Origin of the sequence: Georgenia ruanii, from assembly GCF_009193175.1 — a bacterium.
Taxonomy (GTDB): domain Bacteria; phylum Actinomycetota; class Actinomycetes; order Actinomycetales; family Actinomycetaceae; genus Georgenia; species Georgenia ruanii.
The window spans coordinates 114,828-171,638 of sequence record NZ_VUKE01000007.1 but is presented as its reverse complement, the minus strand read 5'-3'; the positions used below and the strand labels follow the sequence as shown (position 1 = coordinate 171,638).

Here is a 56,811-nt window from a genome sequence, read left to right as displayed (position 1 = left end):
GACGGGGCGAGGTGCACCCGATCATGTAGCCCGAGCGGCATTCCTCGCAGACCCCGCAGCCGGCGATGTGGTAGACGACCACCCGGTCGCCGGGCTGCAGCCGCCGGCAGTCGGGACCGGCGGCGACGACCTGGCCGCACGGCTCGTGGCCGGCGATGACGCCCTGGTACGCCTCCGGGCCGGTGCCCAGGTGCTCGCGGTAGATGGCCCGGATGTCGCTGCCGCAGATCGACGAGGCCTTCATCTGCAGCAGGACCTGACCGTGTCCCGGCTCGGGAACCTCGACCGTGACGTGCTCGACGGTGCTGTCGCCCGGGAGGCGGACGGCGTTCATGACCGACATGGCTCTCCTTCGTGCTGTCGGGGCACTCGTCCCATCTCGAACGACGCTCTCACCAGATGGGCGTCATGCGCGTGGCCCGTGGCTCAGGTCCGTCCAGCGGCGGGGCGGCTGGCCTCGAGGCGGCGCGCTCGGCCCACAGGCCGCGTCGCCTGTGCCGCACAGCAGAGCGGGTGCCGCACCCGGCTGAGTGTGAGCCGCGACTCCCGCGGCGTCAACCGCCGGGCGCACTCGCTACCTCGGGCGAACGGGCGAACGCGTTGGTGACCGGCTCATTCGAGTCACAGATGCGCGAAAACGCCCAGCGCTTGACGTGGCGGCTGCCCGGATCGACACTTCACGACACATGTAGAGCAGCGGCGCTCGCCCGAGCGCCGGGCGTCCGGTGCTCGATGCAGTTTCGTCGTCGTGAACGGGCCGGGGGGCCGGAGGCGCTGGCGAGAGCCAGCCGGGCGAGAGGACGCGACTGTGCGCAGACGCACGCGACCTGCACTGGCCATCGCGGCGGTCACCGCTCTGGCGCTGTCGATGAGTGCGTGCGCCGGTTGGGGCGGTGGGCCCGGCGGCGGCGGGGAGAACAGCATCAACGTGCTGATGGTGAACAACCCGCAGATGATCGACCTGGAGCGGCTGACCGCGGCGAACTTCACGAAGGACACCGGCATCACGGTCAACTACACCGTCCTGCCGGAGAACGACCTCCGGGACAAGGCCAGCCAGGAGTTCACCAGCCAGGCCGGGCAGTACGACGTCGCCACCCTGAGCAACTTCGAGATCCCCATCTACGCCACCCGGGGCTGGATCGCCCCGCTCGACAAGTACGCCGCCACCGATCCCACCTTCGACCAGGCGGACATCCTGCCGACCATGGCGACCTCGCTGTCCTCCGGGGGCACGCTCTACGGCGAGCCCTTCTACGGCGAGTCCTCGTTCCTGATGTACCGCAAGGACGTGCTGGACGCCGCGGGCATCCAGATGCCGGCCCACCCCACCTGGCAGCAGGTGGCCGACATCGCGGCCAAGGTCGATGGCACCCGGCCCGGGATGGCCGGCATCTGCCTGCGTGGCCAGCCCGGCTGGGGCCAGATGATCGCGCCGCTGACCACCGTGGTGAACACCTTCGGTGGGACGTGGTTCACCGCGGACTGGCACGCCCAGGTGAACGACGCCGGCTTCCGCAAGGCCACACAGTTCTACGTCGACCTCGTCCGGGCGCACGGGGAGGCCGGTGCGCCGCAGGCCGGGTTTACCGAATGCCTCAACGCCTTGATCCAGGGCGACGCCGCCATGTGGTACGACGCCACCTCGGCGGCCGGGTCGCTGGAAGCCGCCGACTCCCCGGTCAAGGGCAAGATCGGTTACGCGCCCGCGCCGGTCGTCGAGACGACGAGCTCGGGGTGGCTCTACGCCTGGTCATGGAGCATCCAGGAGGCCAGCAAGAAGAAGGACAACGCCTGGAAGTTCATCTCCTGGGCCTCCGGGAAGGAATACGAGCAGCTGGTCGGATCCGAGCTGGGGTGGTCCCGGGTCCCGGCCGGCAAGCGCAAGTCAACCTACGAGATCCCGCAGTATCTGCAGGTTGCCGGGGCGTTCGCTCAGCCCACCCTCGAGGCGATCACCAGCGCCGACCCGAACAACCCGGGCGTCCAGCCTCGCCCCGCGCCGGGGATCCAGTTCGTCGGCATCCCGGAGTTTCCCGACCTGGGCACGCAGGTGTCCCAAGACATCAGCTCGGTGATTGCCGGGAGGGAGACCGTCGCCCACGCGCTCGACCGGGGCCAGCAGCTGGCCGACGACGTCGCTGCCTTCCATCGGTCACGGGAGCAGAAGTGACGAGGCTCGTCGGTGCGCCCGCGACGACGGCGCGCGACCCCCGGTCCGCCACCGATCACTGGAGGGGAGCGGCATGAGCGTCACTCTCGAACGTACCGGCGGGCGCGCGGAGGGCGCGGCACCGCCTCGCGGTGGCGGGGCGCTGCGACGCTCGGCCGACTGGGCCCGGCGGGCGCCCCTGCTACCGGCGCTGGTGTTCACGATCATCCTGACCCAGCTGCCCTTCGTGGCCACGCTGGTCATCTCGTTCATGAACTGGAACGCCTACTATCCCCAGGACCGCGGCTTCGGCGGCCTGACCAACTACCGGCGGGTGCTGACCGACGTCACGACGCGCAACGCCATCTTCGTGACGATCGAGCTCACCGTCGTGGTGGTGCTGGTCAGCCTGGTCCTCGGGCTGCTGATCGCGCTCCTGCTGGACCGGAAGTTCCATGGGCGCGGCGTGGTGCGGACGATGATGATCACGCCGTTCCTCGTCGTCCCGGTGGCCGCGGCCCTCATCTGGAAGCACGCCATCTTCAACCCGGTGTACGGCCTGATCAACGGGGTGCTGACCTGGATCTGGCAGCTGTTCGGCTCGACGAGTCCGCCTCAGCCGGACTGGATCTCGACCTTTCCGCTGGGAGCCATCGAGATCACCCTGATCTGGCAGTGGACACCGTTCATGATGCTGATCCTGCTCGCGGGCCTGCAGAGCCGGCCGCTCGACGTGATCGAGGCGGCCCGCATCGACGGCGCCAGCGGCTGGCAGATCTTCCGCTACATGACCTTCCCGCACCTGCGCCAGTACATGGAGCTGGCCTCGCTGCTCGGCGCGATCTTCATCCTGCAGACCTTCGACGCGGTCTTCGTCATCACGTCCGGCGGCCTGGGCACGGCCAACCTGCCCTACGTCATCTACCAGCTGTTCTACCTGGCCCACGACTACGGCCGGGCGTCGGCCGCCGCCGTCATCACCCTCATCGGCACGATCATCATCGCCACCCTGGCCCTGCGGACCGTGTCGACGTTGTTCCGGCAGGAGGCCGCCCGATGAGTTCCGTCGCCGACGTCGCGCCGATCCCCGCGACCCGTACCACGGCGGGTGGCCCCCGCCGCGCCCGCAAGCCCCGGAGCTCACCGATCCTCGGACTGGTCGCCTGGCTGGTCGGGCTCCTCTTCGTGCTGCCGGTGCTCTGGATGATCCTGACGTCGCTCCACAGCGAGCCGGACGCGGCGACGAACCCGCCATCGGTGCTGGCGCCGCTGACCCTGGACGGCTACCGCGAGTTCTTCACCGGAGGCGCGAGCCCGTGGCCCGCGCTGCTCAACTCGGCGACCGCCGCCGTGCTGTCCACCGTGGTGGTGCTCCTGCTGTCGATCCCGGCGGCCTACGCGTTGTCCATCCGGCCGGTGCGCAAGTGGACCGACGTGATGTTCTTCTTCCTGTCCACCAAGATGCTGCCGGTCGTGGCCGGGCTGCTGCCCCTCTACCTGTTCGCCCAGTTCAGCGGGTTGCTGGACAACATCTGGTACCTCGGCATCCTCTACACCGCGATGAACCTGCCGATCGCCGTGTGGATGATGCGCTCCTTCCTCGACGAGGTCCCGGTCGAGATCCTCGAGGCGGCGTCGGTGGACGGCGCGGGGCTCATCCGGACGCTGCGGCAGATCGTCGCGCCCGTCGTCATGCCCGGGATCGCGGCCACCTCGCTGATCTGCTTCATCTTCTCCTGGAACGAGCTGCTCTTTGCCCGGGTGCTGACCGGGACCCGGGCGGAGACCGCGCCGGTCTTCCTGACCGGCTTCGTGACCAGCCAGGGGCTGTTCCTGGCCCAGGTGTGCGCGGCCTCCTTCGTGGTGTCGCTGCCGGTGCTGATCGCCGGGTTCGCCGCCCAGGACAAGCTGGTCCAGGGCCTGTCCATGGGGGCGGTCAAGTGAGCACCTTGAGCGCCCCGACCAGCGCGCGGCAGGTGTCCACCATGAGGGCCGCCGTGCTGCGCGGGCCGGGCGACGTCGTCGTCGAGGAGCGGCCGGTACCTCGACCGAGCCGGGGGGAGGTCCTTGTCCGCGTCGCGTCGGTGGGGGTGTGCGGCTCCGACACCCACTACTACGAGCACGGGCGCATCGGGCGCTTCGTCGTGGAGGCCCCCCTCGTCCTGGGGCACGAGGCGTCCGGCGAGGTCGCCGCCCTGGGGGAGGGCGTCACCTCGCTGGCCGTGGGACAGCGGGTGTCGGTCGAGCCGGGCGTCCCGGACCTGACCTGCGAGCAGTGCCTGGCCGGCCGGTACAACCTCTGCCCGAACATGCGGTTCTTCGCGACCCCGCCGGTCGACGGCGCCCTCGCCCAGTACGTCGTCGTGCACGCGGCCTTCGCCCACCCGGTGCCGGCGGACATGAGCGACGACGCCGCCGCCCTGCTCGAACCGCTCTCGGTGGGCATCTGGGCGTGCCGCAAGGGTGGCATCACCGCCGGTTCCCGGGTGCTCGTCACCGGCGCGGGGCCCATCGGGCTGGTCAGCGTGCAGGCGGCGCTGGCCTTCGGGGCGACCGAGGTGGTGGTCTCCGACGTCAATCCCGCGCGCCTGGCGCTGGCGAGGGACCTGGGGGCCACGTCCGTCGTCGACGCCCGGACGACGAGCCTGGCCGACCTCCAGCGCCCACCCCAGGTCCTCCTCGAGTGCTCCGGTCATCCGGCGGCCACCGCCCAGGCGCTGCGCGCCCTCGACCGGGCCGGCCGGGCCGTCCTCGTCGGCATGGGCGGCGACGAGATCCCGCTGCCGCTCTCGGTCCTGCAGGAGCGTGAGCTCGAGGTGACCGGGACCTTCCGGTACGCCGGGACCTGGCCGACGGCGATCGCCCTGGTCGCCTCCGGACGGATCGACCTGGACCGCCTGGTCACCGGGGCCTACGGGCTGCGCGAGGCCGAGGAGGCGCTGACCGCCGGCCGCCGTGACCCCCAGACCGTGAAGGTCGTCGTCCACCCCCAGTCCTGACGTCCTGGTTCCCGTTCCGCAGAGGCAAGGAGAGACCCGATGGCCTCCGTCACGTACGCGAAGGCGAGCCGCATCTACCCGGGCTCCGAGCGTCCCGCGGTCGATGCCCTCGACCTGGAGATCGCCGACGGGGAGTTCCTGGTCCTCGTCGGGCCCTCGGGCTGTGGCAAGTCGACCAGCCTGCGGATGCTCGCCGGCCTGGAGGAGGTCGACGAAGGAGACATCCTGATCGGCGACCGCGTCGTCACGAACCTCAAGAGCAAGGACCGCGACATCGCGATGGTCTTCCAGAGCTACGCCCTGTACCCGCACATGACGGTGGCCGAGAACATGGGCTTCGCGCTGAAGATCGCCGGCACGAGCAAGGAGGAGATCCGCACGCGGGTGGCCGAGGCCGCCAAGATCCTCGACCTGACGGAGTTCCTGGACCGCCGGCCCAAGGCGCTGTCCGGCGGGCAGCGCCAGCGTGTCGCCATGGGACGGGCGATCGTGCGCTCCCCGCAGGTGTTCCTCATGGACGAGCCGCTGTCCAACCTCGATGCCAAGCTCCGCGTGCAGACCCGCACCCAGATCGCCGCGCTGCAGCGCCGGCTGGGGACCACCACGGTCTACGTCACCCACGACCAGGTCGAGGCCATGACGATGGGGGACCGGGTCGCCGTCCTCCGGGCCGGGATCCTCGAGCAGTGCGACACGCCGCTGCGGCTGTACAAGGAACCCGCCAACGTCTTCGTCGCCGGCTTCATCGGCTCGCCGGGCATGAACATCGCCGAGTTCCGGGTCGAGGAGGGGTACGCCGTCCGGGGACAGGCACGCCTGCCGCTGTCTCGCGCGTCCGCGAGTGCGCTGGCGGCCGAGGGGTCCGACCGCGTCACCGTCGGGTTCCGCCCCGAGGCCCTCGACGTGGTCGCGGAGGGCGAACCCAATGCGTTCCCGGTCGAGGTCGGCGTCGTGGAGGAGCTCGGCTCGGACGCCTTCCTGCACGGGATCTTGTCCGGGCTGCCCGAGGGCGGCTCGACCGAGAGCGGAATGATCATCGCCCGCGTCGATCCGAGCCGGCCACCGGCCAAGGGGGAGCGGGTGCACATCCAGATCCAGCCCGGGAAGGAGCACCTCTTCTCCGTGGTGACCGGAAACCGGCTGCCCACCTGAGTTCCCGGCGCCCGCGGCCGGCACGGGCCCTCGGGCGGCCCCACAGTCCCCGCCGTGCTAGAGGAGGAGCCATGCCTTCACTGAACGCCACCTCGCTGCCGGACCTGCCCGCCGAGGTGCACGCGCCGACCTACGACCGCTCCGCGGTGCGGACGGGCATCGTGCACATCGGCGTCGGCGGGTTCCACCGATCGCACCAGGCGATGTACGTCGACCGCCTGCTGGAGCAGGGGAAGGCACAGGACTGGGGCATCTGCGGCGTCGGCGTGCTGCCGGCCGACCGCCGCATGGCGGAGGTCATGTCCGCGCAGGACGGCCTGTACACCCTGATGGTCAAGGACCCGGACGGCAACGTCGAGGCGCGGGTCGTGGGGTCGATCGTCGAGTACCTGCTGGCGCCGGACGACCCCGACGCCGTCGTGGAGAAGATGGCGGCCGAGCAGACGCGGATCGTGTCGCTGACGGTGACCGAGGGGGGCTACAACATCAACGCCGTCACCGGCGAGTTCGACGTCTCCAACCCCCAGATCGTGGCCGACGCCGCACCAGGAGCGGTCCCGCAGACCACCTTCGGGCTCGTCACCGAGGCCCTCGCCCGGCGGCGGGAGCGAGGGCTGCCGGCGTTCACCGTCATGTCCTGCGACAACATCCAGGGCAACGGGGACGTGGCACGCAGGAGCTTCGTCACCTTCGCGAAGCTGCGGGACCCCGAGCTCGGCAGCTGGATCGCCGAGCACGTCTCCTTCCCGAACTGCATGGTCGACCGGATCACCCCCGCGACCACCGACGACGACCGTGCGGAGGTCGCCCGCCGGTTCGGGATCGAGGACGGGTGGCCCGTCGTGTGTGAGCCCTTCACGCAATGGGTCCTCGAGGACACGTTCGGCCTGGGCCGGCCGCCGTTCGAGGACGCCGGCGTCCAGGTCGTCGCGGACGTCGAGCCCTACGAGCTGATGAAGCTCCGGCTGCTCAACGCCAGTCACCAGGGGCTGTGCTACTTCGGCTACCTCGCCGGCTACCGGCTGGTCCACGACGTGTGCCAGGACCGCCTGTTCGCCGACTTCCTCCTCGCCTACATGAACCGCGAGGCGACGCCCACGCTGGAGCCCGTCCCCGGCGTGGACCTGGCCGCGTACAAGACGACCCTGATCGAGCGGTTCTCCAACCCCTACATCAGGGACACGGTGGCCCGGCTGTGCGCGGAGAGCTCGGACCGCATCCCGAAGTGGCTGCTGCCGGTCGTCCGGCACAACCTGGCCCACGACGGCGAGGTCACCCGGTCGGCGGCCATCGTCGCCAGCTGGGCACGGTACGCCGAGGGGGTCGACGAGCAGGGCGAGCCGATCCAGGTGGTGGACCGGCTCGCGGAGCAGCTCACCGCGGTCGCCTCCCGGCAGCGCGAGGACCCGCTGGCCTTCCTCCGGGACCGGGAGCTGTTCGGGGACCTCGTCGACGACGAGCGGTTCACCGGGCCGTACCGGGCGGCGCTGGCCCTGCTGCACGAGCGCGGCGCCCGGGCGACTCTCGAGTCGCTCGCCGAGGAGCGTCAGACGGCCGCCTGAGACGGGCGTGTGCGACCGCCTGCGGAACTCGCCTCGACGTCGTGGATCCGGACCCAGGTCGGGGGGACGTCGACGCGGGCCTCCCTGCCGCCCGCTCCGGTGGACGCGGCGCGCGATCGCTGTGACGCTCGTTGTGCGCACCTTCGCCCGAGGACCGGGTTCAGGGCGCTCCCACCGGAGGGAGCGGTTGAGATGGTGTCAGAGCACGGCTCGATCTGGCGGCGCATGCCCGTGGACCAGATCGAGGAGATCGAGAGCGAGACCGGCTCCGGCAAGCTCACCAGGAGCCTGGGGCTGTGGCAGCTCACCGCGATCGGGGTCGGGGGCATCGTCGGCGTCGGCATCTTCTCGCTCGCCGGCGTGGTCGCCCATGGCGACGCCGACAATCCCGCCGCCGGGCCGGCCGTCCTGATCTCCTTCCTCATCGCGGGGCTGGCGTCGGCGGCCGCGGCGTTGTCCTACGCCGAGTTCGCGGGGATGGTGCCCCGCGCCGGGTCGGCGTACACGTACGGGTACGTGGCGCTCGGCGAGATCATCGGGTGGTTCATCGGCTGGGACCTGCTGCTGGAGTACACCGCCATCGTGGCCGTCGTGGCGATCGGCATCTCGGGCTACCTGGACGCCTTCCTCGCCGGGACCGGCCTGACCTTGCCCACGTCGATCACCGCCAACGCCTTCGAGGCCAAGGGCGGGTTCATCAACCTCCCGGCGGTGCTGATCGTCCTGCTCGTGACGTTCATCCTCAGCCGGGGGTCCAAGACCTTCGGACGGTTCGAGCTGATCGCGGTGGCGATCAAGATCGGCCTGATCGTCCTGATCATCGCGCTGGGCGTCTTCTACATCGACACCGGCAACTACGTCCCGTTCATGCCCAACGGCTTCGGCCCGGTGCTGACCGGCGCCGCGACGGTCTTCTTCGCCGTGTTCGGGTACGACGCCATGTCGACCGCCGCGGAGGAGGCGAGCGACGGGCGCCGGCACATGCCCAAGGCGATCATCCTCTCGCTCATCATCGCGATGATCCTGTACGTCGCCGCCACGCTGGTGCTCACGGGACTGCAGCACTACAGCCAGATCAACCCGCTCGCGGGCTTCGCCTCCGCGTTCAACAACGTCGGCCTGCCGGTGGTCGCGAACGTCATCTCGATCTTCGCCGTGCTGTCGATCCTCACCGTCATGCTGACGTTCCTGCTCGGGGTCACGCGCGTGTGGTTCTCCATGAGCCGCGACGGCCTGCTCTCGCCGTGGTTCTCGCGGGTGGACCGCCACGGCACGCCGCAGCGGGTGACCTGGATCGCCGGGGTGGTGGCGACCGTGCTGGCAGGCGTCCTGCCGATCCGCGCCGCGGCCGACCTGACGAACATCGGCATCCTCTCGGCGTTCGTCGTCGTGTGCGTGGCCGTGATCCTGTTCCGGTACACCCGCCCCGACGCGGAGCGTTCCTACCGGTTGCCGTTCATGCCGGTCGTGCCGGCGTTCGGCGTGATCGCGTCGGCGTTCCTCATCCTCCACCTGCACTGGGAGACCTGGGTCCGGTTCGCGGTGTGGCTGGTCATCGGTCTCATCATCTACTTCACCTACGGACGGCGGCACTCGCTGCTCAACCCGGCCAGCCCGCTCCACCGGCACCAGCGGGCGCCGTCGTAGGCGTGGTCCCCCGGCGACGGTCGTGGGCGTGATCACGCGGCGGCACGAGGCGTCGCCCCGCGCCGCCCGGCCGCCCACGCCACGCACCGCCGGGCGACGACGACCCCGACGCCCGCGCACGCCGCGCCGATGGCGAGGCCGGCGAGGACGTCCGGGACGTGGTGGATGTGGGCGGCGACGCGCGCCGCCCCCACCGCGGCCGCCACCACCAGGAGCGCGGCGCCGACGCGGCGGCGCCACGCAAGGACGACGGCGGCGACGGCGGCGCCCAGGGTGGTGTGGTCCGACGGGAAGCCGTTGTCGGCGGCGTGCGGGACCAGTGCCGTCCGGCCATCGACGACGAACGGCCGGGGGTCGGTCCACAGCAGCGCCGCCAGCTCGATCCCGATCCCGGCGAGGACGAGGGTCACCACGGCGGCGACGGCCAGGGCCGCCTTGTCGCGTCGCCCGGCACGCCACCACACCAGCAGCGCGCCCGCGGGGACCACGAAGACGGCCCACTGGGCCACGAGGGAGACGACGGTGAGCACGTCGGGCATCGTGCAGCCACCGCCTGGGAGCTACCTGTGCGCCTGGGATTGTGGACCTGTTCGGGCCGTTCGTGCGGCCTTCCCTTTTCGGGTGAGAGAGCGGAGGATTCGGCGCAGTACGGGTGTCGTGTCACCGAGGAAAGGAAGACAGATGAGAACCGTACGCACGGGTGTGGCGCTCACGAGCGCAACCCTCTGTCTCGGGCTGGTGGTCACCGCCTGCAGCTCGAACACCCCGACGTCCTCCCCGACGACGCAGTCGACGACGTCCACCGCAGTACCTCAGCTCAAGGCGACCGACTTCACCGCCGACTTCGCCGCCATGAAGCAGCTGACCGACCTCGCCAAGCAGGGCAAGGGGATGATCGGCGTCCTCCTTCCCGACACGACGACGTCCACCCGGTACGTCCAGTACGACGCCCCCTACCTCACAAAGGCGTTCGAGGCGGCGGGGCTGTCGGCGTCCGACTTCAAGATCGACAACGCCAACGGCAGCGCCGCCACCATGCAGACCCAGGCCGAGGCGGACATCAACGCCGGCGCCTCGGTGCTCCTCGTCGACCCCCTCGACCCCGGCAGCGGCGCCGCGATCGAGGCCAAGGCCGAGGCGGCCGGCGTGAAGGTCATCGACTACGACCGGCTCGTCACCGGCGGCCCGGCCGACCGGTACTACGTCAGCTTCGACAACGTCGAGGTCGGCAAGCTCATCGGCCAGGGCGCGGTGGACTGCATCGGCGGCTGGAACGTCCCGACCCCGAACGTCCTCGTCATGGACGGCGACCCCTCGGACAACAACGCCAAGCTCTTCGCCCAGGGCTACAACGGCGTGCTCGACCCGAAGTTCAAGGACGGCACGTTCACCAAGGTCGGGGAGCCGGCCGGGACCTGGACCCCGTCCGTCGCCGCCACGACCTTCGAGCAGCAGCTCACCGCCAACCCGGCCACGAATGCCGTCGTGACCCCGAACGACGACAACGCCAACGCCGTGATCGCCGTGCTGAAGAAGAACGGCACCCCGGCGAAGAAGTTCCCGACCACCGGTCAGGACGCCTCGCTGCCGGGCCTGCAGAACATCCTCACCGGCTACCAGTGCGGCACCGTCTACAAGCCGATCTACCTGGAGGCGCAGGCGGCGGCAGCGCTCGCGATCTACCTGCGGGCGGGCCAGGAGCCGCCGTCGTCGCTGGTCGCCGCCACGACCAAGGACACCGTGCTGAACAAGGACATCAAGTCGGTCTACACCACCCCGGTCTGGGTGACCCCCGACAACATGGCCGCCACGGTGGTCAAGGACGGCGCGGTCAAGGTCGCGGACCTGTGCACCGGCGACGTCGCGAGCGCCTGCGCGCAAGCCGGCATCAAGTAGGGCACACCCTGGGACGTGGCGGGCCACGGGCGGCCCGCCACGCCCCTCCCACCTCAGGGGAGGACACCACGGACGCCACGACTACCGCCCCGCCCGGCGCCGCCCCGGCGCCGGGCGGCGACGGAGAGACGCCGCTGCTGCGCCTACGGGGCGTGAGCAAGCACTTCGGGCCGGTCCAGGCCCTGACCGAGGTCGACCTGGACCTTCCCGCCGGTCAGGTGACGGCGCTGGCGGGGGACAACGGGGCCGGGAAGTCCGTCCTCATCAAGTGCATCTCGGGCATCCACCCGCCCGAGGCGGGGGAGATGTGGTGGAACGGCGAGCCGGTCCACGTGCGCACGCCGAGCGAGGCGGCCGCCCGCGGGATCGAGACGGTCTACCAGGACCTCGCGCTGTGCGACAACCTCGACGTCGTCCAGAACATGTTCCTCGGCCGCGAGCGCGTCCGTCACGGCCAGCTGGACCAGGAGGCGATGGAGGGGGCCGCGCGGGAGACGCTGTCGAGCCTGGCCGTGACGACCATCCGGTCGGTCCGGCAGGTCGTGGCCTCCCTCTCCGGCGGGCAGCGCCAGTCCGTCGCCATCGCCAAGGCGGTGCTGTGGAACTCCCAGCTCGTCATCATGGACGAGCCCACGGCCGCGCTCGGCGTGGCGCAGACCGCGATGGTGCTGGACCTGGTGCGCCGGCTCGCCGACCGCGGGCACGCGGTGATGCTGGTCTCGCACAACCTCAACGACGTGTTCGCCGTGGCCGACCGGATCGCCGTGCTGCACCTGGGCCGGATGGTCGCCGCGCGCCCCACCGCGGAGCTCGACCGCCAGATCGTGGTGGACCTCATGACGACCGGCGCGTCCACACGGACGGCGCAGGCACCTGGGACAGGGGGGTAGCGGTCATGTCGAAGCTCCAGGACGCCGAGAAGCCCCCGGCCGACACCCCTCCGGGTGCGGGCGCCGCGGTGGCCGGGCCCGCCGCGCCGCCGTCGGTGGGGGAGTACCTGCACCTGTCCGTGCAACGGATCAGGGGCGGTGAGACGGGCGTGCTGCCGGTGGTCGGCGGGCTCGTGCTGGTCGCGATCCTGTTCCAGTCGCTCAACAGCCACTTCCTCACGGCCGGGAACCTCGTCAACCTCCTCGTCCAGGCGGCGGTCTTCAGCCTCCTGGCGATCGGCGAGGTGTTCGCGCTCCTCCTCGGCGAGATCGACCTGTCCATCGGCTTCGTGGCCGGCGTGGGCGCCGTCGTCATGACCGAGCTGCTCCTGCCCAGCACCGGCTTCCCCTGGTGGGCGGCGATCGCCGCGGCGCTGGTCGTCACCGCCCTCATCGGCCTGCTCCAGGGCACCCTCATCACCCGGCTCGGCCTGCCCTCGTTCGTGGTGACCCTCGCCGGGCTGCTGTTCTGGCAGGGCGTCATGCTGTGGGTGCTCGGCAACGGCGGCTCGATCCTCATCCAGGACGAGGTCGTCAACGCCATCAGCAGCGGCACGCTCACCCGGGCGGCGGGCTGGGTCGTCATGCTCGTCATCGTCGGCCTCTTCGCGCGCCAGACGTGGCGCCAGGACCGGCGGCGGCGCGAGTCCGGCCTCGTCGCCCCGCCGCCCCAGCTGACCGTGGCCAAGATCCTCGCCGCCCTCGCCGGCGGCGTGGCGCTGGTCCTGCTGTGCAACGCCGACCGCGGGGTGCTCGCCCCGGTGTACGGCATGCCGTGGGTCGTGGTCCTCGTCTTCGCGGTCCTGGCCGCGTGGACGTACCTGCTGGGCCGCACGCGCTTCGGGCTGTACGTCTACGCGATCGGCGGCAACGCCGAGGCGGCCCGCCGCGCCGGCATCCGGCTTCCGCGGATCCGGACGCTGGCCTTCGTGCTCTGCTCGTTCACCGCGGGCATCGGCGGCATCGTCTACGCCTCGCGGCTGCGGTCGATCTCGACCGCGCTCGACGGCGGCACCCTCGTGCTGTACGCGGTCGCCGCCGCGGTCATCGGCGGGACGAGCCTGTTCGGCGGGCGCGGCAAGGCGTTGCACGGGGTGCTCGGCGGCGTGGTCATCGCGGCCATCGACAACGGCATGGGACTGCTCGGGTTCAGCGCGGCGGCGAAGTACATCGTCACGGCGATCGTGCTGGTGATCGCGGTGACGATCGACGCCGTCGCCCGGCGCAACCGGCCCGAGGGGAGGTAGGCGACAGCTCTCCTGCAGATCCGCGGTCCGCGCGCGGCGCCGGGGAGGGCCGACGTGGCGCTCGCGAATGTCAGGCCGCGCTTCTCGGCGGACCGTGAGGGGAGCGGTCGAGCAGCTCGCCGACACGCTCGACGGCCTCGCGCACGGTGTCGTCATCGGCCACGGTGAGCTGTTGGAGGACCAGCCCGTCGAGGGCGGCGAACACGGCGCGTGCCAGCGGTCTGGGGTGTGAGTACCCCCGCCTCGTGAGAGCGCGCTCGAGCGCATCGACGTACCCCTCGTACAGGCTGACCGCCTCGTCCCGGAGCTCGGGTCGACGGCGGGACTCGAGGACGAACTCGTACTGGAAGACCTGCAGATGGGGCTCGGCCGCCACGAGGTCCACCAGGGTGCGGGCGAAGTCGGCGTCGATCGTCTCGGTGGCCGAGAGGTCGCTGAGTCGTATGGCTCGAGCGGTCGCCCAGGCGACGGCGGCGTGCAGGAGCGAGTCCTTGGTTCCGAAATGGTGGCTGATCAGCGTGTTGTTGACGCCGGCGCGCTCCGCGACCGCGCGGAAGGTGAGCCCGCGGAGGCCCTTCTCCGCGACGACGGCCACGGTCGCCGCCAGGAGCGCCTCGCGGCCGTCGCCGTACCTGTTGCTTCGGACCGCCGTCATGCCCGGAGTTTATCGGGCACGACCACAGTCCCTTGACGCCGGCCGAACACCCCCTTGACAACCAGAACTAAGCAGTTGCATAGTTCTGATTCATGCGTTGACGCAGCCCCGGCGGCGCCCTTTGCCCGCACCGGGATCCCCCCTTCTTGAAGGGCCGAATCAATGGCTGATTCGCTCATGCACGAAAACTCCGACACTGAGAACCGCCTTCACCGGACGCTGCGTTGGCAAGACGCCTTCGCGCTCGCCATGGCCGTCTCCGGTGGGCTGTTCGTCTCCTTCGGGCCCACCATGGCCGCCATCGGGGCCCTGTCCGCCATGTTCATCTGGGCCCTTGCCGCGGCCGTGGGGTGGGCGCAGAACTACCTCTTCGCCGAGATGGCGTCCATGTTCCCGGACAAGCCCGGTGGCGTACCCGTCTACGCCCACGAGGCGTGGAAGGAGCGGTTCGCCCCTGCCGGCGCCATGGCCACCTTTGGCTACTGGTTTGGCTGGTCGGCCGTGATCTCGATCGTGAGCCTCACCGCCGGCGCCATCATCCAGGCCAGGTGGTTCCCGTCGGCGTCGTGGGTGCTCGACCTCGGGGTCGCTCAGATGGGTGCCGCCCAGGTCATCGCGATCGTCCTGATGCTCGCGCTCATGGTGCCCAACCTCCTGGGAGCCCAGCCGGCCGCCTGGGTCAACAAGATCTTCGGTGCCTTGTTGGTGGTGCCGCTTCTCGTCTTCGTGGTGGCTCCGTTGACCAGCGGGCAGTGGGACGTGAGCAACCTGACCTGGGGGCTCGGCCACCCGGGTGCAGACCACTGGGGCGGTATCCAGGACGCCGCGGTCTGGTTGTACCTCGTGGGCTGGACGGCCTACGGCACCGAGATGTGCGCCGCCTTCACCCCGGAGTACCGCTCCGGCAGGGACGCCCGCCGCGCCCTGTCCAGCTCGGGCGGCTACACCTTCGCCGTCTTCGCGCTGGTGCCGATCGGCATCGGGGGCCTCGTCTCGCAGCCGGACGCCGCGGCCGACCCCACGGCGGTCTTCGTCAACGGCTTCGCCGCCGCCTTGCCGGCCGGCTTCGCCGGCGATGCGGCGCTGGTCATCACCATCGGCGCGCTCCTCATGGGCGTCAACGCCAGCATGGCGGACGGATCACGGGCGATGTACGGCGCAGCGCTCGACGGTCTCGTCCCGCGCCAGTTCGAGAAGCTCAACCGCTACCAGGTGCCGGCCCGTGCCGTCGTGACCGCCGTCGTCATGAACGTGCTGCTCGTCCTGTTCGTCACCAACCCGATCTCGATCCTCGTGGCGGCGAACATCGGCTACCTGCTGGCCATCCTGCTCGCCGTCTCCGGCTTCATCGTGCTGCGCCGCGACCATCCCCAGATGCCTCGAACCTTCAAGCTCGGGCGCGGCGCCGTCCCGCTGGCAGCGGTGACAACCGTCTACGGGGCCGCCGTCCTCCTCATCGGCGCGTCGTCCTCCAAGCTCTCCGGCTACGGCGGCCCGGTGGAGCTGGCCATCGGCCTCGGCATCCTCCTGCTCTCGGTGGTCTTCTTCGTCATCCGCCGCCGGGTCCAGGACGAGCTGCCCCTGCTGCGCGAACGGCGGACCGCCGTCGCCGTTGCGGAGTCACCTCCCGTGTCCTCCACAGACCGACCCGACGACTTCATCCGCACCACCGCGAAGGAGATGCAATGACCCAGGTGTTCCACGCCACGCACGACCCGGCCGCCCTCGAGCCCTTCGAGGTCGGCACCGTCCAGTGGCTCCGCCGCCCCGGCGACAACGGCAACGAGGCCCTCTCCGCGGGCATCTGGACCGTCAGCCCCGACGACGCCCCGGAGCCCTTCGACCTGCCCATCGAGGAGGACGAGACCGTCTACATCGTCTCGGGCCACCTCCGCATCGAGGTGCAGGGCGGCGACGCCTTCGACCTCACCGCCGGCTCCATGGCCTCGTTCTCCCGGGGCGCGATGACACGCTGGACCGTCGTCGAACCCACCGTCGAGTTCTTCGTCTACAGCTAGGAGCACCACGTGAACAGCACCGACGTCATCGTCGTGGGCGCCGGGTTTGCCGGGCTCATCGCCGCCCGCGAGCTCTCCCACCGCGGGCTCAAGGTCACCATCCTCGAGGCGCGAGACCGCGTCGCCGGCCGCACGCACCTTGACGAGCGGATGGGACGCAACCTCGAGCTCGGCGGCACCTGGGTCCACTGGACCCAGCCCTACGTGTGGGCCGAGATGGGCCGCTACGGCATCGAGCCGGTCGCGGGACCGGAGTTCACGAAGGCCTACTGGACGGTCAACGGGCGACGCCGCGAGGGCGGCGCCGACGAGCTGCTGGATCTCCTGGACGCTCCGAACCGGGCCCTGCTCGCGGACGCCCGCCGGTACTTCCCGCTCCCGTGGTCACCGCTGGCCAACCCGGCGGTGGCCGACATCGACCACCTCACCGTCTCGCACGTCATCGACGGGCTGCAGCTCGGTGAGGACGAGCGCGAGCTCCTGCGCTCCTTCTGGGCCCTCAACTTCAACGGCAAGCTGGACGAGGCCGCGTACACCCAGGCCCTGCGCTGGTGTGCCGTGGCGACCGGGCACTGGCAGGTCATGTTCGAGGCCTGCGCGACCTTCAAGATCGCGGGCGGGACCCGCCGCCTCGCCGAGGCCATCCTCGACGACTCCGGTGCAGACCTCCGTCTCGGTCACCCCGTCGTCGCCGTGCGGCAGGACGGGGCGACGGCCGTGGCCGAGACCGTGGATGGCCAGCGGTTCACCGGGAAGCAGCTCGTGCTTGCGCTGCCCCTGAGCGTCCTGAACGGCATCAGCATCGAGCCGGCGCTCTCGCCGACCAAGGTGGCGGCCGCCGCTCGTGGCCAGGCGGGGCGCGGGGCCAAGCTGTGGATCAAGGTGGCAGGTCGCCAGGAGCGCTTCGTCGCCATGGGGCCGGCGACCGCTCCGCTGAACTTCGTCCAGGCCGAGTACATCGACGAGGACACCACCACCCTCGTGTGCTTCGGGCCCGATGCCGCCGCCGTGGACGTCGAGGACGTCGATGCCGCCCAGCGACACCTCGACGCTCTCGTCCCGGGCATGACGGTGCTCGAGATCGCCGGCCACGACTGGGTCGACGATCCCAACTCCCGCTCGACGTGGCCCATGCACTACGCGGGCTACCTCACCCGGTCCCTGGCTGAGCTGCAGCGTCCTGAGGGTCGCATCCACCTCGCCGGCTCCGACTTCGCCGACGGTTGGGGCGGCTTCATCGACGGGGCCATCGAGAGCGGGCTGCGCGCCGCGCGGAACGTGGCGCACGAGCTGGGCCGCGGGGATCGGACGTCGGTCGCGGCCGACGCCGCCGCGGTCCCCGCCTGACCTGCCTGCTTCCCTTTCGCATCGGTGTGGGCCTGGGGGCACGTCCCGCTCCATGGCCGCGCCGCTGCATCTCGCCGACCATCCCAAACCTGAGAGAGAACGATGACCGAGACTCAGACTCAAACGCCTCTGTCGTACGCGGACCTGCTCGCCTCTGTCGTGCCGGCCGAGGGTGGCCGGGAGATCCTGGACCCGGCGACCGGCGAGGTCGTGGGCCGGGCGCCGGAGCACACGGCCGCCGACCTCGACGCCGCGGTCGCGGCCGCCCGCGCCGCCCAGCCGGCGTGGGCGGCGCTCGGCCACGAGCGCCGCGCCGAGTACCTGACCCGGGCCGCCGACGCCGTCGAGGCCTCCGCCGAGGCGCTGGCCGAGCTGCTCTCGCGCGAGCAGGGCAAGCCGCTCAACGGCCCCAACGCCCGTTTCGAGGTCGGCGCCTGCGCGGCCTGGCTGCGTACCACCGCCGCCTTCGAGCTGGCCCCGGAGGTCCTCGTCGACGACGGCGGCGGCCGCGCCGAGCTGCACTACCGGCCGCTCGGCGTCGTCGGGGCGATCGGGCCGTGGAACTGGCCGATGATGATCAGCGTCTGGCAGCTGGCCCCGGCCCTGCGGATGGGCAACACCGTGGTCATGAAGCCCTCGGAGTACACCCCGCTGAGCGTGCTCGCGCTCGCCCGCGTGCTCAACGAGGTGCTGCCCGAGGGTGTCCTGCACGTGGTCTCCGGCGGGCGCGAGGTCGGCGAGGGGCTCGCGGCCCACCCGGGCGTGGACAAGATCATGTTCACCGGCTCCACCGCCACCGGCAAGGCGATCATCCGCTCCTCCGCGGACACGGTGAAGCGGCTGACCCTCGAGCTCGGCGGCAACGACGCCGGCATCGTCCTGCCCGACGCGGACCCGGCGGCTATCGCCCAGGACCTGTTCTGGGGGGCGTTCATCAACACCGGGCAGACCTGCGCGGCCCTGAAGCGTCTGTACGTCCACGAGGACCTCTACGAGGCGGTGTGCCAGGCGCTGACCGCGGTCGCCGCCCAGATGCCGATGGGGGTGGGCCTGGAGGAGACCAACGTGCTCGGCCCGCTGCAGAACAAGGCCCAGTTCGACATCGTCGCGTCCCTGGTGCAGGCCGCGAAGGACGCCGGCGCCCGGGTCCTGGTCGGCGGCGACCCCGACCCCGACCAGCCCGGCTACTTCTACCCCACCACACTGGTGGCGGACATCGCCAACGACAACCCGCTGGTCGCCCGGGAGCAGTTCGGCCCGGCCCTGCCGATCATCAAGTACTCCAGCATCGAGGAGGCGGTGGCCATGGCCAACGCCCTCGACGTCGGCCTCGGCGCCTCCGTCTGGGGCACCGACCTGGAGGCGGCCCGGGCCGTCGCCGCGCGCATCCAGGCCGGCACCGTGTGGATCAACAAGCACGGCGCCGTCGACCCGCGCGTGCCCTTCGGCGGCGCCAAGCAGTCCGGCTACGGCCTCGAGTTCGGCGTCGAGGGCCTCAAGCACCTCGGCGCCCCCCAGGTCATCAGCTACTGAAGCCGGCGCTGGTGGCGACCGTCCCGCGAGGTCGCCACGCGTCTGCCGACGGGGCTCGGCGTCGGTCCGCTGGACCGGCGCCGAGACTCCCCGGGGGCGCCGAGCCCCCCGGGGGACTTCGTGCCAGACGGCAACCGCTGGCCGCGTGTCGCGGGCGGTGGTTGCGCGCCGAATAGCGAGGGCTTTGCGCTCCGAGGTCAGCGCCGCACGAGGGTGCGTTGGACGATCTCCTGGATGTAGGGGGCGACGACGCCCTGGGAGATGCGCAGGTCGGCGAGGAACGTGCCCGGGGCGCCCGCGCCGAGCCAGTCCTCCACGGCCTGGAGGTCCTCGAGCCGGGCGATGGTGGCCGCGGCGGCGCCCAGGCCGCGCGCGACGGTGGCGAAGTCGACCTCGTCGATGACCATCGGCGTGCGGTCCAGGCCCTGGGAGCCGTACTGGTGGACCTCCGCGCCGTAGGCGGCGTCGTTGAACACGAGGACGAGGGCGCTGCGGGCACAGCGGATGAGGGTGTCGAGGTCGGGCAGCCCCATGAGGCCGCCGCCGTCGCCGGTGGCGACGACGGTCAGCGCGTCCGGGCGGGCCACGGCGGCGCCGGGCGCGGAGGGGAAGCCGAGGCCGATGGCCTGGGTCGCGGTGCCGACGAGGGTGATGGAGTCGGCGGCGGGGAGGTCGAGGTAGGTGTTGGCCCAGCCGAGGAAGTGCCCGCCGTCGGAGACCACGAGCCGGTTGGCGGGCAGCAGCGCGTCGAGGCGGCGCATCACCGTGCGCGGGTCGAGCCGGCCGTCCGGGGCGGCGTCGTCGCCGGCGGGCCGGGCGAACTGGAGCCGGCCGTCCGTGGCCGCGGCGGCCACCCCGCCCCATGGCTCGGCGGGGGCGGGCCGGCCGTCGAGCCCCTCGAGAAGCCCGAGGACGGCGAGGGCGGCGTCGCCGCGGACGTAGTGACCGACCACCGGGTGCGTGGGGGCCTCGGCCACGTCGACCTGGATCACGCGCGCGCCGGGGGCGAAGGCGGAGCCGAAGGAGGTGGTGAACTGGTTGAGCCCGGCGCCGACGACGAGGACGACGTCGGCCTGGCGGACGAGGTCCGCCGTCGGCTCGGAGGCGAAGCCGCCGCACACGCCGAGGTCGTAGGGCCGGCCGGCGAACAGCCCGCGGGCCGGGGCGCTCGTGGCGGTCAGCGCCCCGAGGCGGTCGGCGAGCGTACGCAGCTGCGCGGCGGCGGCCTTGGCGCCGCGGCCGGCCAGGACGAGCGGGCGCTCGGCCGCCTGGAGCAGGCGGGCGGCCTGCGCCAGGGCGGTCGGGTCGGGCGTCGCGGGGGCCGGCGGCGGCGGCATGGCCGGGACGGCGTCGTCCGCGGCGGGCGCGGTGGCGAGGTCGTAGGGGAGGGCGAGCACGACGGGGACCCGGTGCGCCAGGGCGTGCGCGGCCGCCTCGACGGTGGTGCGGCCCGGGGCGGCGGCGTCCAGGACCATGGTCACGGCCCCGACCGCCGCGGCCAGCTGGGGCTGGGCCACGTCCCAGGGGCGGGGCCCGGCCGTGGGCGCGTCCCCGACGACGAGGAGGAGCGGGGTGGCCGCCCTGGCGGCCTCGGCCAGGGCGGTGAGGGTGTTGGTGAACCCCGGCCCGTAGGTGGTCGTGGCCACCGCCAGGCGCCCGCAGACCCGGTGGTAGGCGTCCGCCGAGGCGACGGTGGCGGCCTCGTGGCGCACGGCGGTGACCCGCGCCGGTGTGCGCGCGAGCGCGTCGAGGATGTACGCGTTGCCGTTGCCCATCAGGGCGAAGACGTCATCGGCGAGCGCGGCGACGGCGGCGGCGACGACCTCGGAGACGGTTCTCGTCACGGGAGTGGCCTTTCGGTCGGGGCTCCGCGGCGGTGCGGAGCGGCGGGTGTGTCGTGGGCCCCGCGGCGGTGCGGAGCGGGGGGTCTGTCGGGGCTCCGCGACGGTGCGGAGCGGCGGGTGTGTCGTGGGCCCCGCGGCGGTGCGGAGCGGCGGCGGGAGCATCCGGCCCGGGGGAGCGCCGCCGGGCCGGGTGACCGGCTGCTCGTCGAGAGAGTACGGCCGGCGCGCCCGAGCGGCGCGCCGGCCTTCGTCAGTAGCTCGCGCGGGCGCCGTCGTCGGCGGCGGGCACGAACGCGGCGGCGAGGGCCTCCGAGCCGCGGGCGAGCAGCGCCACGTCGGCGCCCACCAGCACGAAGGCGGCGCCGGCCTCCATGTACGCGCGGGCGACGGCGGGGTCGAACGCGTTGACGCCGACCGGCTTGCCGGCCGCGCGCACCGCGTCGAAGGCGCGCCGGACGGCAGCGACGACGTCGGGGTGGCTCTGCTGACCGATGACCCCCATGGACGCGGCGAGGTCGGACGGGCCGACGAAGACGCCGTCGACGCCGTCCACGGCGGCGATCTCCGCGGCGGCCGCCACGCCCTCCGCGGTCTCGATCTGCACGAAGAGCGACACGTGCGCGTCGGCGTCGGTGAGATACCCGTCGACGCGGTTCCACCGCGCCGACCGGGCGAGCGCCGAGCCGACGCCGCGGCGCCCGCGCGGGGGGTACCTCACGGCCTCGACGACGGCGCGGGCCTCCTCGGCCGAGGAGACCATCGGCACGAGCAGGTTCTGCGCCCCGAGGTCGAGCACCTGCTTGATGGTCACCACGTCGGCGATGGGCACGCGCACCAGCGGGGTCACCGGGTACGGCGCGACCGCCTGGAGCTGGGCGAGGACGGACTCGAGGCCGTTGGGGGAGTGCTCCATGTCGATGAGCACCCAGTCCAGGCCCGATCCGGCACAGATCTCGGCGACGAGCGGGCTGCCCGAGCAGACCCAGATGCCGGCGAGGGGGCGTGCCGCCGCGCCCCGGACGCGCTGGGTGGTCAGGGCGTCGCGGAAGGTCGGGCTCAGACGAAGCGGCATGCGATGGTCCCCAGCTCTCGGAAGTCGGCCAGCACGGTGTCCCCCGGGTCCACCCACATCGGCCGGGTGAACGAGCCGGCGAGCACGATCTCGCCGGCCTCGAGCCGGTCGCCGTGCTGGGCGAGCTTGTTCGCCAGCCACGCGACGCCCATCGCGGGGTGGTTGAGCACGGCCGCGGCAACGCCGGACTCCTCGATTGTCTCGTTGCGGTAGAGCAGCGCCGAGACCCACCGCAGGTCCACCTCGCCCGGGCGAACCGGGTTGCCGCCATAGATCATCGCGCCCATGGCGGCGTTGTCGCTGATGTTGTCGACGATCGTCTTGTCCTTGAGCTCGATGCGCGAGGAGAGGATTTCCAGTGCCGGAACGACGTACTCGGTCGCCCGGAGGACGTCGAAGACCGTGGCGTCGGGGCCGTCGATGGGCTCGGCAAGCTTGAAGGCGAGCTCGACCTCGATCCGCACGGTGGAGAACCGACCATGCTCGATGACCGCACCGTTCTCGAGAACCATGTCGGCAAAGATGGCCCCGTAGTCGGGCTCGTCGATGCCGGTCGCCGCCTGCATGACCTTCGAGGTCAGCCCGATCTTGCGGCCGACCGGCCGCCGGCCTGCCTCGATGGCGCGGCGGCGCCACTCGTTCTGCACGGCGTAGGCGTCCTCGATACTCATCTCGGGGTGCCGGCCGCTCAACGGCGGGACGGCAGTGCGGGCGCGTTCCGCCTCGGCGAGCTCGTCAGCGATCGCGGCAATGGTCTCAGGCGAGAGCATCCGGTCCTCCCAGTCTTTCTATCGTGTCGGGCCCGCCGGTAGCCGGCGGGAAGAGTGAGGTCACAGCTGGTGCCCGAGCTTGTACTCGCCCTGCTTCCAGCTGGGCAGCGCGTCGGGCTCGTCGCCCTTGCGTGTGTAGGAGAAGCCGTCGGCGCCGATGGTGACCGCCATCTCGCTGGTGTCGGTGCGCGCGGCGACCGGCTTGGGGTTGCCGTCGAGGTCGAGGACGAGGGAGGCCTCGGTGTACCAGGACGGCACGACGGGGCTGCCCCACCAGTCGCGGCGCTGGTTGTCGTGCACGTCCCAGGTGACGACCGGGTTGTCGGGGTCGCCGGTGTAGTAGTCCTGGGTGTAGATCTCCACGCGGTGGCCGTCGGGGTCGCGCAGGTAGAGGTAGAAGGCGTTGGAGACCCCGTGCCGGCCCGGGCCGCGCTCGATGTGGTCCGACAGGCGCAGCGCGCCGAGCTTGTCGCAGATGGCGATGATGTTGTGCTTCTCGTGGGTGGCGAAGGCGACGTGGTGCATGCGCGGCCCGTCCCCGCCGGTCATCGCGGTGTCGTGGACGGTGGGCTTGCGGCGCATCCAGGCGGCGTAGGTGGTGCCCTCGGCGTCCTGGATGTCCTCGGTCACGCGGAAGCCGAGGTCCTCCATGTACTTCACCGCCCGCGGCACGTCCGGGGTGACCTGGTTGAAGTGGTCGAGCCGCACGAGCGCGCCGGGGGTGTACAGGTCGTAGCGCCACGCGAGGCGCTCGACGTGCTCGACGTCGTAGAAGAACTCGTACGGGAAGCCCAGCGGGTCCTCCACCCGCACCGAGTCGCCAATGCCCTTGGTGAACCCCTCCGGGCGTCGCTCGACCCGGCAGCCGAGCTCGGTGTAGAACGCCACCGCCTTGTCGAGGTCCTCGGGGGTGCGCACCCGGTAGGAGAACGCGGCGACCGCCGCGACCGGGCCCTTGCGCAGCACGAGGTTGTGGTGGATGAACTCCTCGAAGCTCCGCAGGTAGACGGTCTCCTCGTCCTCCTCCGTCACCACCAGGTCGAGCACGTCGACGTAGAAGTTGCGGGAGGCCTGCAGGTCGGTGACGACCAGCTCCATGTAGGCGCAGCGCAGAATGTCCGGCGGCGCCGCCTTCGGGGTGGGGATGGGGTCCCTCGAGCGGATCGGGTCCTGCGCGGTGACGACCGGCTCGGGAGAGTTCTGGCTGATGGGAGTGCTCACGTCAGCGTCCTTGCTTCTCTGCGGGTTCGGGTGTTCGGGTATTCAGGAGTTCGGGTCGAGAGGGCGCCGCACCGAGACCGGCGCGGCGCGCCCCTCGGCTCAGCGGGGGTCCGGGTCGTCCAGGTCCGTCGCCTCGTGGGTCTCGACCTTGCCGAAGGTGGGGTTGTGCACCTTGCCGAGCGTGATGTGCACGGCCTGCTGGTCGGTGTAGAAGTCGATCGAGCGGTAGCCGCCCTCGTGACCGAGGCCCGAGGCCTTGACCCCGCCGAACGGGGTGCGCAGGTCGCGGACGTTGTTGCTGTTCAGCCACACCATGCCGGCCTCGATCGCCTGGGCGAAGTTGTGCGCCCGCTTGAGGTCGTTGGTCCACACGTATGCGGCGAGGCCGTACTTGACGCCGTTGGCGAGGGCCAGCGCCTCCTCGTCGGTGTCGAACGGCGTGATCGCGACGACCGGACCGAAGATCTCCTCCTGGAAGATGCGGGCGTCGGCGGCGACGTCGGCGAACACCGTGGGCGCGACGTAGTTGCCGGTCGGGAAGCCCTCGGGCCGCCCGCCGCCGGCGACGAGGCGCCCCTCGGACTTGCCGATCTCGATGTAGCTCATGACCTTCTCGTAGTGCTCGGGGTGCACGAGCGCGCCGACCTCGGTGCGAGGGTCGTGCGGGTCGCCCACGATCACGCGCTTGGCCTGCGCGGCGTAGCGCTCGACGAACTCGTCGTACACCTCGCGCTGGACGAGGATGCGGCTGCCCGCGGTGCAGCGCTCGCCGTTGAGGGAGAACACCCCGAAGATCGTCGCGTCGATCGCGGCGTCGAGGTCGGCGTCGGCGAAGACGACGGCGGGGGACTTGCCGCCGAGCTCCATCGACAGCCCCTTGAGGTACGGCGCGGCGTTGGCGAAGATGATCTGCCCGGTGCGGCTCTCGCCGGTGAAGGAGATGAGCGGCACGTCCGGGTGTTTCACCAGCGCGTCGCCGGCGTCCTCGCCGATGCCGTTGACGAGGTTGAACACGCCTTGGGGCAGGCCGGCCTCCTCGAAGATGCCGGCCCACAGGGACGCCGACAGCGGCGTGAACTCGGCGGGCTTGAGCACGACGGTGTTGCCCGTGGCAAGGGCCGGGCCGAGCTTCCAGGACTCGAGCATGAACGGCGTGTTCCAGGGCGTGATGAGCCCGGCGACGCCGATCGGCTTGCGGTTGACGTAGTTGATCTGGCGGCCGGGCACCTTGAAGGTGTCGTCGGCCTGGGCGACGATCAGGTCGGCGAAGAACCGGAAGTTCTCGGCGGCGCGGCGGGCCTGGCCGAGCGCCTGGGTGATCGGGAGGCCCGAGTCGAAGCTCTCGAGCTCGGCGAGCCGGGCGTCGCGCGACTCGACGATGTCGGCGATGCGGTGCAGCACGCGGGAGCGCTCACGCGGCAGCATCCTGGGCCAGGGCCCCTCCTCGAACGCGCGCTTGGCGGCGGCGACGGCGCGGTCGACGTCGGCCTTCTTGCCGGCGGCGGCCCGGAGGTACGTCTGGTTCGAGACAGGGTCGAGCACGTCGAACGTGTCGCCGTCGGCGGAGTCGACGAACTCGCCGTCGATGTAGTGCTGGATGCGGTCGGGCAGGTCGGCGGGCACGTGGTGCGCGGCCGTCGCGGTCGATTCGGTCCTGGTGTCACTCATGGGATCCTCCGGTGGGATGCGGTCAGGATGCGGGTCGGCCCAGCGCTGAGGCTGGGGAAGCGGAGCTGCCCGGCGCCTCGCCGGGATGCACAGGTTCGTCGTCGGGGTGCTGGTGGCTCAGGTAGGCGGCGAGGGTGGCCGAGCGGTGCCCCCGGGCCGCCCTCTCGATCTCCGCCGGGGGCGCGCCGGCCTCGATGAGCCGCAGGATGCCCTCGTGCTCCCGCACGGACTCCTGCGCGCGGCCGGGCACGAAGCTGAAGGTCGACTCGCGCAGGTGCCCCAGGCGCGCCCACTCGGCGTTGACGAGCTCGACCAGCCGCGGGTTCGCGCACGGCGCGAACAGGATGGAGTGGAACTTCTGGTTGAGCGTCGTGAACGCCCGGGGATCGAAGTGGTCCAGGGTGTCGATCATCAGCTCGTTGATCTCGCGCGCCTGACGGACGTCGGCGACGGTCAGCCCGGGGGCCGCGAGCGCGGTCGCCGCGCCTTCGAGCATCGCCAGGGCCTCCATGCTGTTCCGGTACTGCGCGTTGTCGATCATCGACACCTGCGCGCCGACGTTGCGCGTGAACGTCACCAGGCCCTCGGCCTCGAGCTGCCGGATCGCCTCGCGCACCGGCACCACGCTCATCCCGAGCTCTGCCGCGACGGTGGCCAGCACCAGGCGGTAGCCCGGGGTGAACTCCTGGCTCAGGATCCTCTCCTTGAGCCAGTGGTAGGCCTGCTGCGACTTGCTCCAGGAGACGGAGGTCCCCGCGGTCGCCGGGGGCGTCACCTGCTGGCGCGCCATGCCTGGTACCGCTCCCGCCACTCGGCGTTCATCGGGAACAGCCCGTCGACCGGGTGACCCGCGGCGACCTGGTCGGCGATCCAGGCGTCCTCGTCCTCCTGGGCGAGGGCGGCGTCGACGGCCTCCTCCACGATCGACGGCGGGATGACGAGGACGCCGTCGCGGTCGCCGACGACGACGTCGCCGGGCTGCACGGTCGTGCCGCCGCAGCCGATCGTCACGTCCGCCTCCCACGGCACGTGCTTGCGGCCCAGCACCGCCGGGTGCGCGCCCTTGGTGTAGACCGGCAGGCCCACGGCGGCCACCGCGTCGTAGTCGCGGACGCCGCCGTCGGTGACGATGCCGGCGGCGCGGCGCGCCTGGGCCCGCAGCGCCAGGATGTCGCCGAGGGTGCCCGACCCCTCCTCGCCGCGCGCCTCGATGACGATGACCTCGCCATCGCCGACGGCGTCGAAGACGCGCTTCTGGGCGTTGTAGCCCCCGCCGTGGCTGGCGAAGAGGTCTTCCCGGTTGGGCACGAACCGCAGGGTGCGGGCGGTACCAACGAGCTTGGCCTCCGGGTGCATGGGCCGGACGCCGTCGACCGTGACGTTGTTCAGGCCCCGCTTGCGCAGCTGCGCGCTCAGGCCGGCCACCGGGGCGCGGTGGAGCTTGTCCCGAAGCGCCCCCGTGAGGCGGAAGGGCTCCGCCTCGGGCTCCAGCCCGGCGGCGGCGCGCGAGCCCCACGCCTCGGCCCGCTGCGTGTCGTCGACCGCGGGCAGCGAGCCCACCGCGTCGTCGAACCCGTGCACGCCCTGCGTCACGGTGGTGATGAGCCGGCCCGAGCTCGGGGCTCCGGGCACGTCGGGGGCATCCACCTCGACCTCGACGACGTCGCCGGGGACGACCACCGAGGACCCGGCGGGGGTGCCGGTGAGGATCACGTCGCCCGGCTCGAGCGTGAAGTGCTGGGAGAGGTCGGCGACGAGCTGGGCGAGGGGGAAGATGAGCCCGGCCGTCGTGTCGTCCTGCCGGAGCTCGCCGTTGACCCACGTGCGCAGCCGCAGCGCGGCGGGGTCGAGCGTGCGGGCGTCGAGGAGGGCCGGGCCGATCGGGGTGAACCCGTCGCCGCCCTTGGAGCGGACGTTGGAGCCCTTGTCGTTGGCCCGCAGGTCGTACAGGCCGAAGTCGTTCGCGGCCGTCACCCACGCGACGTGGCTCCAGGCGTCGGCGAGCGGGACGCGGCGAGCCGTGGCGCCGATCACGAGCGCGATCTCCCCCTCGAAGGCCAGCAGCTCGGTGCCGGCCGGACGTTCGATCGTCCCGCCGGAGGCCTCCACCGAGCTCGACGGCTTGAAGAAGTACGACGGCGCCGCCGGGCGGCGGCCCCGCTGGTCGGCGCGCGATGCGTAGCTGAGATGGATCGCGACGATCTTGCCAGGGCGGCCTGGGAGGGCCGCGAACCTCGGGTCGGTGCCCGTCGCGATCAAGGTGTTGTCAGTCATGAGCTCCCTCGCCCTTGCGCCTCGCCTTGCGTGATATCTGAAAAGATATACGATGGCACCTCGCGGGGCAAGCCCGGAACCCCACCGGCCGTCTCGGAGAAGACAGCGACGTCGTATCGACACAGGAGTCCACAGAGATGAGTTCCTCTCCCACCTTCCCCCCGGGCGCGAGGCCCGGCGGGGCCACCCTCACGGCCGTCGACGAGACGCGGGACCGGAGGCGGGTCGTCTTTGCGACCGTCATCGGAACCACAGTCGAGTGGTACGACTTCTTCACGTACGCCTTCGCCGCCGGGCTCGTCTTCGGCCCCGCCTTCTTCTCCGGGCTCGGCGAGAACAGCGTGCTTCTCTCGTTCGCAACCGTGGGCGTGAGCTTCCTCTTCCGGCCCTTCGGCGCGTTCCTCGCGGGCCACCTCGGCGACAAGTACGGCCGCAAGCTCGTCCTCATGGTCACGCTGATCTTGATGGGCGCGGCCACCGCCCTCATCGGCGTGCTGCCGACGTACGCGGCGATCGGGGTCGCCGCGCCGATCCTCCTCATCCTCCTGCGCGTCGTCCAGGGAGTCTCCGCCGGTGGCGAGTGGGGCGGCGCCGTCCTCATGGCCGTCGAGCACGCCCCGGACAAGAAGCGCGGCCTGTTCGGCGCGGGCCCGCAGACCGGTGTCCCGCTGGGGCTGTTGCTCGCCTCCGGCGTCATGGCGCTCATGGCGATGATCGCCCCGGGGGACGCGTTCCTCGAGTGGGGCTGGCGCATCCCGTTCCTGCTCAGCGTCGTCCTCATCCTCGTCGGGTACTACGTGCGCCGGAAGGTCGAGGAGAGCCCGGTGTTCGCCGAGCTCGCCGAGCGCAAGCAGGAGGCGCAGATGCCGATCCTGCGTCTCTTCTGCAAGCACACCGTCCTGGTCATCGTGACCGCGCTCGTGTTCGCCGGCAACAACGCGGTGGGCTACATGACGACCGGCGGATACATCCAGAACTACGCGACCAACCCCGACGGGCCGATCGCGCTCGACCGCGGCCCGGTGCTGTGGGCCGTCACCGGCTCCGCCATCACGTGGCTGCTCTCGACGATCGTCGCCGGCTGGGCCTCCGACTTCCTGGGGCGGCGCACGACCTACATCCTCGGCTGGGTGCTGCAGCTCGGCGGCGTCTTCGCCCTGTTCCCGCTCGTCAACACCGGCAACCTCGCGCTGCTGTTCGCGGGCCTCGCCCTGCTCACGATCGGCCTGGGCTTCACCTACGGCCCGCAGGCGGCGCTCTACTCGGAGCTCTTCCCGGCCTCGATCCGGTTCTCCGGGGTGTCGGTCTCCTACGCGATCGGGGCCATCCTCGGCGGCGCCTTCGCGCCGATGATCGCGACGGCCATCGTCAAGGCGACGGGCGGCACCGGGGGCGTGACCGCGTACCTCGCCGGGATGACCGTCGTCGGTCTCCTCGCGACGCTGCTGCTGCGCGACCGCTCCGGCATCCCCCTCGGGCCCGACCACGAGGCGGAGCAGCAGGTCAGCCCGGTCCGCGGGCTCTCGCAGGCCTGATCTTCGACGATCCGCTACGGGGCGGGGCCGGCATCGGCCCCGCCCCTGTCGCGCGTGCGTCAGTCGCCCAGCGCCTCGCGGATCGATGTCGCGCTCGCGGCGAGCCGTGCCCCGATCGTCGCCGGCTCGGTCCCGCTCGCGACGTAGACCACCGCGATCGCGGCGGGGGAGCGCCCGCGCAGCCGCAGCGGCACCGCCACCGACTTCACGCTGGGAATGACCTCGTCATGGCTCTGCGCGTAGCCACGCGCGCCGACCGCCGCCACCTCCGCGGTCAGCTGCGCGGAGGCGCCCGACGGCCACTCGGACTCGGGGAGCGCCGTGAGGAGCGCCTTGCCGGGCGCCCCGACGCTCACCGGGTGCCGCGTCCCCGGCCGCTGCGCCACCGAGGCCACCGCGTGCCGCGGCTCGACGCTGGCCAGGATGACGCACTCGTCGTGGTCGAGCACGGCCAGGAAGCACGTCATGCCGAGCTCGTTGGCGACCGTGGTGAGCTCGGGCAGGGCCTCGGCCTGGAGATCGGGGGCGACACCCGCGGCGAGCGACGCCATCCGCGCTCCGAGCGCGACCCCGCCCGTGGGGTCGCGGGTGACCAGCCCGTGGTCCTCGAGGGTGCGCACCAGGCGGTAGGCGATGGAGCGATGGACGCCCAGCCGCTCGGCGAGCTCGTCGATCGTCAGCGGTTCGCCCGCGTCGGCGAGCAGCTCGAGGACGCGGATGCCCCGGCTCAGCGTCTGCGACGCCGGGGCGCTCGCGGGACGACCCCTCGCCGGCTCGGCGGTCATCGTCCGCCGCCGGGGTGGTTGCGCGCGTCACACATCATCGTATACGTTTCCGTTCGATAGTAGAGTAGTGCGTTCGATTATAGAATGCACGGTTGCGGTCTTGCACACCTCGACACCGATGTCCGAGAGGGAATCGCCATGCAGTTCCACCACCACGGTTACGTCTCCGGGGAGCCGCGCGTCCAGCCCGCGGCGGGAGTCGGCATCGGCCGGCCCGACGAGCTGCCCGACGAGGTCGACGTCCTCATCGTCGGCACCGGCCCGGCGGGGATGATCGCGGCGGCCCAGCTGTCCCAGTTCCCCGACGTCACCACCCGCATCATCGACCGCCGGCCCGGCCGGCTGGAGATCGGCCAGGCTGACGGCATCCAGGCGCGCAGCGTCGAGACCTTCCAGGCCTTCGGCTTCGCCAACCGCATCATCGAAGAGGCCTACCGGATCACCGAGATGTGCTTCTGGCGGCCGGACCCGGACGACCCCTCGCGCATCGTCCGCGGCGACCGGCCGAAGGACGACCCGCACGGCATCAGCGAGTTCCCGCACCTCATCGTCAACCAGGCCCGGGTGCTGGACTACTTCGCCGAGTTCATGGCCGACGCACCCACCCGCATGAAGCCGGACTACGGGTACGAGTTCCGCGGCCTCGAGGTGGGCGAGGGGGAGTACCCGGTCGCGGTGACCCTCACCCGCACCGCCGGCGCGCAGGTGGGGCAGGAGCGGGTCGTGCGGGCCAAGTACGTGGTCGGCGCGGACGGGGCCCACAGCGGGGTGCGGCAGTCCATCGGGTGCACGATGCAGGGCGACCAGGCCTTCCACGCCTGGGGCGTCATGGACGTCCTCGCGGTCACCGACTTCCCCGACATCCGCACCAAGTGCGCGATCCAGTCGCACACCGGCGGCAGCATCCTGCACATCCCCCGCGAGGGCGGGCACCTGTTCCGCATGTACGTGGACCTGGGCGAGGTGAACCCGGACGACCACGGCGCCGTCCGCAACACGACGATCGAGCAGATCATCGCCAAGGCGAACGAGATCCTGCACCCCTACACCCTCGACGTGCGCCACGTCGCCTGGCACAGCGTCTACGAGGTCGGCCACCGGGTCACCGACCGGTTCGACGACGTCCCGCCGGCCGAGGTCGGCACGCGCACGCCCCGGGTCTTCATCGCCGGCGACGCCTGCCACACCCACAGCGCCAAGGCCGGCCAGGGCATGAACGTCTCGATGCAGGACGGCTTCAACATCGGCTGGAAGCTCGGCTACGTGCTGTCGGGCCGCAGCCCGGAGAGCCTGCTGGCCACGTACACGGCCGAGCGCCAGGTCATCGCGCAGAACCTCATCGACTTCGACAAGGAGTGGTCCACGCTCATGGCGAAGAAGCCCGAGGAGTTCGCCGACCCGGCCGAGCTCGCGGACTTCTACGTCCGGACCGCCGAGTTCCCCGCCGGCTTCATGACCCAGTACCCGCCCTCGATGCTCGTCGCCGAGGCCACCCACCAGGACCTCGCCACCGGCTTCCCGATCGGCAAGCGCTTCAAGTCCGCCCCGGTGGTCCGGGTGGGGGACGCCAACCCCGTGCACCTGGGGCACCATCACCGCGCCGACGGCCGGTGGCGCATCTACGCCTTCGCCGACGCCGCAGCCCCGGGCCAGGCCTCGGCCGTGGCGGACTGGGCGGCCTGGATGGCCGGCGCGCCGGACTCCCCGGTCGTCACGCACACGACCGCCGGGGCCGACCTCGACAGCCTCTTCGACGTCAAGGTCGTCTACCAGCAGCGCCACGTCGACGTCGACGTCACCCGGGCGCCCGACCTGTTCCGCCCGCGCACCGGCCCGTTCCAGCTCGTCGACTACGAGAAGGTCTACGCCGTCGACCCCGAGCAGGACATCTTCGACCTGCGCGGCATCGACCGCGCCGGGTGCGTCGTCGTCGTGCGGCCCGACCAGTACGTCGCGGCCGTCCTCCCGCTCGACGCCACCGCCGAGATCGCCGCCTTCTTCCGCCAGCACCTGCTCGTCCCGGCCCCCCAGCCGGTGGCCTGACGCCCCGAGGAGCCTCATGACCGACAACCGCCAGACCCAGCTGCTCGACGCCCGCGAGGCCGCGCTCCTCGCGGACCTGCCCGACGGCCTGTTCATCGCCGGAGAGTGGCGCGCCGGCGAGCGCGGCACCACGATCGACGTCACCGACCCCGCGACCGGGGAGGTCGTCAAGACGATCGCCGACGCCTCGCCCGCCGACGGCCTCGCGGCGCTGGACGCCGCCTGCGACGCCTTCCCGGCCTGGGCCGCGACGCCGGCCCGCGAGCGTGCCGAGCTGCTGCGCCGGGCGTTCGACCTCCTGCAGGAGCGCAAGGAAGACTTCGCGCTCCTCATGACCATCGAGATGGGCAAGCCGCTCGCCGAGGCGCGCGGCGAGGTCGCCTACGGCGGGGAGTTCCTGCGCTGGTTCAGCGAGGAGGCCTCGCGCGTCCAGGGCCGCTACGGGCCCAACCCCGAGGGCACCGGTCGCATGATCGTGTCCCAGCACCCGGTGGGCCCGTGCTTCCTCATCACGCCCTGGAACTTCCCGCTGGCGATGGCCACCCGGAAGATCGCCCCGGCCCTCGCCGCCGGCTGCACGGTGGTCGTCAAGCCCGCCGCCCTCACCCCGCTGACGACCCTGTACTTCGTCAAGCTGCTCGAGGACGCCGGGCTGCCCAAGGGCGTGGTCAACGTCGTCACCACCTCGACCTCGGGCGCGGTGTCGGAGCCGATCGTCCGCGACCCGCGGCTGCGCAAGCTCTCCTTCACCGGCTCGACCGGCGTGGGCCAGCGCCTGCTCGAGCAGGCGGCGCAGGGGGTGCTGCGCACGTCGATGGAGCTCGGCGGGAACGCGCCCTTCGTCGTCTTCGACGACGCCGACCTCGACAAGGCGGTCGACGGCGCGATCGCGGCCAAGTTCCGCAACATCGGCCAGGCGTGCACCGCCGCCAACCGGCTCATCGTGCACCGCGACGTCGCCGAGGAGTTCGCCCGCCGGGTCACCGAGCGCGTCCAGGGCTTCGGGATCGGCCGGGGCACCGAGGACGGGGTGACGATCGGCCCGCTCATCAACCAGTCCGCCGTCGACAAGGCCGCCGCCCTGGTGGACGACGCCGTCGCGCGCGGCGCCCACGTGCGCACCGGCGGCCGCCCGGTCGACGGGCCCGGCACCTTCTACGAGCCCACCGTGCTCACCGACGTCCAGCCGGGCAGCGACATCCTCCGCGAGGAGATCTTCGGTCCGGTGCTCGCCATCGTCCCGTTCGACACCGAGGACGACGCCGTACGCCTCGCCAACGACACCGAGTACGGGCTCGTCTCCTACGTCTACACCGAGAACCTCGCCCGCGGGCAGCGCATGATCGAGCGGCTCGAGACCGGGATGATGGGGCTCAACGTCGGCGTCGTCTCCAACGCCGCCGCCCCCTTCGGCGGCTGGAAGATGTCCGGCCTGGGCCGCGAGGGCGGCGCCGAGGGCATCCACGAGTACCTGCAGACCAAGTACACGCTGACGCCGAACCCCTTCTGAGAGGCTGCAGGACCGTCGTCCGCCCCCGGTGCTCGCCGGGCGCGGACGACGGCCCCCGGCGATCCCACGACGACGGCGACCTGGTTCCGGGGCTCCTGCCGGGTGCAGGCGGGGCAGGCGCGCGGACCGGGTCGCCGGCTGGCGGGCAGGGTCGTGACCCGCGTCCGTGCCGACGCCGGATCAGGCGGGCGCCGTCTGGGCGGCCCGCGCGGCGAGGTACTCGTTCAACGTGCGGAGCTTGTGCTCGCGGCTGGCGCGCTCGACCTGGTCGAGCGGCGCGCCGGCGCGGATCAGCCGCAGGATCTCGTCGTGCTCGGCCACCGAGGCGCGGCTGCGGTCGGGCATGATCACGAAGCTCGACCGGCGGATGAAGGACATCCGCTGCCACTCCCGGTGCAGCAGCTCGAGCATCCGGGTGTTGGGGCACGCGCCGCACAGCACCTGGTGGAACTGCTCGTTGAGCTCGGTGAAGCGCACCGGGCTGAAGGCGGTGTCCCGCAGGGCGCGCATCTGCTCGTTCAGCGCGCTCGCCCGCTCCAGCTCCTCCGCGCCCAGGTGCGGTGCGCCGATGCTGGTCGCGGCGCCCTCGAGATAGGCGAGCACCTCCATGGTGTCCGCGTAGTCCTCGGTGTCGATGCCGGCGACCTCCGCGCCCACGTTCCGGGTGAAGGTCACCAGCCCCTCGGCCTCGAGGCGTCGGACCGCCTCGCGCACCGGGACCGGGCTGACGCCGAGCTCACGGCCCAGCTGGTCGAGCACGAGCCGGTAGCCCGCCACGTACTGGCCGGAGACGATGCGGGAGCGCAGCTCCCGGTAGACCATCTCGGACTTCGACACGGCTCCCGCACCGGGGGCAGTCGCCTGCGCCATGATTCATTCCCATCTGGTCGTGCTCGCGGCAACGGCCATCGTATCTGTGACCGTTGTGGGGAACACGCGCCAGCCGCCGGGCGTTGACGGACCAGGGTAGCCGCGCGGCCGCGGGCCGGCGCCCCGGTGGTGAGATCCGCAACCGGTGGCCGATCCAGGCCGGTCGGCGCGATAGCATGAACGTGTCAAGGGCCTTCCGCCGTGCTCGTCTCTCGACGCCGTCGCGTGTCGAGGCCGGTGAGTGGCCCGGGTCCGAGGGGCTGCGGCTCCGGTGTGGACCGTCTCGTGTGCGTCGCGGTGACCGCGCGTCGGGGAGCCGGTTCGCGTGGCGGACGGGCGTCTGCGCGTCCTGCCGCCGATCCGCGCCGCCCGCTCGGCCCGTGGGTCGCTCGCGACCCGCACGGCGCCCGCGTCAACGCCACTGGCGGACGTCGCCAGATCTAGAGGAGGACCGTTTGGGTCGACCAGCCCAGAAGGCAGACACACGCCGCCCCGCCGCACGTCAGCGGCGGGCGCGTCACCACGACGAAGACGGCATCATGCCGGTGCTCGCCCGGGTCGTGCGCGAGGTCGAGGCAGCCGTGCAGCGGGGCCGGGTGGCGCCCTCGGTGCGCACGAAGTTCCAGGTCGTCGCGCTGCTCGTGCGCGAGGAGCGCGCCCGGGTCAAGGCGGACGACACCCTCACCGAGCCCCGGCGCGCCGAGCAGCTCAAGCGCCTCGACGGCATCGCGGTCATCCTCGCCAAGACCGCCGCCCGCGACACGTCCCTGCTGGGCCTGCTCGACGACGACGCCGTGGTCTCCGAGCGCGCCCGGGCGCTGAAGCTCGAGCTCCTGCACGACGCCGGGATCGACCCGGCGCCCGACGACGTCGTGCCGCCGGAGCCGTCGGACGTGGCCGAGGCCCTCACCCGCCAGGTGGTGCCGCCGTCGGTCGTGTCGCGCCAGCTCGCCAACCCCTTCCTCGCCCCCGACTTCTCCGCCGTGCACAAGCGGCAGAGCCGGCCGCGCCGCCTGGCCGGCTGGGAGCTGCTCGGGCCGCTTTTCCGGGCGTTCGAGCTGGGCGGGGCGTCCTCGTGCATGGAGCTGCCCGAGCCCACCGCGGGCTACGCGCCGGCCGGCCTGACGCTCATGCCGCACCAGGCGCGCATGGTGGCGGCAGCCGCGGCGGGGCACCGGACCTTCCTGCTCGCCGACGAGCCCGGCCTGGGCAAGACGGCGCAGGCGCTGCTGGCGGCTGAGGCGGCCCACGCCTACCCGCTGCTCGTCGTCGTCCCCAACGTCGTCAAGACCAGCTGGGCCCGCGAGGCCGGGCGTTGGACCCCCCAGCGCCGCGCCAGCGTCATCGACGGCGACGGTCAGACGGTCGACGGCTTCGCCGACATCATCATCGTCAACTACGACGTGCTCGACCGGCACGCGGGCTGGCTCGGCGAGTTCGGGTTCCGCGGGATGGTGGTCGACGAGGCGCACTACATCAAGAACAAGAAGTCCCAGCGCTCCCAGCACGTGCTGCGGATCGCGGACAGCCTGCGCCTGCGCGCCGGCGACCCGCTGCTGATGGCCCTGACCGGCACCCCGCTGATCAACGACGTCGAGGACTTCCGGGCCATCTGGCAGTTCCTGGGCTGGATCGACGAGACGAAGCCCGTCGGGGAGCTCATGGAGGCCCTCGAGGAGACCGGCCTGACCCCCGCCGACCACGGCTTCTACGCCGCGGCGCGGACGTGCGTGATCGAGCGCGGCATCGTGCGTCGGCGCAAGATCGACGTGGCCGCCGACATCCCGGCCCGGCGCGTCGCCGACCTGCCCGTCGAGCTCGACGGCGAGGCCGGGCGCTCCATCCGCCGGGCCGAGCGTGCCCTCACCCGGCGCCTGGTGTCGCGCTACGAGGCGGCGCTCGAGGCCCGGCACCCGGGCGGCGGCGTCGACGGCATCGACCACGACCTCGTGGTGCAGGTCGCCCGGTGGGAGCGGGCCGGCAAGTCCGGGCCGGAGTCCGGCGAGAACGTCTTCAGCATGATGCGGCGCATCGGCCAGGCGAAGGCCGGCCTCGCCGCCGACTACGCCGCCGAGCTGGCGCACAACGTGGGCAAGGTGGTGTTCTTCGCCAAGCACGTCGACGTCATGGACGCCGCCGAGAAGATCTTCGCCCGCCGCGGCCTGCGCTTCGCATCGATCCGTGGCGACCAGACGCCCTCGGCACGGCAGAAGAACATCGACGCCTTCACCAAGGACGCGGACGTGGCCGTCGCGGTCTGCTCGCTGACGGCCGCCGGGGTCGGGCTCAACCTGCAGGTGGCCTCCAACCTCGTGCTCGCCGAGCTGTCGTGGACCGACGCGGAGCAGACCCAGGCGATCGACCGCATCCACCGCATCGGTCAGGCGGAGCCCGTCACGGCGTGGCGCATCATCGCCGCGCAGACCCTCGACGCGCGGATCGCCGAGCTCATCGACAGCAAGGCCGGCCTCGCCGCGCGGGCGCTCGACGGGTCCGACGAGGAGACGTCCGCCTCGGCCGACGTCCAGCTCGACGCGCTCGTCGCGCTGCTCACGGACGCGCTCTCGCCGTCGGAGGCGCTGGTCGCGGTGTAGCCCCGACGCGGCGACCCGGCGGCTCCGCGGCCGGCGGTGTCGCGCGCTGTCCGCTGCCGCCCGCGGTCGCTCGCGTGAGCGTGGCGAGGCCGCGCGCGTGGGCGCCGCCGGCGCCGGCATGTGGTGGTGTGTGGGGAGGTGAGGGGCGAGCGGGTCGAACGGGGAGGAGGCACGCCCATGGCGCACGTCGGCGACGTGGACCGCGAGCAGGTCACGCGGGACGTCGAGCGAGCTCTTCGGGAGCCGGACCTCGCCCAGCTCACCCGGGCGCTCGCCCCGCTGCCGGTCCCGGACGTCGTCGCCGTCCTGGAGCGGCTGGGCCGACGGGACGGGGCGGTGGCCTACCGGCTGCTCCCCAAGGAGCTGGCGCTGAGGGTCTTCGAGGGGCTCGACCCCGCCTTGCAGGGCGACCTCGTGCGCGGCCTGCAGGACGAGGACGTGGCCCGGGTCTTCGCGCGGCTGAGCCCGGACGACCGGGTAGGCCTGCTCGACGAGCTCCCGGCCTCGGTGGCGAGCCGGCTGCTGCGCGGGCTCGCGCCGCCCGAGCGCGAGCTGACCGCCGTCGTGCTGGGCTACCCCGCCGGCTCGATCGGTCGGCGGATGAGCCCCGGCTACGTCACGATCCGCCCCGAGATGTCCGTGGCGGCGGCGCTGGACCGGGTCCGCTCGCGCCTCGACGACGCCGAGACCGTGTACACCCTGCCCGTCGTCGACGACGAGCGACGGCTGGTCGGCGTCGTCAGCCTGCGCGACCTCATGCGGGCGGAGGGGAGCGTGCGCATCGGCGAGATCGTGCAGCCGCCCTACGCCGCCCTGGCCACCTCCGAGGCCGAGACCGCGGCGCGGCGCTGCGCCGGGCTGAAGCTGCTCGCCCTCCTCGTCGTCGACGAGGAGGGGCGGCTGGTGGGCATCCTCACGGTGGACGACGCCCTACGAATCCTCGAGGAAGCCGAGAGCGAGGATCAGGCCCGCAGCGCCGGGTCCGAGCCGCTGCGTCGTCCCTACCTCGCCACCCCGGTGCGCGCCCTGGTCCGTTCCCGCGTGGTCTGGCTGCTCGTGCTGGCGGTCGGGGCGACGCTCACCGTCCAGGTGCTCGAGGTCTTCGAGGCCACGCTGTCGCAGATGGTGGTGCTCTCGGTGTTCATCCCGCTGCTGATCGGCACGGGCGGCAACACCGGCAACCAGGCGGCCGCGACCCTCACCCGGGCCCTGGCGCTGGACGACGTCTCCCCGGCGGACGTCCTGCGGGTCGTCGCCCGGGAGGCGCGGACCGGGCTGAGCCTCGGGCTCATCCTCGGCGCGGTGGGGTTCGCCGTGACGTCGCTGTTCTACGGCGCGTCGGTGGGGGCCGTCATCGGGCTGACGCTGCTGGCCATCTGCACGCTGGCCGCCACGGTCGGAGGGGTGATGCCGCTGATCGCCAGGACGCTGCGCGTCGACCCGGCGGTGTTCTCCAACCCGTTCATCACCACCTTCGTCGACGCCGCCGGGCTGATCATCTACTTCCTCATCGCCCGGCTGGTGCTGGGCCTGTAGACGTCCCGCCGGCTGGTCCGTCCCCGCCGGCGCCCCGCATGCAGTCCCCGACCCGGCGAGAGATGCTGGTCGTCGCCGCCCCGTGGAGCCGTGTCCGGGACGCCGCCACGGGGCTCGAGGTGTTGGGAGGTAGTCGGATGAGCGCTGCGCCGACCGTCGATTCGGTTCTCCAGGGGCAGGCGGACCTCAAGGAGTGGCAGGAGGGGGTCTACCGCGACCTGCACGCGCACCCCGAGCTCGGCCACCAGGAGACCCGCACGGCAGGGATGGTCGCCGCGGAGCTGCGCGAGCGTGGCTTCGACGTGCACGAGAAGGTCGGCGGCACGGGAGTCGTGGGCGTGCTGGCCAACGGCGACGGGCCGGTGGTCCTCATGCGTGCCGACATGGACGCCTTACCGGTCGCCGAGGCGACCGGCCTGCCCTACGCCAGCTCCGTCCGCACCACCGACGCCGACGGCAACGAGGTGCCGGTGATGCACGCCTGCGGCCACGACGTGCACGTCGCCTGCCTGCTCGGCACGGCCCGCCTGCTCGCGGGGGCGAAGGAGGGGTGGTCGGGCACCTACGTCGCGCTGTTCCAGCCGGCCGAGGAGCTCGCCGACGGCGCCGACCGCATGGTCGACGCCGGGCTCGCGCGGCTCATCCCCAAGCCGGACGTGGCCTTCGCCCAGCACGTGCTCGCCTATCCCGCCGGCACCGTCGGCCCCCACCCCGGCCCGTTCCTCTCGCTGGCGGAGAGCATGCGGGTGACGGTCCACGGCCGCGGCAGCCACGGCTCGATGCCGCACCTGTCCGTGGACCCCGTCGTCCTCGCCGCGATGATCGTCGTCCGCCTGCAGGCGGTGGTCTCCCGCGAGATCCCCCCGGACGAGTTCGCCGTGCTCACGGTGGGCAGGGTCGCGGTCGGGTCGAAGAGCAACATCATCGACGACCACGCGGTGCTCGAGCTGAACCTGCGCGCCTACAGCGAGGAGACCCGGTCCCGGATGGTCGCCGCCATCGAGCGCATCGTCCGAGCCGAGTGCGAGGCCTCGGGCTCGCCGACGGAGCCGGAGTTCGAGACCTACGACCGCTACCCGCTGACGGACAACGACCCGGCGGTCACCGCACGGGTCGCGGCGGCGTTCCGGGAGCACTTCGGTGACGCCACGAAGGACTACGGGCGGCAGACCGCCAGCGAGGACTTCTCGGCGGTGCCGGACGCTCTCGGGGTCCCGTACTCGTACTGGGCCCTCGGCGGCATCGACCCCGAGCTCTACCGGACCGCCGCCGACCGAGGCACGCTGATGGAGGACATCCCGGGCAACCACTCGCCGAAGTTCGCGCCGGTGATCGAACCGACCCTGGAGACGGGGACCGCCGCCGCCGTCGTGGCGGCCCTGGCCTGGCTGGCGCCCTCCGGCCAGGATGGAGACACGTCGTCGCCGGCGTCGAGCTGAGCGGCGGCACCAACGCCACCGGCCCCGTGCTGTCCCGCGAGATCGCGGCGGCTGCGAGGCCGGCGGTCCCGCAGCTGTCATCGGCGGTCCAAGGATCGCCGTCCTCAGAGTCCTCAGAGATGGAGGTCATGTGCTCCTGCACGTCGCTGAGGTCGCCCGCGCGCTGGATCTGCTCGGCGTCTTCGCCTTCGCCGTCAACGGCGCGTTCACCGCCGTGGAGAAGACCCGGGTCGACATCGTCGGCATCCTCGCCCTGGGCATCATCACCGCGCTCGGCGGCGGCATCATCCGCGACCTGTGCATCGGGTCGGTGCCCCCGGCGGCGTTCACCGACCAGTACTACCTGTCCATCGCCGCCGGAGGCGCGCTCATCGCCTTCTTCGTCAGGCGGGTCCCTCGGCTGCTCCACGGCTCCATCCTCGTGCTCGACGCCGTCGGGCTGAGCGTGTTCGCCGTGTCCGGCGCCCAGAAGGCCCTCGCCTTCGGTCTGCACCCCGCACCGGCCATCCTCCTCGGCGCCGTGACGGCCGTGGGCGGCGGGACGATCCGGGACGTGCTCATCCGGGAGATCCCGTCCGTGCTCACCAGCGGGCTGTATGCGATCCCGGCCCTCGTCGGCGCCACCATCACCGTCCTGACCGTCGCCCACGACCCGCGCCTGGCGGTCTGGGGAGCCATCGCCGGCGCCGTGGCGTGCTTCCTCATCCGCATGCTCGGCCTGCGGTACAACGTCGATGCCCCCACCGGGATCGGCCGCCGGGAGCCGCGCGGCTGACCCGGCCGGGCGGCGCCGGCGTCAGTGCGACCCGCCGGACATGACCGGCACCACCGCGCCGACGACGATGAGCCCGGCGCCGAGGACGGCCAGGAGGGAGATCGACTCGCCGAACGCGGCCGTGCCGATCATCATCGCCACGACGACCTCCCAGTACGACAGGCCCGAGAGCTCGGCGGCGCGCAGGTGCTTGCCGGCGACGACGAGCAGGGCCAGGGCGAGCAGCCCGCACACCAGGAAGAACCCCGCGGCCCACACCCAGTTGGTGGTCGTCATCCCGGACAGGTCGGGGCGGGCGATCGCCACCATCGCCGCGGTGGCCAGGGTGCCGAACGCGAAGTTCCAGAAGCTGCGCACGTCGGCGGGCATGTCGGTGCGGTAGCGGTAGCACAGCAGCGCCGCGCCGTAGAAGACGCCGGAGACGGTGCCCAGCACCACACCGAGGGCGTACTGGTCGGTGACCGGCGTCGGCTCGCCGCCGATGAGGCCCGCGGCGAACATCATGCCGAGGAAGCTGGCGGCCAGGGAGACGAGGTCCGGGCGGGAGACCCGCTCCTTGAGCAGGACCCGGGCGAGCAGCGTGGCGAGGACCGGGCCGATGTAGTGCAGGACGACGGCGAGCGAGAGGTCGATGAGCACCGTCGAGGACAGGTACGTGGCGAGGGAAAGGCCGAGGAACACCCCGCCCAGCACGACCGACCAGGACAGGCGGGTGCGGCGCAGCAGGCCGAGGTGCCGCGACAGGGCGAGCAGGACGAGCATGCCCACCGCGCCCACGAGCATCCGGCCCAGCGTGAGGGCCTCGCCGAGCACCGCGCCGGGCGGGGTGGCCATGCGCCCGAACAGCCCGGCGGCCCCCATCGCGGTGGCGGAGACGACGATCGCCACGACGCCGAGGCGGCGGTTGGTGCGCGGCGCGGCGGGGGCGGCGGGGAGGGAAGGAGATGCCTGGGCGCGCTCGGGCGCGTCAGTGAAGAGAGCCACAGAACTCCTGAGGACTGGGTGCGGAAGCCGCACCGGGGGACGGTGTCTCCCCGCTCTGTCATCGGACCTGAGAGCTTTCGCGGGCAGGACCCGCTTACACCGTCGGTGAACCCCGCAGGGTTGCTTTCCAGAGGAGCCTCGCCGTCGGCGGTCTGGGGGCCTGAGAGATTCCCGGGGAGGTTGCTCCTTCGGCGCCCGCTCGCGCGGGACTCTCCCGCCGCGGTTCGGTGGCTGTTCAGTTGTCCTATCAGTATGCCTCATCGGACGGTAATGGTTCACAACAGGCCGCCCGCGCCACCGGCCCGCTCGCCAACAGGCCGGTCGCCTCTCTGTCCGGGACAATCGCGGCATGGCCACGGAAAGCCAGCACCTTGAACGATGCATCGAGCTCGCCACCGAGGCCGCCGCGGCGGGGGACGAGCCCTTCGGCTCCGTCCTCGCCGGCGGTGACGGCGAGGCCCTGGCCGAGGCCCGCAACCGGGTGGTCACGACCGGCGACCCCATGGCGCACCCCGAGCTGGCCCTCGCCCGCTGGGCCGCGACGCACCTCTCGCCGGCGGAGCGGGCCGCCGCCACGATGTACACCTCCGGCGAGCACTGCCCCATGTGCGCCGCGGCGCACGGCCTGGTGGGGCTGGGGCCCATCGTCTACATCCACTCCTTGGCGCAGCTCGTCGAGTGGCGGCAGGCCGTCGGGCTCCCCGGGCCGCGCGTGGCCCCGCTCCCCATCCAGGAGGTGGCCCCAGGGGTCTCGGTCGAGGGCCCGATGGCCGGCCTGGACGACCGCATGCACCTCGTGCACGACCACTACCTGCGCGGCCTGCTCGGCGAGGCGTGACCCGGCGGTGCCGTCGGCCTTCGGCGGCTCGTCGCCGCGCTCACCGTCGGGGCAGCGCCACCGCCAGGGCGGCGGTGACCAGCGCGACCGCCGCGGCGGCGGTGAATGCCGCGGCGAACCCGGGCGCCGACAGGCCCGCGGTGGGGCCTGCCCCGGCAGCCTTCCCTGCCGCCGTCGCCACCGCCGTGAAGGCGGCCAGCCCGAGCGCGGCGCCCACCTGGGTGCTGGAGCTCGCCAGCCCGGAGGCCAGGCCCGTGTGGGTCGCCGGGACACCGACGGAGATGACCATCGTGGTCGGGGTGAAGCTCAGCGCGACGCCGGTGGCCACGAGCAGCAGCCCGGGCAGGACGTCGACGGCGTACAGCGCGTCGACCGGGGAGCGGGCGAGCCACAGGTGACCGCCGGCGAGCACGACCAGGCCGACGACCATGCTGCGCCGCGGGCCGAAGGCGCTGAGGACGCGGGGGAGCAGGGCGAGGGAGACCGCGAACCCGGCGAGCGACGTCGGCACCATCGCGAGCCCCGCCGCCTGGGGCGCCATGAGCAGCGCCTGCTGGAGGTAGAGGGCGACGAGGACGAACGTCGAGGCGCGCGCGGCCCCGCCCAGGACGCCGAGGGTGACGCCGAGGGACACCGTCCGGGAGCGGAACAGCTCCAGCGGGACGAGCGGGTCGGCGACGACGCGCTCGGTCAGGACGAACGCCGCCAGCAGCACCGCCGCCAGGACGGCGCTGGAGAGCACCGTCGTCGAACCCCAGCCCTGCTCCGGGACCGCGAGCGCGGCGCGGATGAGGGCGAGCACGGCACCGGTGATCGCGGCCGCGCCCAGGGCGTCGAAGCCGCGGCGGGCTCCGCCGGTGGCGCCGTCGAGCAGGCGGGGCGCCAGGACCAGCCCGGCCAGGGTCACCGGCACCGAGGCGAAGAACACCCACGACCAGCCGAGCGTCCCGGTCACCAGCCCGCCGGCGGCGACGCCGGTCGCGCCGCCGAGGGTGGATGCGGCCCCCCACGTGCTCATCGCCCGGGCGCGTTGCGCACCGGGGAACATGACCAGGAGGAGGGACATCGCGGCGGAGCTGAGGGCGGCGGCGCCGGCGCCCTGGACCACCCGGGCGGCGACGAGCACGCCCTCGCCCGGCGCCAGGCCGGCCACGACGGTGCCGATCGTGAACACGGCCGTGCCGACGAGAAACATCCGGCGGCGGCCGACCACGTCGGCCGCGCGCCCGGCGAGCAGCAGCAGGGCACCGAAGGTGAGGACGTAGGCGTTCGCCACCCAGGCGAGCCCCGCCGGGCTCAGCCCGAGGTCGTTCTGGATCGACGGCAGGGCGACGTTGACGATCGAGCTGTCCAGCATGACGACGAACTGGGCCGAGACGAGCACGGCCAGGGCCGCCCGACGCCGCAGCGGCTCGCGCGGTGTCCGCTCGTCGGCGGGTTCGGCGGGTTCGGCGGACCGCGCCCAGCCCGTCCTCGCCTCGATGCCGGGCGGGTCGGACCGCGTCCCGGAGGTGGCGACGCGCGACGTGACCGCGCTCATCGGGTCACCGCCGCCGCGGCCAGGCAGCGCCGGTAGGCCGAGGGCGACCAGCCGGCCACGACCTTCTCGCGCAGGGTCGCCCCGAGGCGGGCGTAGAACCGCTGCGCGGCGGTGTTGTCCGGCTCGACGCCCCACGTGAGGGCCAGCCCGTCGGGGTCGGCCAGCCCCGCCACCGCGGTGAGCAGGCGGCGCCCCAGGTCGGCGTCGCGCTCGCCGGGCCGGACGTAGACGTCGTCGACGGCGAGCACGTCGCCGCCCGTCCACAGGTGCAGGCGCCGCACGGCCGAGGTGTACCCGAGCGCGCGACCGGCGCGCTCGGCGACGAGCACGACGACGTCGTCGCGGTCGAGCAGCTGCGCCCACCGCGCGGCGGTGACGCGCACGTGGTCCTGGGAGCCCTCGTGCGCGGCGAGCTCCCGCACGAGCATGTGAACGGTGGCCGCGTCGGCCGGGGTGGCGCGGCGGATGGTCACCGGGTCGGCGACAGGCAGCTCTGGCTCCCGGCTTCGGGTGGTGCTCACGGTGGTCGCTCCTCGGGTGGCGGTCGGTGGTGGTGCCAGGTTCCCGGGGGCGCCACCGCCCTCGCGCCGGTGAAACCACCGGGATCGCCGGGCGAGGGCCCATCGGGGGTGACAAACCCCTTGTGGAACACGGCGCGCGGCTCGACGCTGGTACCGGGCTCCAATTCGTGACCGCCAACGACGGCGGCCGGAGCGACCGGAGGGAGAGCCGCCATGATCGAATTCGAGACCGTCCTGGCCGAGCACGTCGCTCAGCTCGACGAGCTCACCGACACCGGCGTCGAGGCGATCCGCGCCGCCCACGCCGCCGCGACCCTGCGGATGGGGTCGGCCTTTCCCCAGGCGTTCAACGGCGGCCGCCGGGCCCTCGTGGCCGGGCAGCACGGCGCCGCGCTCGCGGCCGCGGACGAGGCCGCCCGCGCCGCCCGCCCGGACCTGCCGCAGGACGTGCGGGTCGCGTTCCGCTGGGCGGTCCTCGCCGAGGCCTTCCGCGGCGAGCTGACCGACGCCCAGCACGAGGCTCTCACCCTGGCGTGGGCCGCAGGGGTCTCGCCTGCCAGGGCTGCCTGATCGCAGGCGGACGCCGCCCTTCGCGGTCACGGAGGTCCGAGTTTCCCCGCCGAGGATTCCGCGGGGGAGGGGGACGGGGTGAGCGACCAGCACGGCGCGCAGTCGGCATGGGTCCACCACGGCGACTTCGGCGGCACCGCGGCGGCGGACGGCGTGGACGCCCAGGAGCAGGCGGGCATGTACGCGCTCGCCGGGCTGGATCGCGCCCGGTGGGCGATCCTCGCCGTCGACCTCCGGCGCTGGAGGGGCGGCGACAGTGTGATCGTCTACGCCCTCGATCGGGCGAAGTACGGCGTCGGGGACCGTGACGAGCTCATGGCGCTCGCGGCGAGGCTCGGGCACCTCCCGGTCGTGCGGTTCCGGGTGCCGGTGGCCGACCTCCTCGCATTCGTCGACGGCTCCTTCACCCGATTCTCCGCCCGCCTCGTCCACCGCGGCGTGGAGGGGTACCCGCTGACCGTCGTCGGCGCGGAGGAGTCCGGCTCGGCATAGCGCGCAGCCGCGGGCACAGCGAAGCGGCCGCGCACCGGAGGGGGGTCCGGTGCGCGGCCGCGGCTGGTGGCCAGCTGCTGGCGACTAGCTCACAGCGTCGAGGGGAACCGGCACGGACTCGGTGACCTCGGCCGTGTCGAGCGAGGCCGGGTCCACGGCAGCCTGGTCCATGACGGCGGTGGCGACGTCCGCCACGGCGTCGACGGCGCCCTCGATGGCCGGGAGGGTCAGCGTCGCGCTGACGATCTGGAGCAGGATGCTCTCGTCGGTCGCGGCGTCGTCGGGCGTGGTGGCGTCGTCACCCGGGACGGTCGCCGGCGGCTCCTCGGTCACCGGATCTTCGGTGGCGGGCTCCTCTGCGGTGGGCTCGTCGGTCACCGGCTCCTCGGCGACGGGCTCCTCCGCGGCGGGCTCGTCGGTGGTGACGTCGTCCGGGGTGGTGGCGTCGTCACCCGGGACGGTCGCCGGCGGCTCCTCGGAGGTCGGCTCGTCGGTGGCCGGCTCGTCGGTGGTGACGTCGTCCGGGGTGGTGGCGTCGTCACCCGGGACGGTCGCCGGCGGCTCCTCGGAGGTCGGCTCGTCGGTCACCGGCTCCTCGGTGACGGGCTCCTCCGCGGTGGGCTCGTCGGTGGTGGGCTCGTCGGTGGTGGGCTCGTCGGTCACCTGCTCGTCACCAGGGGACAGGTCAGCCGGCGGCTCCTCGCCGACAGGCCAGTCCATCGGCGGCTCCTCGGCAGACGGCAGGTCCGTCGGGGCCTGCGCGGCGGGGCGCTGCTCGTCGGCCGGGGGCTCCTCGGCGGGCGGCTCCGCGGCCGGCGGCTGGGTGATGGGGGCGTGCTCGTGGTTCAGGTGCCCGACGCCGGGGCTGAAGTGGTGCCCCAGCCCGCGCACGTGCCCGAGCTTGCGCCCCGGACCGTCGTGCCCCTCGCCGTCGTCCTGCTTGTCCGTGGGTGCCGCGCGGAACGCGCTGTGCTTGACGTGCTCGTCGTGGGGGCCGTGCGCCGGCGAGGCCGTCGCACCGCTCGCGCCGGCGATGATGGTCGCGGCGGACAGGCCGCCGATGAGCCAGATCTTCTTGCTGCTGTTCAAGGGTTGTTCTCCCTCTCTCAGTTCGGCCGGCCACGGTGACCGGCCGCCCAGCACGCTAGATACGGACGAGGGACAACGAAAGCCGAGAGATCGCGCCGGCAACTCGATCCGCACGCTCGCGCGGATCGTTCGGTGTGTCGTCTACGGGCGCCTCCGAACCGGCCGCCCAGGCCGCATAAACGGCCAGATCGTGCCGATTCAACCCCTGGCCGACCCTTCCGGTTCGTCCGCATGGTGAGATCGGGGGGCGTGATCGGCGACGCCGTGGGGCGCCACCGCCGCCACCGTCGACCGCCCTGGCCGGTTCCCGCCGCATCGCGAGCTGGGGCCGAGGAGCGTGGGACGGGGTGTCGCGAAGGCGACGTCCGGGCGGCCGGCAACGGGCGCTCGCACACGCGCCCCGGCGGCTCCGCTATGTTCTCGGTCACATCGCACGACCCCAGTCCCCGCGCGCCGTTCCCGGGAGCACCGATGCCCGTCCTGCCCCACCTCCTCGCCGCCCTGACCGGCGGATCCGTCCGCATCGTCGACCTCACCGCGCCGCTGAGCGCGGAGACCCCGATCCTGGAGCTCCCCGAGCAGTTCGGGCAGACCGCCCGCTTCGAGCTCGAGGAGATCTCCTGCTACGACGACCGCGGGCCGGCCTGGCACTGGAACAACTTCCGCACCGGCGAGCACACCGGCACCCACTTCGACGCGCCGAGCCACTGGGTCACCGGTGCCGACGAGGCGCACATCGACGCCGTCCCGCCGGCCGCGCTGGTCGCCCCCGCCGTCGTCCTCGACGTGACGGACCGGGTCGCCGAGAACCCCGGCCACCTCATCGAGGTCGCCGACATCGAGGCCTTCGTCGACCGCCACGGCGAGCTGCCCGCCGGCGGGTGGCTGCTGTGCCGCACCGGCTGGTCGGCCCGGGTGAGCCAGCAGGAGATGATCAACAACACCGCGACCGGGCCCACCAGCCCCGGAATGTCGGCGGAGTGCGCGCGGTGGGTGGCGGAGGAGTCCCCGCTGCAGGGCCTCGGGGTCGAGACGGTCGGCACCGACGCCGGCGCCGCGCACTCCTTCGACCCGGCGTTCCCCTGCCACGCCTTCCTGCTCGGCAACGGCAAGTACGGCCTCGCCCAGCTGCAGAACCTCGACCAGCTCCCGCCCACCGGCGCCGTCCTGGTCGCCGCCCCGCTGAAGATCGTCGGCGGCTCCGGCTCGCCGGCGCGGGTGCTCGCCCTCGTCGAGGACTGACGGTGCGGGTCAGCCAGGCGGTCGGGCGCACGCTGGTCGAGCTCGGCGTCGACCACGTCTTCGGCGTCGTCGGGTCGGGCAACTTCCACGTCACCAACGCGATGGTGGCCGCCGGCGCCCGGTTCGTCGCCGCCCGCCACGAGGGCGGGGCGGCCACCATGGCCGACGCCTACGCCCGCACCGCCGGCGCGCCCGGCGCGCTCAGCGTCCACCAGGGCTGCGGGCTCACCAACGCCATGACGGGCATCGCCGAGGCCGCCAAGAGCCGCACCCCGCTGGTCGTCCTGGCCGCCGAGGCCACCTCGCCGGCGTCGAACTTCGCCGTCGACCAGGACGCCCTGGCCCGGGCCGTCGGTGCCGTCCCGGCGCGGATCACCGCGCCGGAGCGTGCCGTCGAGGAGACGGCGGCGGCCGTGACGACGGCGGTGCACCAGCGCCGCACGGTGCTGCTCAACCTCCCGCTCGACGTTCAGGACCTGCCTGCCCCGCCGCCCGACCCGGTGCGCCTGCCCGCCCCGCCGATCCCCGCCGAACCGGCCGCCGACGACCTCGGCCGGCTGGTGGAGCTGCTGCGGACGGCCCGTCGGCCGGTGTTCGTCGCCGGTCGCGGGGCCCGGTCCGCCCACGCCCGCGCGGCGCTGGGCGCGCTCGCGCACCGCTGCGGGGCGCTGCTGGCCACCTCCGCCGTGGCCAAGGGGCTCTTCCACGACGACGCCTGGGCCCTCGACGTCTCTGGCGGCTTCTCCACCCCCGTGGCGGCCGATCTCATCCGCGGCGCCGATCTCGTCGTCGGCTGGGGCTGCTCGCTGAACATGTGGACCATGCGGCACGGCCGCCTCATCGGGGAGGGCGCCGCCGGCGTCCAGGTCGACGACACCCCCGAGGCGCTCGGGCGCCAGCGCCAGGTGGACCTCGCGGTGCTCGGGGACGTGCCGACGACGGCGGACGCCGTCCTGGCCGCCCTGGGGGCGCCGGTGACCGGCTACCGCACGCCCGAGGTGCTCGCCCGCCTGGCGACCGGCGGGCGCTGGCGCGACGTGCCCTTCGAGGACCGCACGGGCGGCGGGCGCATCGACCCGCGCACCCTGACCGCCGCGCTGGACGACCTGCTGCCGGCCGAGCGGGTCGTCGCCGTCGACTCGGGCAACTTCATGGGGTACCCCAGCATGTTCCTCTCCGTCCCCGACGAGCAGGGGTTCTGCTTCACCCAGGCCTTCCAGTCCGTCGGTCTGGGCCTGGCCACCGCCGTCGGCGCCGCTCTGGCCCGGCCCGACCGGCTGCCGGTGGCCGCCCTCGGCGACGGCGGCGCCCTCATGGCGGCCGCGGAGCTGGACACGGTGCGGCGCCTGGGCCTGCCGATGGTCGTCGTGGTCTACAACGACGACGCCTACGGGGCCGAGGTCCACCACTTCGCCGACGCCGGCGAACCGCTGGACACCGTGACCTTCCCGCCCACCGACATCGCGGCCGTCGGCCGCGGGTACGGATTCACGGCGGTGACCGTGCGCGACCCGGGCGATCTGGCCGGGGTGCGGCAGTGGTTGGACGGCCCGCGCGCGACGCCGCTGCTCGTCGATGCCAAGGTGGTCGCCGACGAGCCGTCGTGGTGGCTGGGGGAGGCCTTCGGCCACTGACGGCCGGTGGGAGGGGACGTGGACGAGTACGACCTGCAACGCTTCGTCACCGTCCAGGACGGCGGCGGCACCTACGAGCAGGCGCTGGCGGAACTGCGCCGCGGCCGCAAGACGACCCACTGGATGTGGTTCGTCTTTCCCCAGGTCGCCGGGCTGGGCCACAGCCCGATGGCCCAGCGCTACGCCCTCGCCTCGCTGGCGGAGGCGCGCGCGTACCTGCGCCACCCGGTGCTCGGCGCGCGGCTGCGCGAGTGCGCCGCCGCCGTCGCCGCGAGCGACGCGCCGTCGGCGCAGGCGATCTTCGGCCCCGTCGACGCGATGAAGCTGCGCTCGTCGATGACGCTGTTCGCCCGCGCCGCGCCGGACGAGCCCGTCTTCCGGGAGGTGCTCGAGAAGTACTACGACGGGGCGGCGGACCCCGAGACCGAGCGCCGACTCTGATTGCCGAGTGGCGCGAGTCACGCGCCCCGCCGCGAGGCGCGGCACTACGCTGGCCGGGCCATGCAGTGCTCCTACTTCGACGCCGCCAGCTGTCGCTCGTGCACCCTCATGGGCCAGCCGTACGCCGCGCAGCTTGCCGGCAAGGTGCGGCACTGCCAGGACCTGCTCGCCGCCCATCGCGACCTGTCGTGGCTGCCACCGGTGCCGAGCCGGGAGGCCGGGTACCGCAACAAGGCCAAGATGGTGGTCGCCGGCACCGTGGAGGAGCCCACCCTCGGCATCCTCGACGGCGAGGGCCGCGGCGTGGACCTGCGCGAGTGCGGCCTGTGCACTCCCGGCCTGCAGCAGGTCCTGCCCACGCTCGCCGGGTTCGTCACCCGGGCCAAGCTCACGCCCTACGACGTGCCGCGGCGGCGCGGCGAGCTGAAGTACCTCCTGCTCACCGAGTCGCCCGACGGTGAGCTCATGCTCCGGTTCGTGCTGCGCTCGGAGGAGCCGCTGGGGCGCATCCGCAAGCACCTGCCGGCGCTGCGGCGCGAGCTGCCGCAGCTGCGGGTGGTCTCCGCCAACCTCCAGCCCGAGCACAAGGCCGTGCTGGAGGGACAGCGCGAGATCGTGCTCACCGAGCAGGCGACCTTGCCCATGCGCGTCAACGGGGTCGCCCTGCACCTGCGTCCGCAGAGCTTCTTCCAGACCAACACCGACGTCGCCGCGGCGCTGTACCGCCAGGGCCGGGCGTGGGTGGAGGAACTGGCACCCGCGTCGGTGTGGGACCTGTACTGCGGCGTCGGCGGCTTCGCCCTGCACAGCGCCGCGGCGGACCGGGACGTGCTCGGCGTCGAGACGAGCCGGGAGGCCGTGGCCAGCGGGCGGGTCAGCGCCCGCGAGGCCGGGCTGGAGCGGGTGCGGTTCGAGGCGGGCGACGCCACGGCGCTCGTCCGCGGCGCGCAGACCGCGCCGGACCTGGTCATCGTCAACCCGCCGCGGCGGGGGATCGGTCCCGAGCTGAGCGGGTGGCTCGAGGCCGCGCCGGTGCGGCACGTCATCTACTCCAGCTGCAACGCCGTCTCCCTGGCGCGGGACCTGGCCGCGATGCCCTCCCTGCGCCCTCGCCGGGCGCGCGTGCTCGACATGTTCCCGCAGACGAACCACTACGAGGCGATGGTGCTGCTGGAGCGGGCCTGACGGACGGCGCTCACCCTCTTCCCGCGACACGAATCCGCGAGTACACGTCTCAATCCAGGTTTCTTACAGCCGTTGCTGATCTACTCTCCACCCGACGGGAAGGGCGGAGATGACGCAACCACAGGCGGTCGCCGGCGAGGCGACCCAGGAGACCAAGCGGGGTCCGGGCCGCCCACGGCACGCCGACACCGAGGATCGTGCGTACCGCGCGGTCCTGGACCTGTTCGGGCAGCGGGGCTGGGCGGGGGTGAGCCTGGACGCGGTGGCCTCCCACGCGGGCATCGGCAAGTCCTCCATCTACCTGCGGTGGAAGGACAAGCACGCCCTGCTGCTCGACGCCGTCCGGCACCTGGAGGCGGGCCACGTCAACCCGGACCCTGGCCTGGGCATCCGCGACTACCTCGTCGCCCACGCCCGAGGCCGGGCGGAGCTGATGCTCGGGCCGCACGGGCCCATGATCGCCAACGTCGTCTCCGCCGCCGTGGCCAACCCGACCGAGTTCGCCGAGATCCGCGACGAGAGCATCAGCCAGGAGGTGCTCGCCCTGGTCGCGCGGGTCGAGCGGGCCATCGCGGACGGCGAGCTGCCGCCGTCGACGTCGACGAGCCAGGTGGTGGACCCGATCGAGGGCACGGTCTACTTCCACTTCCTCATGGCCCGCGCGGGCGCCCCGCGCGAGGAGCTGGCCGCAGGCCTGGAGCAGTACGTCACCGGCCTCGTCGACCTCGTGCTCCGCGGCCTGGGGGGCTGACGCCCCGCGCCTAGACTCCCGGTGCGGCCGCCGGCCGCGGACGGAGGGACACGTGGAGGGCACGTCGACGGCGCCGGCCGCCCGCATGATCCTGTCCGGGCCGCTGGCGGCGCCGGTGGCGGACCGGCTCGCGGAGCTGGCCCCCGACCTCGCCACGCGCCTGGCGCCGGCGGGCCCGGTCCCGGCCGACGACCTGGCGTGGGCCGACAGCTGGTCCGGCTTCGAGCTGCCGGAGAACCTCGCCGGCTCGCCGGTGCGCTGGGTGCACAGCATGGCCGCCGGCGTGGACGCGATGGTCGGCGCCCTGGTGCACGCGCCCGGCCCGCTCGTGCTCACCCGCACCGTCGGCGCCATGCCGGCACGGATCGGCACCTACGTCCTGGCGCACGTGCTCGACGACGCGCTGCGGCTGGGGGACTACCGCGCCCAGCAGGCCCGCGGCCAGTGGCGCCAGCTGCCCGCCGAGGACGTGGCCGGCCGCACCGGCGTCGTGCTCGGCACCGGCGCCATCGGCTCGGGGGTGGCCGCGGCGCTGCGCGGCGCGGGCCTGCGCGTGGTGGGTGCGAGCCGCAGCGGCGCGCCCCGGCCGGCGTTCGACGACGTCCTCACGCTGGACGGCCTGCCCGAGGTGCTGCCGGCCTGCGACGTCCTCGTGTGCGCGCTGCCGCTGACCGACACGACGCGGGGCCTCGTCGGGGAGGCGCTGCTCGGGCGGCTGGGCGGCGCCCTGGTCGTCAACGTCGGGCGCGGGGCGTGCGTCGATCCCGGCGCACTTCGCCGCGCGCTGGCCGCCGGCCGCGTGCGCCGCGCCGTCCTCGACGTCGTCGAGACCGAGCCGCTGCCGGCGGGGGACTGGCGCTGGTCGCACCCGGCGGTCACTCTCACCCCGCACATCTCCGGGCCCACGCAGCCCGGCGACGTCGCCCCCGCCATCGCCCGCAACCGCGCACTGCTGGCCGCCGGCGTCGTGCCGGAGACGGCCGTGGACCTCCGCCGCGGCTACTGAGGCCCCTCGCCCTGCCGCGACGCGAGCGGATGAGATCCCTAGCCTGGGGACGTCCGGCGAATCCACGGTGCTGTACCGCGAAGGAGTGGGAGATGCCCTCCGAGCAGAAGACGTACGACGTCCGGTCCGCCCTCCTGCGGGCCCTGATGGAGAAGGTCCACGACGACCCGTACCCCTCGGCGACCATGCTGGACATGATCGAGTCGCTGTTGGCACCCCACGAGGTGCCCGTCTACGTCGAGGAGCTGCTCGAGCGCGTCCGCGCGGACCGGTTCCCCAGCATCGACATGCTCCAGCGCATCGACCGGCTCGTGTAGCGAGCGTGTGACGCGCTCCGGCGGGTGTGACGCATCCCCCGTCGGTGTGACGAGTTCGCAGCGCGCAAGCGCTGCCGCGAGGGGGCGGAGGCTCCTTAGCCTGGGTCGTGATGTCGCACGACCAGAACCGCCCCCGCCCCTCGTCTCCGCCCGACGACGCCGCCACCTCGGCGAGCACCGCCAAAGAGCCTCCCGAGCCCGAGAAGAAGGGGCCGGACCGCCCCTCGGCCACCCAGCTCACCGCGGGCGCGCTCGCCGCGGTGACCACCACCTCCCTGGCCTCCTACCTCGGCGTCGCCGGAACGATCATCGGGGCCGCCTTGTCGAGCATCGTCACGGTGCTGGGCAGCTACATCTACACCACCTCCCTGCGCCGCACGGCGGACAAGGTCAGCGCCTCGGCACCGCTCGTGCGGGCGCGGGCGCTGCGCACCCGGACGACCACCGTGATGAGCACCCGGAGCCAGGGCGCCACCCACGGTCCGCGGCCCCGGTCTGCGACCGGCAGCCCGGCCCACGCCGACGACGCGGCAACCGTCGCCACCACGGAGGCGGCCGCCGCGACGCAGCCCGCGAAGGGGAAGTGGCGCGCCACGTGGCACGCCGTCGTCGAGCGCTACGGCTACCGTCGGCTGGCCGCGATGGTGCTGGTGGTCTTCGTCGTGATCATCGCGGCCGTCACGCTCGTCGAGGTCGCGGCCGGCAAGCCGCTCAGCGACGTGGTGCGGAACGAGCAGGGCAGCGGCACGACGATCGGGGTGACCTCCGGGACTACCTCCCGACAGGCGCCGGAGACGCCCGCGACTCCCGGCCAGGGCCCGTCCGAGGCGCCCGGCTCCGCCCCGGGGTCGGGGAGCACGCCCACGCCGGCCCCGACGACGACCACGGCGCCGGGGGAGCCGACGCCCGAGCCCACCGAGGCGCCCACGCCGGCGCCCGGGCAGACCTCGGCGCCAGAGCAGAGCCCCGCGCCGCAGCCGAGCCAGGCCCCGCAGGCGCCGGCCCCGCAGCAGGCGCCGGCGCCCCAGGAGGCGCCGGCGAACGGGGCCGGCCAGCCGGGCACCTCGGCCCACAGCCAGCCCGAGGCGGCGCGCACCGGGCAGGGGACGACGACCACCGCGGAGTGAGCCCCCGGCCCGGACGCCAATGACGGCGGTCCGGGCCGGCGCCGGCTGCGCCCGGCGCCCACGGCGGCATTCTGGCTGCAGCCGGAATGGCGTGCTGGCTGTGAGCTGCTGGGCCCTAGGCGGCGCTCGGGTCCTCGGTCCGCGCACGCCCCGCACCGTGCCAGGCCAGCAGCAGGACGCAGACGTCGTCGTGGCCGCGCTGGTCCTGCAGGAACCCGTCGGTGAGGGTCTGCACGGCCTCCGCCGGGGCGAACATGCCGGCGGCGGCGGCCCGGCTGACCAGCACGTCCAGCCCGTCTCGCAGGGACTGGTGCCGGCGCTCGACCAACCCGTCGGTGTACAGCAGCACCCGGTCACCCGGTGCGAGCCACAGCTCCGCCTCGCTCCGCCCGGCGGGCAGGACCACGCCGAGCGGCGTCGAGCGGCCCTCCCACACCAGCCCCGGGCGACCGCGGGCGGGGAGCAGCACCGGCGGCAGGTGCCCGGCGCAGGTGAACCGCACGTGTCCGGTGCTCAGCCGGACCTCGGCATAGGCCAGGGTGGCCGCCGCGGCCGCCGGCACCTGATGGACGAACCGGTCCAGGCGGGAGACGAGCGCGGCCGGGCCGACGTCGGGCCCGGCGACGGCCCGGACCGCGCTGCGCAGCTGCCCCATCGCGCTCGCCGCCGGCAGACCGCGTCCCACCACGTCGCCGACGACGACGGCGAGGACGTCGTCGTCGACGAGGAAGGCGTCGTAGAAGTCCCCGCCGACCTCGAGCGTCTCCACCCCGGGCCGGTAGGAGGTGGCGATGTCCACCCGCGGGTCCTGCGGGGCGGTGGTGGCCAGCAGCGAGCGCTGCAGCTCGTGCGCCACGGCGGCGTGCCGCTCGAACATCTCGGCCCGGTCCAGCGCGAGCCCGGCCTGCTGGCCGACGGCGGTGAGGAAGTCCAGGTCGAAGGGGTCCGTCCCGGGGTCGTCACGAGGCGCGAGCGAGAGCAGCCCGCGCAGCCGCGACTGCCCGTGCGCGGGCACCACGAGGCGCTCGCCGTCTGCCGCGGCCGCCCGCAGCTTCGGGTCGACCGCCGGGGGCGGCGCGTCTCCCGGCGCCTCGCCCGAGGCGGCGTAGGGCACCGGGCCCGCGCCCGGGTCCCAGCGGTAGAACGTCGCGGCGGAGGCCCACAGCCGGGTGGTGGCCGCATCGAGGAGCGCGCGGACGACGCCCGCCACGCCGACGGCGCCCGACAGCGCCGAGGTCACCTCCTGCAGCACCCGGGTGCGGCGGGCGGCGTCCTCCGCGGCTCGGCGGGCGGCGAGCAGCTCGCGCTCGTACCGCGAGCGCTCCCGGGCGCCGGACATGGCCACCTGGACGACCGCGGCGGTGCCCGGCGGCGGTGGGAAGGGCGTGACCACGGCGGTGAGCAGCACCGGCAGGCGGCCGTCCGGCCCGCGCAGCTCCAGGGCCACCTCCTCGGCCCGGCCGTCGGCGTGCAGCATCGGCGCGAGGTGGGTCTCCCAGTAGATCCGCCCGCCCACCGACAGCAGCTGGCTCAGCCGCGTCCGGCCGACGACGTCGGCCCGCTCCCGGCCGACCCAGCCCAGGAACGTGGCGTTGGCGTCGACGACGGTGCCGTCGCGGTCCAGCGTGAGCAGCGCCGTGGGGACCTGGTCCCAGGCACGGTCGCGGTCGGCGCTCACGCGGGCAGGTACTCGCGCATCGCCCGGGTCAGCTGCTCGGGGGCGCTGAGGTTGGGGCAGTGGCCGACCGCATCGAGCATGACGAAGTCGCTCGCGGGCAGGTTCTCGTGGACGTACCTGCCCACCTCCACCGGGGCGATGATGTCCTCGCGGCACTGGACCAAGAGGGCGGGGGTCTGCACGTCGGGCAGGTCGCGGCGGTTGTCGGAGAGGAACGTGGTGCGCGCGAAGCGGCGGGCGATCGCCGGGTCCATGCGGCAGAAGCTGGACGTGAGCTCCGCGCCGAGGTCGGGCCGGTCCGGTCGGCCCATGATCAGCGGGGC

The 56,811-nt window shown here is 73.0% G+C and carries 50 protein-coding genes and 1 riboswitch (2 of these 51 running past the window's edge); of the genes, 32 read left to right on the top strand and 18 right to left on the bottom strand.

The genetic code is table 11. The features are described 5' to 3' along the window. Positions 1–343, bottom strand: partial view of a zinc-dependent alcohol dehydrogenase family protein gene (locus GD880_RS09260; protein WP_152231326.1) — the 5' end (the start) only. Its footprint begins 704 nt before the window's first position; the window shows 343 of its 1,047 coding nt (coding positions 1–343); the start codon lies at positions 341–343; its stop codon lies beyond the left edge, outside the window. A gap of 525 nt (positions 344–868) precedes the next feature. Between GD880_RS09260 and GD880_RS09255 the strand changes: the two genes are divergently transcribed. The 7 genes from GD880_RS09255 to GD880_RS09225 all read left to right on the top strand — a co-directional run bounded on the left by GD880_RS09255 (position 869) and on the right by GD880_RS09225 (position 9,512). Further along, a complete protein-coding gene (locus GD880_RS09255) occupies positions 869–2,173 on the top strand; it encodes an ABC transporter substrate-binding protein (RefSeq protein ID WP_152231352.1) in 1,305 nt (434 codons plus the stop codon). Between the two features lie 73 nt (positions 2,174–2,246). Further along, complete coding sequence (locus GD880_RS09250) at positions 2,247–3,212, top strand: carbohydrate ABC transporter permease (protein WP_152231325.1); 966 nt, start codon at positions 2,247–2,249, stop codon at positions 3,210–3,212. Next, positions 3,209–4,096, top strand: coding sequence for a carbohydrate ABC transporter permease (locus GD880_RS09245; RefSeq protein WP_152231324.1), 888 nt, complete (start codon positions 3,209–3,211; stop codon positions 4,094–4,096). The genes GD880_RS09250 and GD880_RS09245 overlap by 4 nt, the downstream gene beginning before the upstream one ends. Before the next feature lie 41 nt (positions 4,097–4,137). Then, the gene (locus GD880_RS09240) at positions 4,138–5,151 is read left to right on the top strand and encodes an NAD(P)-dependent alcohol dehydrogenase (protein WP_152231323.1); all 1,014 of its coding nucleotides are present in this window, start codon (positions 4,138–4,140) and stop codon (positions 5,149–5,151) included. A 39-nt stretch (positions 5,152–5,190) separates the two neighbouring features. Further along, entirely contained in the window at positions 5,191–6,303 is a 1,113-nt protein-coding gene (locus GD880_RS09235; protein ID WP_152231322.1) for an ABC transporter ATP-binding protein, read from the top strand. A gap of 71 nt (positions 6,304–6,374) precedes the next feature. Continuing rightward, positions 6,375–7,865 carry a mannitol dehydrogenase family protein gene (locus tag GD880_RS09230; protein WP_152231321.1) on the top strand — a complete coding sequence of 497 codons (1,491 nt, stop codon included), beginning with the start codon at positions 6,375–6,377 and terminating at the stop codon, positions 7,863–7,865. 192 nt (positions 7,866–8,057) lie between these two features. After that, a complete protein-coding gene (locus tag GD880_RS09225) occupies positions 8,058–9,512 on the top strand; it encodes an amino acid permease (RefSeq protein WP_152231320.1) in 1,455 nt (484 codons plus the stop codon). 32 nt (positions 9,513–9,544) lie between these two features. Here GD880_RS09225 and GD880_RS09220 read toward each other — a convergent pair whose 3' ends face one another. Further along, entirely contained in the window at positions 9,545–10,042 is a 498-nt protein-coding gene (locus GD880_RS09220; RefSeq protein ID WP_193314436.1) for a phosphatase PAP2 family protein, read from the bottom strand. A 151-nt stretch (positions 10,043–10,193) separates the two neighbouring features. On the opposite strand from GD880_RS09220, the gene GD880_RS09215 reads away from it, so the two are divergent. The 3 genes from GD880_RS09215 (at position 10,194) to GD880_RS09205 (ending at position 13,584) form a co-directional block, all read left to right on the top strand. Then, a complete protein-coding gene (locus tag GD880_RS09215) occupies positions 10,194–11,408 on the top strand; it encodes a sugar ABC transporter substrate-binding protein (protein ID WP_152231318.1) in 1,215 nt (404 codons plus the stop codon). A 152-nt stretch (positions 11,409–11,560) separates the two neighbouring features. After that, on the top strand, positions 11,561–12,298 hold the full coding sequence (locus GD880_RS09210; RefSeq protein ID WP_226909511.1) for an ATP-binding cassette domain-containing protein: 738 nt from the start codon (positions 11,561–11,563) through the stop codon (positions 12,296–12,298). Between the two features lie 5 nt (positions 12,299–12,303). Next, on the top strand, positions 12,304–13,584 hold the full coding sequence (locus GD880_RS09205) for a sugar ABC transporter permease (RefSeq protein WP_152231317.1): 1,281 nt from the start codon (positions 12,304–12,306) through the stop codon (positions 13,582–13,584). A 70-nt stretch (positions 13,585–13,654) separates the two neighbouring features. Here GD880_RS09205 and GD880_RS09200 read toward each other — a convergent pair whose 3' ends face one another. Next, positions 13,655–14,239, bottom strand: a complete 585-nt coding sequence (locus GD880_RS09200) for a TetR/AcrR family transcriptional regulator (RefSeq protein ID WP_152231316.1) — start codon at positions 14,237–14,239, stop codon at positions 13,655–13,657. 162 nt (positions 14,240–14,401) lie between these two features. Between GD880_RS09200 and GD880_RS09195 the strand changes: the two genes are divergently transcribed. The 4 genes from GD880_RS09195 to GD880_RS09180 all read left to right on the top strand — a co-directional run bounded on the left by GD880_RS09195 (position 14,402) and on the right by GD880_RS09180 (position 19,137). Beyond that, entirely contained in the window at positions 14,402–15,928 is a 1,527-nt protein-coding gene (locus tag GD880_RS09195) for an APC family permease (RefSeq protein WP_152231315.1), read from the top strand. Continuing rightward, positions 15,925–16,257, top strand: a complete 333-nt coding sequence (locus GD880_RS09190; protein ID WP_152231314.1) for a cupin domain-containing protein — start codon at positions 15,925–15,927, stop codon at positions 16,255–16,257. Before GD880_RS09195 ends, GD880_RS09190 begins: the two co-directional genes overlap by 4 nt. Before the next feature lie 9 nt (positions 16,258–16,266). Next, positions 16,267–17,604, top strand: a complete 1,338-nt coding sequence (locus tag GD880_RS09185) for a flavin monoamine oxidase family protein (RefSeq protein WP_152231313.1) — start codon at positions 16,267–16,269, stop codon at positions 17,602–17,604. 102 nt (positions 17,605–17,706) lie between these two features. Continuing rightward, positions 17,707–19,137 (top strand): aldehyde dehydrogenase family protein, encoded by a 1,431-nt coding sequence (locus GD880_RS09180; protein ID WP_152231312.1) that lies wholly within the window; start codon positions 17,707–17,709, stop codon positions 19,135–19,137. Positions 19,138–19,334: 197 nt separating this feature from the next. Here GD880_RS09180 and GD880_RS09175 read toward each other — a convergent pair whose 3' ends face one another. The 7 genes from GD880_RS09175 to GD880_RS09145 all read right to left on the bottom strand — a co-directional run bounded on the left by GD880_RS09175 (position 19,335) and on the right by GD880_RS09145 (position 27,986). Further along, on the bottom strand, positions 19,335–20,981 hold the full coding sequence (locus GD880_RS09175) for a thiamine pyrophosphate-binding protein (protein WP_226909510.1): 1,647 nt from the start codon (positions 20,979–20,981) through the stop codon (positions 19,335–19,337). A gap of 250 nt (positions 20,982–21,231) precedes the next feature. After that, entirely contained in the window at positions 21,232–22,053 is an 822-nt protein-coding gene (locus GD880_RS09170; RefSeq protein ID WP_152231310.1) for an HpcH/HpaI aldolase family protein, read from the bottom strand. After that, complete coding sequence (locus tag GD880_RS09165) at positions 22,038–22,823, bottom strand: fumarylacetoacetate hydrolase family protein (protein ID WP_152231309.1); 786 nt, start codon at positions 22,821–22,823, stop codon at positions 22,038–22,040. The genes GD880_RS09170 and GD880_RS09165 overlap by 16 nt, the downstream gene beginning before the upstream one ends. Positions 22,824–22,883: 60 nt before the next feature. Next, positions 22,884–23,987, bottom strand: coding sequence for a 3,4-dihydroxyphenylacetate 2,3-dioxygenase (gene hpaD, locus GD880_RS09160; RefSeq protein ID WP_405002741.1), 1,104 nt, complete (start codon positions 23,985–23,987; stop codon positions 22,884–22,886). A gap of 156 nt (positions 23,988–24,143) precedes the next feature. Then, positions 24,144–25,712, bottom strand: a complete 1,569-nt coding sequence (gene hpaE / locus GD880_RS09155) for a 5-carboxymethyl-2-hydroxymuconate semialdehyde dehydrogenase (RefSeq protein WP_152231307.1) — start codon at positions 25,710–25,712, stop codon at positions 24,144–24,146. 22 nt (positions 25,713–25,734) lie between these two features. Beyond that, positions 25,735–26,502, bottom strand: a complete 768-nt coding sequence (locus GD880_RS09150) for a GntR family transcriptional regulator (RefSeq protein ID WP_152231306.1) — start codon at positions 26,500–26,502, stop codon at positions 25,735–25,737. Next, positions 26,484–27,986 (bottom strand): fumarylacetoacetate hydrolase family protein, encoded by a 1,503-nt coding sequence (locus GD880_RS09145; RefSeq protein ID WP_152231305.1) that lies wholly within the window; start codon positions 27,984–27,986, stop codon positions 26,484–26,486. Before GD880_RS09145 ends, GD880_RS09150 begins: the two co-directional genes overlap by 19 nt. A gap of 137 nt (positions 27,987–28,123) precedes the next feature. Here GD880_RS09145 and GD880_RS09140 point away from each other — a divergent pair, with 137 nt between their 5' ends. Further along, on the top strand, positions 28,124–29,521 hold the full coding sequence (locus GD880_RS09140; protein WP_152231304.1) for an MFS transporter: 1,398 nt from the start codon (positions 28,124–28,126) through the stop codon (positions 29,519–29,521). A 59-nt stretch (positions 29,522–29,580) separates the two neighbouring features. Here GD880_RS09140 and GD880_RS09135 read toward each other — a convergent pair whose 3' ends face one another. Further along, entirely contained in the window at positions 29,581–30,306 is a 726-nt protein-coding gene (locus GD880_RS09135) for an IclR family transcriptional regulator (RefSeq protein ID WP_152231303.1), read from the bottom strand. Between the two features lie 138 nt (positions 30,307–30,444). Here GD880_RS09135 and GD880_RS09130 point away from each other — a divergent pair, with 138 nt between their 5' ends. Together GD880_RS09130 and GD880_RS09125 are read left to right on the top strand one after the other, a co-directional pair. Next, the gene (locus GD880_RS09130) at positions 30,445–32,349 is read left to right on the top strand and encodes an FAD-binding monooxygenase (RefSeq protein ID WP_152231302.1); all 1,905 of its coding nucleotides are present in this window, start codon (positions 30,445–30,447) and stop codon (positions 32,347–32,349) included. Positions 32,350–32,365: 16 nt separating this feature from the next. After that, complete coding sequence (locus tag GD880_RS09125; protein ID WP_152231301.1) at positions 32,366–33,859, top strand: NAD-dependent succinate-semialdehyde dehydrogenase; 1,494 nt, start codon at positions 32,366–32,368, stop codon at positions 33,857–33,859. 180 nt (positions 33,860–34,039) lie between these two features. Here the strand turns inward: GD880_RS09125 and GD880_RS09120 are convergent, their stop codons facing one another. Next, positions 34,040–34,729: a GntR family transcriptional regulator gene (locus GD880_RS09120; RefSeq protein WP_152231300.1), complete on the bottom strand. Its 690-nt coding sequence runs from the start codon at positions 34,727–34,729 to the stop codon at positions 34,040–34,042. Positions 34,730–35,268: 539 nt separating this feature from the next. Here GD880_RS09120 and GD880_RS09115 point away from each other — a divergent pair. The 4 genes from GD880_RS09115 to GD880_RS09100 all read left to right on the top strand — a co-directional run bounded on the left by GD880_RS09115 (position 35,269) and on the right by GD880_RS09100 (position 41,073). Further along, positions 35,269–37,323: a DEAD/DEAH box helicase gene (locus GD880_RS09115; protein WP_152231299.1), complete on the top strand. Its 2,055-nt coding sequence runs from the start codon at positions 35,269–35,271 to the stop codon at positions 37,321–37,323. A 177-nt stretch (positions 37,324–37,500) separates the two neighbouring features. Next, on the top strand, positions 37,501–38,859 hold the full coding sequence (mgtE, locus tag GD880_RS09110) for a magnesium transporter (RefSeq protein WP_152231298.1): 1,359 nt from the start codon (positions 37,501–37,503) through the stop codon (positions 38,857–38,859). Positions 38,860–38,996: 137 nt separating this feature from the next. Next, a complete protein-coding gene (locus GD880_RS09105; RefSeq protein ID WP_152231297.1) occupies positions 38,997–40,298 on the top strand; it encodes an amidohydrolase in 1,302 nt (433 codons plus the stop codon). A 136-nt stretch (positions 40,299–40,434) separates the two neighbouring features. Then, positions 40,435–41,073 (top strand): trimeric intracellular cation channel family protein, encoded by a 639-nt coding sequence (locus GD880_RS09100; RefSeq protein WP_452176736.1) that lies wholly within the window; start codon positions 40,435–40,437, stop codon positions 41,071–41,073. A 21-nt stretch (positions 41,074–41,094) separates the two neighbouring features. On the opposite strand, the gene GD880_RS09095 is transcribed toward GD880_RS09100, so the two are convergent. Beyond that, entirely contained in the window at positions 41,095–42,057 is a 963-nt protein-coding gene (locus GD880_RS09095; protein WP_226909508.1) for a DMT family transporter, read from the bottom strand. A 138-nt stretch (positions 42,058–42,195) separates the two neighbouring features. Continuing rightward, positions 42,196–42,284: riboswitch (glycine riboswitch) on the bottom strand. A 122-nt stretch (positions 42,285–42,406) separates the two neighbouring features. Between GD880_RS09095 and GD880_RS09090 the strand changes: the two genes are divergently transcribed. Then, entirely contained in the window at positions 42,407–42,895 is a 489-nt protein-coding gene (locus GD880_RS09090) for a nucleoside deaminase (RefSeq protein ID WP_152231295.1), read from the top strand. 40 nt (positions 42,896–42,935) lie between these two features. On the opposite strand, the gene GD880_RS09085 is transcribed toward GD880_RS09090, so the two are convergent. Both GD880_RS09085 and GD880_RS09080 read right to left on the bottom strand, forming a co-directional pair. After that, on the bottom strand, positions 42,936–44,435 hold the full coding sequence (locus tag GD880_RS09085; protein WP_152231294.1) for an MFS transporter: 1,500 nt from the start codon (positions 44,433–44,435) through the stop codon (positions 42,936–42,938). After that, entirely contained in the window at positions 44,432–44,956 is a 525-nt protein-coding gene (locus GD880_RS09080; RefSeq protein ID WP_226909507.1) for a GNAT family N-acetyltransferase, read from the bottom strand. Before GD880_RS09080 ends, GD880_RS09085 begins: the two co-directional genes overlap by 4 nt. A gap of 213 nt (positions 44,957–45,169) precedes the next feature. Here GD880_RS09080 and GD880_RS09075 point away from each other — a divergent pair, with 213 nt between their 5' ends. After that, a complete protein-coding gene (locus GD880_RS09075) occupies positions 45,170–45,526 on the top strand; it encodes a hypothetical protein (protein ID WP_152231293.1) in 357 nt (118 codons plus the stop codon). 78 nt (positions 45,527–45,604) lie between these two features. Continuing rightward, a complete protein-coding gene (locus tag GD880_RS09070) occupies positions 45,605–46,018 on the top strand; it encodes a hypothetical protein (protein WP_152231292.1) in 414 nt (137 codons plus the stop codon). A gap of 84 nt (positions 46,019–46,102) precedes the next feature. Here the strand turns inward: GD880_RS09070 and GD880_RS20315 are convergent, their stop codons facing one another. After that, on the bottom strand, positions 46,103–47,107 hold the full coding sequence (locus tag GD880_RS20315) for a hypothetical protein (protein ID WP_193314435.1): 1,005 nt from the start codon (positions 47,105–47,107) through the stop codon (positions 46,103–46,105). Positions 47,108–47,578: 471 nt separating this feature from the next. Between GD880_RS20315 and GD880_RS09060 the strand changes: the two genes are divergently transcribed. From GD880_RS09060 to GD880_RS09025, 8 genes are all read left to right on the top strand, one after another. Continuing rightward, entirely contained in the window at positions 47,579–48,349 is a 771-nt protein-coding gene (locus tag GD880_RS09060) for a cyclase family protein (protein ID WP_152231291.1), read from the top strand. A 2-nt stretch (positions 48,350–48,351) separates the two neighbouring features. Then, complete coding sequence (locus GD880_RS09055; protein ID WP_152231290.1) at positions 48,352–49,983, top strand: thiamine pyrophosphate-binding protein; 1,632 nt, start codon at positions 48,352–48,354, stop codon at positions 49,981–49,983. A gap of 18 nt (positions 49,984–50,001) precedes the next feature. Further along, positions 50,002–50,424, top strand: coding sequence for a DUF1810 domain-containing protein (locus tag GD880_RS09050; RefSeq protein ID WP_226909506.1), 423 nt, complete (start codon positions 50,002–50,004; stop codon positions 50,422–50,424). A gap of 60 nt (positions 50,425–50,484) precedes the next feature. Then, on the top strand, positions 50,485–51,609 hold the full coding sequence (rlmC, locus tag GD880_RS09045) for a 23S rRNA (uracil(747)-C(5))-methyltransferase RlmC (protein ID WP_152231288.1): 1,125 nt from the start codon (positions 50,485–50,487) through the stop codon (positions 51,607–51,609). Positions 51,610–51,718: 109 nt separating this feature from the next. After that, positions 51,719–52,360, top strand: coding sequence for a TetR/AcrR family transcriptional regulator (locus GD880_RS09040; protein WP_152231287.1), 642 nt, complete (start codon positions 51,719–51,721; stop codon positions 52,358–52,360). A 52-nt stretch (positions 52,361–52,412) separates the two neighbouring features. Further along, entirely contained in the window at positions 52,413–53,366 is a 954-nt protein-coding gene (locus tag GD880_RS09035) for an NAD(P)-dependent oxidoreductase (protein ID WP_152231286.1), read from the top strand. Positions 53,367–53,458: 92 nt separating this feature from the next. Then, positions 53,459–53,683 (top strand): hypothetical protein, encoded by a 225-nt coding sequence (locus GD880_RS09030; RefSeq protein WP_152231285.1) that lies wholly within the window; start codon positions 53,459–53,461, stop codon positions 53,681–53,683. Positions 53,684–53,793: 110 nt separating this feature from the next. Continuing rightward, positions 53,794–54,810, top strand: coding sequence for a hypothetical protein (locus GD880_RS09025; RefSeq protein WP_152231284.1), 1,017 nt, complete (start codon positions 53,794–53,796; stop codon positions 54,808–54,810). 115 nt (positions 54,811–54,925) lie between these two features. Here GD880_RS09025 and GD880_RS09020 read toward each other — a convergent pair whose 3' ends face one another. Continuing rightward, positions 54,926–56,488 carry a SpoIIE family protein phosphatase gene (locus tag GD880_RS09020; RefSeq protein ID WP_193314434.1) on the bottom strand — a complete coding sequence of 521 codons (1,563 nt, stop codon included), beginning with the start codon at positions 56,486–56,488 and terminating at the stop codon, positions 54,926–54,928. Further along, a protein-coding gene (locus GD880_RS09015) for an alpha/beta fold hydrolase (protein ID WP_152231282.1) crosses the window boundary here: on the bottom strand, positions 56,485–56,811 show its end. Its footprint extends 471 nt past the window's final position; 327 of the gene's 798 nt are visible here — the last part of the coding sequence; its start codon lies off the right edge, out of view; it ends in the stop codon at positions 56,485–56,487. Before GD880_RS09015 ends, GD880_RS09020 begins: the two co-directional genes overlap by 4 nt.

Excerpts from the sequence above, each read along its gene's own strand:
- GD880_RS09255 (WP_152231352.1), top strand. The coding sequence starts at position 869 with ATGAGTGCGTGCGCCGGTTGGGGCGGTGGGCCCGGCGGCGGCGGGGAG.
- GD880_RS09250 (WP_152231325.1), top strand. The coding sequence starts at position 2,247 with ATGAGCGTCACTCTCGAACGTACCGGCGGGCGCGCGGAGGGCGCGGCA.
- GD880_RS09245 (WP_152231324.1), top strand. The coding sequence starts at position 3,209 with ATGAGTTCCGTCGCCGACGTCGCGCCGATCCCCGCGACCCGTACCACG.
- GD880_RS09240 (WP_152231323.1), top strand. The coding sequence starts at position 4,138 with ATGAGGGCCGCCGTGCTGCGCGGGCCGGGCGACGTCGTCGTCGAGGAG.
- GD880_RS09235 (WP_152231322.1), top strand. The coding sequence starts at position 5,191 with ATGGCCTCCGTCACGTACGCGAAGGCGAGCCGCATCTACCCGGGCTCC.
- GD880_RS09230 (WP_152231321.1), top strand. The coding sequence starts at position 6,375 with ATGCCTTCACTGAACGCCACCTCGCTGCCGGACCTGCCCGCCGAGGTG.
- GD880_RS09225 (WP_152231320.1), top strand. The coding sequence starts at position 8,058 with ATGGTGTCAGAGCACGGCTCGATCTGGCGGCGCATGCCCGTGGACCAG.
- GD880_RS09215 (WP_152231318.1), top strand. The coding sequence starts at position 10,194 with ATGAGAACCGTACGCACGGGTGTGGCGCTCACGAGCGCAACCCTCTGT.
- GD880_RS09205 (WP_152231317.1), top strand. The coding sequence starts at position 12,304 with ATGTCGAAGCTCCAGGACGCCGAGAAGCCCCCGGCCGACACCCCTCCG.
- GD880_RS09200 (WP_152231316.1), bottom strand. The coding sequence starts at position 14,239 with ATGACGGCGGTCCGAAGCAACAGGTACGGCGACGGCCGCGAGGCGCTC.
- GD880_RS09195 (WP_152231315.1), top strand. The coding sequence starts at position 14,402 with ATGGCTGATTCGCTCATGCACGAAAACTCCGACACTGAGAACCGCCTT.
- GD880_RS09190 (WP_152231314.1), top strand. The coding sequence starts at position 15,925 with ATGACCCAGGTGTTCCACGCCACGCACGACCCGGCCGCCCTCGAGCCC.
- GD880_RS09180 (WP_152231312.1), top strand. The coding sequence starts at position 17,707 with ATGACCGAGACTCAGACTCAAACGCCTCTGTCGTACGCGGACCTGCTC.
- GD880_RS09170 (WP_152231310.1), bottom strand. The coding sequence starts at position 22,053 with ATGCCGCTTCGTCTGAGCCCGACCTTCCGCGACGCCCTGACCACCCAG.
- GD880_RS09165 (WP_152231309.1), bottom strand. The coding sequence starts at position 22,823 with ATGCTCTCGCCTGAGACCATTGCCGCGATCGCTGACGAGCTCGCCGAG.
- hpaE (WP_152231307.1), bottom strand. The coding sequence starts at position 25,712 with ATGAGTGACACCAGGACCGAATCGACCGCGACGGCCGCGCACCACGTG.
- GD880_RS09150 (WP_152231306.1), bottom strand. The coding sequence starts at position 26,502 with ATGGCGCGCCAGCAGGTGACGCCCCCGGCGACCGCGGGGACCTCCGTC.
- GD880_RS09145 (WP_152231305.1), bottom strand. The coding sequence starts at position 27,986 with ATGACTGACAACACCTTGATCGCGACGGGCACCGACCCGAGGTTCGCG.
- GD880_RS09140 (WP_152231304.1), top strand. The coding sequence starts at position 28,124 with ATGAGTTCCTCTCCCACCTTCCCCCCGGGCGCGAGGCCCGGCGGGGCC.
- GD880_RS09135 (WP_152231303.1), bottom strand. The coding sequence starts at position 30,306 with ATGACCGCCGAGCCGGCGAGGGGTCGTCCCGCGAGCGCCCCGGCGTCG.
- GD880_RS09130 (WP_152231302.1), top strand. The coding sequence starts at position 30,445 with ATGCAGTTCCACCACCACGGTTACGTCTCCGGGGAGCCGCGCGTCCAG.
- GD880_RS09125 (WP_152231301.1), top strand. The coding sequence starts at position 32,366 with ATGACCGACAACCGCCAGACCCAGCTGCTCGACGCCCGCGAGGCCGCG.
- GD880_RS09120 (WP_152231300.1), bottom strand. The coding sequence starts at position 34,729 with ATGGCGCAGGCGACTGCCCCCGGTGCGGGAGCCGTGTCGAAGTCCGAG.
- GD880_RS09115 (WP_152231299.1), top strand. The coding sequence starts at position 35,269 with ATGCCGGTGCTCGCCCGGGTCGTGCGCGAGGTCGAGGCAGCCGTGCAG.
- mgtE (WP_152231298.1), top strand. The coding sequence starts at position 37,501 with ATGGCGCACGTCGGCGACGTGGACCGCGAGCAGGTCACGCGGGACGTC.
- GD880_RS09105 (WP_152231297.1), top strand. The coding sequence starts at position 38,997 with ATGAGCGCTGCGCCGACCGTCGATTCGGTTCTCCAGGGGCAGGCGGAC.
- GD880_RS09090 (WP_152231295.1), top strand. The coding sequence starts at position 42,407 with ATGGCCACGGAAAGCCAGCACCTTGAACGATGCATCGAGCTCGCCACC.
- GD880_RS09085 (WP_152231294.1), bottom strand. The coding sequence starts at position 44,435 with ATGAGCGCGGTCACGTCGCGCGTCGCCACCTCCGGGACGCGGTCCGAC.
- GD880_RS09075 (WP_152231293.1), top strand. The coding sequence starts at position 45,170 with ATGATCGAATTCGAGACCGTCCTGGCCGAGCACGTCGCTCAGCTCGAC.
- GD880_RS09060 (WP_152231291.1), top strand. The coding sequence starts at position 47,579 with ATGCCCGTCCTGCCCCACCTCCTCGCCGCCCTGACCGGCGGATCCGTC.
- rlmC (WP_152231288.1), top strand. The coding sequence starts at position 50,485 with ATGCAGTGCTCCTACTTCGACGCCGCCAGCTGTCGCTCGTGCACCCTC.
- GD880_RS09040 (WP_152231287.1), top strand. The coding sequence starts at position 51,719 with ATGACGCAACCACAGGCGGTCGCCGGCGAGGCGACCCAGGAGACCAAG.
- GD880_RS09030 (WP_152231285.1), top strand. The coding sequence starts at position 53,459 with ATGCCCTCCGAGCAGAAGACGTACGACGTCCGGTCCGCCCTCCTGCGG.
- GD880_RS09025 (WP_152231284.1), top strand. The coding sequence starts at position 53,794 with ATGTCGCACGACCAGAACCGCCCCCGCCCCTCGTCTCCGCCCGACGAC.